The organism is Bifidobacterium callimiconis, from assembly GCF_003952005.1.
Lineage (GTDB): Bacteria > Actinomycetota > Actinomycetes > Actinomycetales > Bifidobacteriaceae > Galliscardovia > Galliscardovia callimiconis.
In genome coordinates this window covers 288,357-346,027 of record NZ_QXGJ01000002.1, presented here as the reverse complement: position 1 = coordinate 346,027, position 57,671 = coordinate 288,357, and the positions used below count along the sequence as shown (strand labels likewise).

At 60.7% G+C, this 57,671-nt stretch carries 49 protein-coding genes (2 of these 49 cut by a window edge); 39 read left to right on the top strand and 10 right to left on the bottom strand.

The window, feature by feature from the left end:
- A protein-coding gene (locus tag D2E23_RS03455) for an Lrp/AsnC family transcriptional regulator (RefSeq protein WP_126029596.1) crosses the window boundary here: on the bottom strand, positions 1–475 show its 5' portion. It extends 35 nt beyond the left edge of the window; 475 of the gene's 510 nt are visible here — the first part of the coding sequence; the start codon lies at positions 473–475; the stop codon falls past the left edge of the window.
- A 210-nt stretch (positions 476–685) separates the two neighbouring features.
- Between D2E23_RS03455 and D2E23_RS03450 the strand changes: the two genes are divergently transcribed.
- The 16 genes from D2E23_RS03450 (at position 686) to prmC (ending at position 19,098) form a co-directional block, all read left to right on the top strand.
- Positions 686–2,182 carry an ABC transporter substrate-binding protein gene (locus D2E23_RS03450; protein ID WP_126029595.1) on the top strand — a complete coding sequence of 499 codons (1,497 nt, stop codon included), beginning with the start codon at positions 686–688 and terminating at the stop codon, positions 2,180–2,182.
- Positions 2,183–2,215: 33 nt separating this feature from the next.
- Positions 2,216–3,169 carry an ABC transporter permease gene (locus tag D2E23_RS03445; protein ID WP_126029594.1) on the top strand — a complete coding sequence of 318 codons (954 nt, stop codon included), beginning with the start codon at positions 2,216–2,218 and terminating at the stop codon, positions 3,167–3,169.
- Positions 3,166–4,059, top strand: coding sequence for an ABC transporter permease (locus D2E23_RS03440; RefSeq protein ID WP_126029593.1), 894 nt, complete (start codon positions 3,166–3,168; stop codon positions 4,057–4,059). The genes D2E23_RS03445 and D2E23_RS03440 overlap by 4 nt, the downstream gene beginning before the upstream one ends.
- Positions 4,059–4,883, top strand: coding sequence for an ABC transporter ATP-binding protein (locus tag D2E23_RS03435; RefSeq protein ID WP_126029592.1), 825 nt, complete (start codon positions 4,059–4,061; stop codon positions 4,881–4,883). Before D2E23_RS03440 ends, D2E23_RS03435 begins: the two co-directional genes overlap by 1 nt.
- Positions 4,877–5,677, top strand: coding sequence for an ABC transporter ATP-binding protein (locus D2E23_RS03430; RefSeq protein ID WP_206431984.1), 801 nt, complete (start codon positions 4,877–4,879; stop codon positions 5,675–5,677). The genes D2E23_RS03435 and D2E23_RS03430 overlap by 7 nt, the downstream gene beginning before the upstream one ends.
- 58 nt (positions 5,678–5,735) lie before the next feature.
- Positions 5,736–6,776, top strand: a complete 1,041-nt coding sequence (locus D2E23_RS03425) for an agmatine deiminase family protein (RefSeq protein ID WP_126029591.1) — start codon at positions 5,736–5,738, stop codon at positions 6,774–6,776.
- A gap of 42 nt (positions 6,777–6,818) precedes the next feature.
- The gene (locus D2E23_RS03420; RefSeq protein WP_126029590.1) at positions 6,819–7,799 is read left to right on the top strand and encodes a nitrilase-related carbon-nitrogen hydrolase; all 981 of its coding nucleotides are present in this window, start codon (positions 6,819–6,821) and stop codon (positions 7,797–7,799) included.
- Between the two features lie 56 nt (positions 7,800–7,855).
- On the top strand, positions 7,856–9,487 hold the full coding sequence (locus D2E23_RS03415) for an amidohydrolase (RefSeq protein WP_126029589.1): 1,632 nt from the start codon (positions 7,856–7,858) through the stop codon (positions 9,485–9,487).
- A 493-nt stretch (positions 9,488–9,980) separates the two neighbouring features.
- The gene (locus D2E23_RS03410) at positions 9,981–11,102 is read left to right on the top strand and encodes an ABC transporter ATP-binding protein (RefSeq protein ID WP_126029588.1); all 1,122 of its coding nucleotides are present in this window, start codon (positions 9,981–9,983) and stop codon (positions 11,100–11,102) included.
- The gene (locus D2E23_RS03405; RefSeq protein WP_126029587.1) at positions 11,102–12,163 is read left to right on the top strand and encodes an ABC transporter permease; all 1,062 of its coding nucleotides are present in this window, start codon (positions 11,102–11,104) and stop codon (positions 12,161–12,163) included. Before D2E23_RS03410 ends, D2E23_RS03405 begins: the two co-directional genes overlap by 1 nt.
- Positions 12,160–13,131 carry an ABC transporter permease gene (locus tag D2E23_RS03400; RefSeq protein ID WP_126029586.1) on the top strand — a complete coding sequence of 324 codons (972 nt, stop codon included), beginning with the start codon at positions 12,160–12,162 and terminating at the stop codon, positions 13,129–13,131. Before D2E23_RS03405 ends, D2E23_RS03400 begins: the two co-directional genes overlap by 4 nt.
- A 114-nt stretch (positions 13,132–13,245) precedes the next feature.
- Complete coding sequence (locus D2E23_RS03395) at positions 13,246–14,349, top strand: ABC transporter substrate-binding protein (RefSeq protein ID WP_164520650.1); 1,104 nt, start codon at positions 13,246–13,248, stop codon at positions 14,347–14,349.
- A 602-nt stretch (positions 14,350–14,951) separates the two neighbouring features.
- Positions 14,952–16,325, top strand: a complete 1,374-nt coding sequence (locus tag D2E23_RS03390; protein WP_126029584.1) for an aspartate aminotransferase family protein — start codon at positions 14,952–14,954, stop codon at positions 16,323–16,325.
- A 324-nt stretch (positions 16,326–16,649) separates the two neighbouring features.
- Complete coding sequence (gene rpmE, locus D2E23_RS03385) at positions 16,650–16,862, top strand: 50S ribosomal protein L31 (protein WP_093959848.1); 213 nt, start codon at positions 16,650–16,652, stop codon at positions 16,860–16,862.
- Between the two features lie 134 nt (positions 16,863–16,996).
- Complete coding sequence (prfA, locus tag D2E23_RS03380; protein ID WP_126029583.1) at positions 16,997–18,088, top strand: peptide chain release factor 1; 1,092 nt, start codon at positions 16,997–16,999, stop codon at positions 18,086–18,088.
- A 119-nt stretch (positions 18,089–18,207) separates the two neighbouring features.
- Entirely contained in the window at positions 18,208–19,098 is an 891-nt protein-coding gene (gene prmC, locus D2E23_RS03375) for a peptide chain release factor N(5)-glutamine methyltransferase (protein ID WP_126029582.1), read from the top strand.
- 33 nt (positions 19,099–19,131) lie between these two features.
- On the opposite strand, the gene D2E23_RS03370 is transcribed toward prmC, so the two are convergent.
- A complete protein-coding gene (locus D2E23_RS03370; protein WP_241227191.1) occupies positions 19,132–19,836 on the bottom strand; it encodes a sugar O-acetyltransferase in 705 nt (234 codons plus the stop codon).
- Between the two features lie 300 nt (positions 19,837–20,136).
- Between D2E23_RS03370 and D2E23_RS03365 the strand changes: the two genes are divergently transcribed.
- The 4 genes from D2E23_RS03365 (at position 20,137) to guaB (ending at position 24,307) form a co-directional block, all read left to right on the top strand.
- Complete coding sequence (locus tag D2E23_RS03365; protein WP_126029581.1) at positions 20,137–20,814, top strand: L-threonylcarbamoyladenylate synthase; 678 nt, start codon at positions 20,137–20,139, stop codon at positions 20,812–20,814.
- 22 nt (positions 20,815–20,836) lie between these two features.
- Positions 20,837–22,039, top strand: a complete 1,203-nt coding sequence (locus D2E23_RS03360; protein ID WP_126029580.1) for an MraY family glycosyltransferase — start codon at positions 20,837–20,839, stop codon at positions 22,037–22,039.
- Positions 22,040–22,041: 2 nt separating this feature from the next.
- A complete protein-coding gene (locus D2E23_RS03355; protein ID WP_126029579.1) occupies positions 22,042–22,584 on the top strand; it encodes a Cg1360 family ATP-synthase-associated protein in 543 nt (180 codons plus the stop codon).
- Positions 22,585–22,759: 175 nt separating this feature from the next.
- Positions 22,760–24,307, top strand: a complete 1,548-nt coding sequence (guaB, locus tag D2E23_RS03350; protein ID WP_126029578.1) for an IMP dehydrogenase — start codon at positions 22,760–22,762, stop codon at positions 24,305–24,307.
- Positions 24,308–24,587: 280 nt separating this feature from the next.
- On the opposite strand, the gene D2E23_RS03345 is transcribed toward guaB, so the two are convergent.
- The 3 genes from D2E23_RS03345 to D2E23_RS03335 form a co-directional block, all read right to left on the bottom strand.
- Positions 24,588–26,237, bottom strand: a complete 1,650-nt coding sequence (locus tag D2E23_RS03345) for an aryl-sulfate sulfotransferase (protein ID WP_126029577.1) — start codon at positions 26,235–26,237, stop codon at positions 24,588–24,590.
- A 337-nt stretch (positions 26,238–26,574) separates the two neighbouring features.
- The gene (locus tag D2E23_RS03340; RefSeq protein ID WP_126029576.1) at positions 26,575–27,840 is read right to left on the bottom strand and encodes an MFS transporter; all 1,266 of its coding nucleotides are present in this window, start codon (positions 27,838–27,840) and stop codon (positions 26,575–26,577) included.
- A gap of 121 nt (positions 27,841–27,961) precedes the next feature.
- Positions 27,962–29,719, bottom strand: coding sequence for a glycoside hydrolase family 13 protein (locus D2E23_RS03335; protein ID WP_126029575.1), 1,758 nt, complete (start codon positions 29,717–29,719; stop codon positions 27,962–27,964).
- A 526-nt stretch (positions 29,720–30,245) separates the two neighbouring features.
- Between D2E23_RS03335 and D2E23_RS03330 the strand changes: the two genes are divergently transcribed.
- The 13 genes from D2E23_RS03330 (at position 30,246) to D2E23_RS03270 (ending at position 43,590) form a co-directional block, all read left to right on the top strand.
- The gene (locus D2E23_RS03330; RefSeq protein ID WP_126029574.1) at positions 30,246–31,286 is read left to right on the top strand and encodes a LacI family DNA-binding transcriptional regulator; all 1,041 of its coding nucleotides are present in this window, start codon (positions 30,246–30,248) and stop codon (positions 31,284–31,286) included.
- Positions 31,287–31,342: 56 nt separating this feature from the next.
- A complete protein-coding gene (orn, locus tag D2E23_RS03325; protein WP_126029573.1) occupies positions 31,343–32,050 on the top strand; it encodes an oligoribonuclease in 708 nt (235 codons plus the stop codon).
- Between the two features lie 567 nt (positions 32,051–32,617).
- The gene (locus tag D2E23_RS03320; protein WP_126029572.1) at positions 32,618–33,262 is read left to right on the top strand and encodes an amino acid ABC transporter permease; all 645 of its coding nucleotides are present in this window, start codon (positions 32,618–32,620) and stop codon (positions 33,260–33,262) included.
- 1 nt (position 33,263) lies between these two features.
- A complete protein-coding gene (locus D2E23_RS03315) occupies positions 33,264–33,929 on the top strand; it encodes an amino acid ABC transporter permease (protein WP_126029571.1) in 666 nt (221 codons plus the stop codon).
- A gap of 128 nt (positions 33,930–34,057) precedes the next feature.
- A complete protein-coding gene (locus tag D2E23_RS03310; RefSeq protein WP_126029570.1) occupies positions 34,058–34,954 on the top strand; it encodes a substrate-binding periplasmic protein in 897 nt (298 codons plus the stop codon).
- Between the two features lie 162 nt (positions 34,955–35,116).
- A complete protein-coding gene (locus D2E23_RS03305; protein WP_338142176.1) occupies positions 35,117–35,920 on the top strand; it encodes an amino acid ABC transporter ATP-binding protein in 804 nt (267 codons plus the stop codon).
- A gap of 293 nt (positions 35,921–36,213) precedes the next feature.
- Positions 36,214–37,419, top strand: coding sequence for a proline reductase-associated electron transfer protein PrdC (locus D2E23_RS03300; RefSeq protein ID WP_126029569.1), 1,206 nt, complete (start codon positions 36,214–36,216; stop codon positions 37,417–37,419).
- Positions 37,420–37,533: 114 nt separating this feature from the next.
- Positions 37,534–39,354, top strand: a complete 1,821-nt coding sequence (gene prdA / locus D2E23_RS03295) for a D-proline reductase (dithiol) proprotein PrdA (protein ID WP_126029568.1) — start codon at positions 37,534–37,536, stop codon at positions 39,352–39,354.
- Positions 39,355–39,411: 57 nt separating this feature from the next.
- The gene (locus D2E23_RS03290) at positions 39,412–39,600 is read left to right on the top strand and encodes a CBO2463/CBO2479 domain-containing protein (RefSeq protein WP_094662943.1); all 189 of its coding nucleotides are present in this window, start codon (positions 39,412–39,414) and stop codon (positions 39,598–39,600) included.
- A 72-nt stretch (positions 39,601–39,672) separates the two neighbouring features.
- Entirely contained in the window at positions 39,673–40,410 is a 738-nt protein-coding gene (gene prdB, locus D2E23_RS03285; protein WP_126029567.1) for a D-proline reductase (dithiol) protein PrdB, read from the top strand.
- Between the two features lie 295 nt (positions 40,411–40,705).
- Positions 40,706–41,284 (top strand): TetR/AcrR family transcriptional regulator, encoded by a 579-nt coding sequence (locus D2E23_RS03280; RefSeq protein WP_093959828.1) that lies wholly within the window; start codon positions 40,706–40,708, stop codon positions 41,282–41,284.
- Positions 41,285–41,404: 120 nt separating this feature from the next.
- On the top strand, positions 41,405–42,535 hold the full coding sequence (locus D2E23_RS03275; protein WP_126029566.1) for a proline racemase family protein: 1,131 nt from the start codon (positions 41,405–41,407) through the stop codon (positions 42,533–42,535).
- Positions 42,536–42,699: 164 nt separating this feature from the next.
- Positions 42,700–43,590 carry a DUF559 domain-containing protein gene (locus D2E23_RS03270; protein ID WP_126029565.1) on the top strand — a complete coding sequence of 297 codons (891 nt, stop codon included), beginning with the start codon at positions 42,700–42,702 and terminating at the stop codon, positions 43,588–43,590.
- Positions 43,591–44,001: 411 nt separating this feature from the next.
- Here the strand turns inward: D2E23_RS03270 and hypD are convergent, their stop codons facing one another.
- The 3 genes from hypD to D2E23_RS03255 all read right to left on the bottom strand — a co-directional run bounded on the left by hypD (position 44,002) and on the right by D2E23_RS03255 (position 47,971).
- Complete coding sequence (hypD, locus tag D2E23_RS03265) at positions 44,002–46,428, bottom strand: trans-4-hydroxy-L-proline dehydratase (protein ID WP_126029564.1); 2,427 nt, start codon at positions 46,426–46,428, stop codon at positions 44,002–44,004.
- A 298-nt stretch (positions 46,429–46,726) separates the two neighbouring features.
- Positions 46,727–46,915 carry a hypothetical protein gene (locus tag D2E23_RS03260; protein WP_126029563.1) on the bottom strand — a complete coding sequence of 63 codons (189 nt, stop codon included), beginning with the start codon at positions 46,913–46,915 and terminating at the stop codon, positions 46,727–46,729.
- A 273-nt stretch (positions 46,916–47,188) separates the two neighbouring features.
- Positions 47,189–47,971 (bottom strand): glycyl-radical enzyme activating protein, encoded by a 783-nt coding sequence (locus tag D2E23_RS03255; protein ID WP_126029562.1) that lies wholly within the window; start codon positions 47,969–47,971, stop codon positions 47,189–47,191.
- A gap of 520 nt (positions 47,972–48,491) precedes the next feature.
- On the opposite strand from D2E23_RS03255, the gene D2E23_RS03250 reads away from it, so the two are divergent.
- The 3 genes from D2E23_RS03250 to D2E23_RS03240 all read left to right on the top strand — a co-directional run bounded on the left by D2E23_RS03250 (position 48,492) and on the right by D2E23_RS03240 (position 51,711).
- Complete coding sequence (locus tag D2E23_RS03250) at positions 48,492–49,001, top strand: zinc ribbon domain-containing protein (RefSeq protein WP_126029561.1); 510 nt, start codon at positions 48,492–48,494, stop codon at positions 48,999–49,001.
- A gap of 218 nt (positions 49,002–49,219) precedes the next feature.
- The gene (locus tag D2E23_RS03245) at positions 49,220–50,236 is read left to right on the top strand and encodes a protein kinase family protein (RefSeq protein WP_126029560.1); all 1,017 of its coding nucleotides are present in this window, start codon (positions 49,220–49,222) and stop codon (positions 50,234–50,236) included.
- A gap of 503 nt (positions 50,237–50,739) precedes the next feature.
- Positions 50,740–51,711, top strand: coding sequence for a nitrilase-related carbon-nitrogen hydrolase (locus D2E23_RS03240; RefSeq protein WP_241227190.1), 972 nt, complete (start codon positions 50,740–50,742; stop codon positions 51,709–51,711).
- A 450-nt stretch (positions 51,712–52,161) separates the two neighbouring features.
- Here the strand turns inward: D2E23_RS03240 and D2E23_RS03235 are convergent, their stop codons facing one another.
- Entirely contained in the window at positions 52,162–52,563 is a 402-nt protein-coding gene (locus D2E23_RS03235) for a nucleotide pyrophosphohydrolase (protein WP_126029559.1), read from the bottom strand.
- Positions 52,564–52,730: 167 nt separating this feature from the next.
- Here D2E23_RS03235 and D2E23_RS03230 point away from each other — a divergent pair, with 167 nt between their 5' ends.
- The 3 genes from D2E23_RS03230 to D2E23_RS03220 all read left to right on the top strand — a co-directional run bounded on the left by D2E23_RS03230 (position 52,731) and on the right by D2E23_RS03220 (position 57,131).
- Positions 52,731–54,212 (top strand): SWIM zinc finger family protein, encoded by a 1,482-nt coding sequence (locus D2E23_RS03230; RefSeq protein ID WP_241227189.1) that lies wholly within the window; start codon positions 52,731–52,733, stop codon positions 54,210–54,212.
- Between the two features lie 122 nt (positions 54,213–54,334).
- Positions 54,335–55,312 (top strand): hypothetical protein, encoded by a 978-nt coding sequence (locus D2E23_RS03225; RefSeq protein WP_126029558.1) that lies wholly within the window; start codon positions 54,335–54,337, stop codon positions 55,310–55,312.
- 181 nt (positions 55,313–55,493) lie between these two features.
- Positions 55,494–57,131: an LlaJI family restriction endonuclease gene (locus D2E23_RS03220; RefSeq protein WP_126029557.1), complete on the top strand. Its 1,638-nt coding sequence runs from the start codon at positions 55,494–55,496 to the stop codon at positions 57,129–57,131.
- Positions 57,132–57,228: 97 nt separating this feature from the next.
- Here the strand turns inward: D2E23_RS03220 and D2E23_RS03215 are convergent, their stop codons facing one another.
- Positions 57,229–57,671 carry the 3' end of an AAA family ATPase gene (locus D2E23_RS03215; protein WP_126029556.1) on the bottom strand. Its footprint extends 1,588 nt past the window's final position, so the window shows 443 of its 2,031 coding nt (coding positions 1,589–2,031); its start codon lies off the right edge, out of view; its stop codon occupies positions 57,229–57,231.

Here is a 57,671-nt window from a genome sequence, read left to right as displayed (position 1 = left end):
GGCGCATGTAGGTGAACAGTTCCGTGCGGTCGATGCCGTCGATCTTGCGGATCTGCCGATTGACGAGCTCGAGCATGCTTTCGTCGTCCTCGGCGAACACCTCGGCGAGAATGTCGAAACGGCCGGCGGTGATGATGATGTAGTCGATCTGCCGGATATCCTTGAGCTTCTGCGCCACGTATTCGATGTCGCCATCCACGGTGATGCCCACCATGGCCTGCCTGCGGAAGCCCATCTCCATCGGGTTGGTCACGGCCACGATCTGCATCACGCCGTCATCGAGCATTTTCTGCACACGCAGTCGCACCGCCGCCTCCGACAGTCCGATCTCCTTGCCGATCGACACATAGGAGCGGCGTCCGTCCTCCTGCAGCAGTGCCACGATCCTCTTGTTGATGGCATCGAGAGTGCCTTCGTGTGTGGTTTGTGATTCGTTTCCCTGATCCGAGGAAACGATGGATTGTTTTTTCTTCATATCTCAAGACTATAGGAAAAACCATTACATCGTGTTTTCATTATGGTTTCCCGAAATTGATGATGTTCTTCTTGTGAATTTAATATATCGAGACTGTAAATCGAAGCATAATATGTAACTTTGATTCGTAATTCGAAAATTTTATGCCCGTATTCTTTGTGAATAGCTTTCGAAAATATTGAAGGCGGATTCATCAGGAAGGACGGGAACATGGGGGTAGTGCAGAAAATCGGGGCGTTGGCCCTGTCCGTGGCGTTTCTACTCGGCACCGCTGCATGCGGTTCCGGTTCGGCCGAATCGGCCAATCAGATCCATATTGGGCGAACCGAGGTCTTTGACGGTTTCACGCTTGATCAGGAACTGCTCAACGAGGACTATGCCATCTCCACCGCAGTGATGGAGCCGCTGATCCGTGTGGGTAACGAAGGCAAGGAGCTCCAGCCGGGCATTGCCAGCTCATGGCAGTACAACGACGATGACACCCAACTGACCATCAATATCAATCCGGACGCGAAATTCAGCAACGGCAAAGCCGTGACGGCCAACGATGTGGCGTTCAGCCTGGCTGTATGGAAGTCCGGACCGAACTATGGCGCCAATTATTCATCCATCGCATCATCGACTGTGAAGGACGACCACACCATCGTCTTCAATCTTTCCCAGCCTGACAGTTCCATCCCGGCCTTTCTCTCCTATGCGGTGGCGGGCGTGATTCCCAAGGACTACGGCGGCAAGAGCGCCAAGGCGTTCTACCAGAACCCGGTGGGCGCAGGTCCGTTCAAAGTCGAATCATGGAGTACCGACGGCGACATCGTGCTCAACAAGAACCCGTACTACTACAAAAAGGGATATCCCAAGGCCGATCGCGTGATCAACTCCTACACCCCCGATTCCAATTCCGTAGCGCTGCAGCTCAAGGCGGGTCAGATCGATCTGGTTAACCAGCTGGACTCCATCACGGCCAAGCTGCTTGACCGAAGCTACATCGCCAAGGTGCCGGCCCACCAGACTCCCACCCTGGTGTTGAACACGCAGAACGCGTTCCTGGCAAACAAGAGCGTGCGTCAGGCCATCGCCTACGCAATCGACTATGAGTCCCTGCAAAAATACGGCTTCTATGGATTCGGCGAACTGCCGAACAGTTCCCTTCCGCCGAATTTGGAAGGCTCGCCCAAGACAACCGGCGGCTACTACCGTCAGAACATCGCCAAGGCAAAGCAGCTGCTCAAGGGCGTGGATATCCCGGCGTCGATCACGCTGACCTACCCGACGTCAGGCATATCGGCCGCGGTGGTGCAGATCATCCAGTCCGACCTCAAAAAGGTAGGCATCAACGTCGAATTGAAATCCGTCGATGGCGGCACCTGGTCGTCGTCGCTTTCCGCGGGAACGTTCGACATGAGTACGTTCGCCACCAACGCGAATTCCCCCGACCTGATCGACGCACCCTCCTATGTGGTGAGCACCAAGATGCTTTACGCGCAGATGGACACCAGTCATCTCGCCGATCTGATCTCCTCCTACAAGGAAAGCACCGATACGAACGCCAAACAACAGATCGTTCAGCAGATCGACGACTACCTGTCGGACGAGGTGCCCTACGTGGTGCTCAACGCGAACAAAGTGATCGTCGCGAAACAGCCGGACATCAAGGGATTGGAGGTGCAGCCATGGAGCTGCTACTACTACGACACCCTCTCGCACTGACGGAATTCGCACTGACGGAAAGCGAGGCGTGACATGACTTCCAAAAGCCGATATCGTTTCATCGTCACCAGACTGCTGACCCTGATCCCGCTGATTCTGGGCATCCTGCTGGTCACCACGCTGCTGCTCGACCTGACACCGGGCGATCCGGCCCGACTCGTCACCGGTCCGCGTGCCAGCGACAACGATGTGGCCCACGTACGTTCCCAGATGGGGTTGGACAAGCCGTTCCTCATCAGATACATCGACTATGTGTTCAACGTGGTGCGCGGTGACTTCGGCACATCGTTCAAGACCGGCAAGGCCGTGGGGGCGCAGATCGCTCAGCAGTTGCCGATAACGCTGAGCATCGCCGTGGGCGGCATCGTTGTGGCGCTGCTGCTGTCGGTCGTGCTGGCCATGCTGTCCGTGCAGAAGCCCGACGGGATCGCCGACCAGATCGTACGAATCCTGTGTGTGGTCGGCATCGGACTGCCGAGCTTCTGGATCGCCATCATGCTCATCAGCTACGTGGCCCTGCCCACCCGGGCGTTCCCCGTCGCCGGCATCGGCACCGACATGGTCACGCATGTCAGGGCCATGATCCTTCCCATCCTCACCGTGGCGATCTCCCTCACCGCGCCGATGACGCGCAGCCTCAGGGCCACGCTGCTCGACGTGCGCAACTCCGACTACGTGCTCGCCGCCCGCACCTTGGGATTCAAGGGCTGGGGGCTGACCGGAGGGTTCATCCTACGCAACGCGGCCGGTCCGCTCGTCGTGGTTGCCGCTTCGCAGGCCGGGTATGCGCTGTTCGGCACCACGGTCGTCGAAGTGGCGTTCAGCCTGCCCGGCATCGGTCAGGGACTGGTCACCGCCGCCAGCCAGCGTGACTTCCCGCTCGTCCAGGGCTACACCTTCGTGTTCGCCATCGCCATCGTCGTCATCTACCTGATCGCCGATGTCATCACATCCCTTATTGACCCGAGAGTGAGGATCGAATCATGACAGCCTCAGTCAATGCCTCGGCGGCGTCGACATGCGCGGCCTCTGTAACAAAAGCGTCCTCCGCCCCGAAACTGCATAGTCGCAAACGTCGCAAGCCGTCGGCCGGCAAGCTCTATGTGGGACTCACGATCGTCGGCGTGTTTGTTCTGGCCGCTCTCGTCAGTCTGGTCTGGACCCCATACGATCCCATCGGGCAGGACTTCACCGCCGTGCTCCAGCAGCCAAGCGCCACGCATCTGTTCGGCACCGATGAGCTTGGACGTGACCTGTTCAGCCGCGTGATGAGCGCATCCGCGATCGACTTGCCCGTCACCCTCATCTGCACCGTACTGCCATGCATCCTCGGCACGATCCTGGGACTTGTCGCCGGCTACTTCGGCAGGACATGGGACGCGATCATCCTACGCGTGGGCGACCTGCTGCAGGCGTTCCCCCAGTACGTGCTCATGATCGTCCTCGTGTTCGTGCTTGGCGCCGGCGTACCTTCGCTGATCGTCAGCTTCACCATCGTCGGATGGGTGGTCTACGCACGCCTTGCCCGAACCGAGGTCATGCGTATCAAGGAATCGCAGTTCATCATGGCCGCGAAAACATCCGGATTCAGCACCGAACGTATTCTCTTCCGCCACATCATGCCGAACGTGAGCCGACAGATCGCGATCTACCTCACGTCCGATCTGGTGTTCTCGGTCGTGGCGCTCGCCGCGTTCAGCTTCCTCGGCTTCGGTATTCAGCCGCCCACCCCGGAATGGGGATCGCTGATCTCATCCGGACAGAAATTCCTCGGTCTGGCCCCGTGGCTCGTCGTGATTCCCGGCCTGACGCTGACCGTATTCGCCTTCGGCCTCGCCCTGATCGGCGACGCCCTACAGGACAGGATGGTGCACTGATGACGAATGAAACACAAACCGTGCATGATGCACGGCCCGTGCTCAGGGTGACGGATCTGTCGATCGTCGACGACTACGACGATGTGCTCGTGCACGATTCCACGTTCACGCTCCATCGCGGAGAACGATTGGGCATCGTCGGTGAATCCGGCAGCGGCAAAAGCCTGACGCTCAAGGCTCTCATTGGCATTCTGCCGAAGAGTCTGCATGCGCGTGGCGGCATCGAATACGTTGATCCGCTGACAAGAACCGACGCTGCGATGATCTTCCAGGAGCCGGCCACCAGTCTCAACCCGACGATGCGCGTCGGACGATTCGTTGCCAGGACATGGCAAGTCCATCATCCCGACGACTCGTGGGAATCCTGCCAGGCGCACGCCATCGATCTCATGAGCAAGGTCGGCATCGCCGACGCCAAGGACAAGATGACCGTATGGCCGTTCGAGCTGTCCGGCGGACTACGTCAGCGCATCATGATCGCCGCGGCGCTCGCCGCCGAGCCGTCCATCCTGCTCTGCGACGAACCCACCACCGCACTGGACGTACGTGTGCAGGCGCAGATCCTCAAACTGCTCAAGGACATAGCCGAGCGTGACAACCTGTCGCTGATCTTCGTCAGCCACGATCTTGCCGTCATCTCCGAAATCTGCGACCGCGTGATCGTCATGCAGTACGGGCGAATCATGGAACAGGGCTCCACACGGGGCATCATCCATGATCCGCAGCAGGACTACACGAAAAAACTGCTGGACGCCGATCTCGACTACCGCATGCGGCATATGGACGACGTTGTGAACACCGCGAACGGAGGTGCATCATGCTGAACCCGATGATCCTGCGCATCGAAAACCTCGTGATCAAGTACGGCGACAAACCGATGCTGATGGATCGCCTGCGGCACAAGCCTGACACCCGGTTCACCGCCGTGGATCATGTGTCGTTCGATGTGCCAGCCGGCGGATCCGTAGGCATTGTCGGTGAATCCGGTTCCGGCAAATCCTCGCTGCTGCGAGCCGTCATGGGCCTGAACCCCATCGACTCCGGCAACGTACGCTATCAGGGCACGATTCTCAACATGGGCAAGTACTCCGATCTGCGCAAATCCATGCAGATGGTGTTTCAGGACCCCGGAACCGCGCTTGATCCCATGATGACCGCGGGGCAGACCATCGGCGAGGTGCTGCGCGTGCACCGTCTCGTCGATCGGGACGACATTCCACGGCGCATTGACGAACTGTTTGACATGGTCGCCATGCCGAGAGACACCGCCAACGCCTATCCGCGAGACCTGTCTGGCGGGCAGAAGCAGCGCATCGCCATCGCCCGCGCGCTCGCGTTCGATCCCAAACTGCTTGTGGCCGATGAACCCACCAGTGCGCTCGATGTGGTGGTTCAGGCGCAGATCTTGGATGTGCTCAAGGATCTGCGGGAACGGACCGGGCTGACGATTCTCACCGTGACCCACAACCTCGATCTCGTGCGCTATCTATGTGATTCCGCCGTGGTCATGCACAACGGCAAGCTTGTCGAATCCGGACCAGTAACCGACATGTTCGCTCATCCCCGTAACGAGTACACGCGCGAACTGCTGGCCGCGGCGCCGAAACTGCCGCGCTGAACCGCCATAGGTCACGCGATCCGAAAACAACGGCGAACATACGATCAGGAGATACGAAATGCCAACCATAATGCCGGCCGAAACCCATCGGCATGAACGCACATGGATGTCGTTCCCCACCGAGGGATATGTACTGGGAAACACCAAGGAATCGCGGAGTGAGGCCATACGTATGTGGTCCTCGGTGGCCAATGCCATCGTGAAATACGAGCCGGTGTCGATGGTTGTCGATCCCGCTCTGGAATCGGTGGCCAAAGACGTACTCGACGACGGTGTGACCACGCATCCGTTCCCTCTGAACGACTGCTGGATGCGTGACAGCGGCCCCACCTTCGTGATCGATCACGGAACGAATGGCGCCACGACGCTCAAGGCCGTTGACTGGGTATTCAACGGCTGGGGGCAGCAGGAATGGTCCGCATGGGACAAAGACGCACTGCTCGCCCGACATGTGGCCGAAGAAGCCGGCGTCGGTGTGATCGACAGCTCATACGTGTTCGAGGGCGGCGGATTCCACGTGGACGGCGAAGGCACGGCAATCCTCACCGAAACCGTGGCGCTGGATCCTCACCGCAACCCCGGGCGTACCCGCGAGGACATCGAACGGGAACTGCATCGCACACTGGGCGTGAATAAGGTCATCTGGCTGCCACGCGGACTCACCCGCGATTACGGGGAATTCGGCACCCGCGGACACGTCGACATCGTCACCTGCATGCCGCAGCCCGGCGTCGTACTGTTCCACGATCAACGGAATCCGGACCATCCCGATTACCAGGTCTCCCGTGACATCGAACGCGTACTATCGCAGGCCCGTGACGCGCGCGGACGACAGCTCACCGTGGTTCCCATACCAGCACCGGCGCAGGGATTCGAAGACGACGGCACGCCCACCGACTTCAGCTACATCAACCACTACGCCGCCAACGGCGCCGTGATCGCATGCACATTCAACGATCCCAACGACGATCAGGCAATGACCGTGCTGAGCCAGGCCTATCCGGGCAGGACCGTGGTGCCGATCTCCTCGAAGCCGCTGTTCGACCGCGGCGGCGGCATCCACTGCATCACGCAGCAGCAGCCGGCCTTGTCGGAGTAAACGATGCCGGCATAACGGAGATAGCGACGAAAGGACACAAACATGGACCTCTATACCGCGGAAAACCTTCCCAGCCTCTGCCCTCGCGATAATGCGGAGCCTCGGGTCGTGGGCGTCGGACTCGTGCAGACTCGATGGCATGAAGACCCTCAGGAGCATAGGGAGACCCTCGCCGTGGGTATCAATCAGGCTGCGCTCGCCGGAGCTCAGATCGTGTTCCTGCAGGAACTGACCATGCTGCGCTACATGGCGGACGTGCGGCCGGATCCATCCAAACGCTCCGCATTGGCGGAAAGCCTCGAGGATGGTCCGAGCATCACGTTCTTCCGCGAACAGGCGCGGGCCAACGGCGTCTATGTCGCGGGCTCGGTCTTCGAGAAGACCGGCGACGACTCTGAACGCGGGTACAACACCGCGGTGCTTGTGGCTCCCGATGGCATTCTCGTCAAGCGCACGCGCAAGATGCACATTCCCATCACTGCCGGATACTACGAGGATGAATACTTTGCGCCGGGGCCGGCCGAGGACTACGAGAATCCGTATCAGCCCGTGACGCTGCCGATCGATGGCGAGCCCCGGCTCGGACTGCCGACCTGCTGGGATGAATGGTTCCCTGAGACCGCGCGCCTCTATGGCATGCAGGGGGCGCAGATCCTCTCGTATCCCACCGCCATCGGCTCGGAACCCGACTATCCGAACTTCAATACCGAACCGCTATGGGAGCAGGTGATCCGTGCGAACGGCATCGCCAATGGCACGTTCATGGTGGTGCCGAACCGCTACGGCAACGAGGGCAAGGTCACGTTCTACGGTTCATCGTTCATCTCCGATCCGTTCGGCCGGATTCTGGTGCAGGCGCCGCGTGATCGTGACGCCGTGCTGGTGGCTCATCTCGATCTTGCACAGCGTGACGACTGGATCACGCTGTTCCCGTTCTACAAGACCCGCCGCCCCGAATCCTATGGACGACTGCTGAACTACGAGGGACTTGGCGCCGAACGCCCGGCCGAGAACGGTGACTGAGATCGGTGAAATCAACAGACAGTGAAGACGATATTCATAATCAAGGAGAACCAATCATGACCAAGACACTGTTCGTGGCAAGTGCCGTGCATTCCATGACCGGAGCCGATGACGCGGGTGCCAACGCCGTGCTCGTCGACGGTGCGAAGATCGCGGCCGTGGGATCGGTGGACGATCTGCGCGCGCGCGACGATGCGAAAGATGCGAAGGTCGTCGATTTCGGCGGCGGTGTGATCGCCCCCGGCCTGACCGACTCGCACAGTCACCCGATTTCCGGTGCGACCGCGGACGCGCTCGGCGTGGACCTGACCGGATCTGTGTCGATGCAGGAGGCGCAGCGCCGACTGAAGGACTATGCGGCGACTGTTCCTGCGGGGGAGTGGGTGTACGCATGGGGCCTGGATCCCACGCTGTACCATGGCGGCCCATTGGTGTTCGAACCATTTGCCGGCATCATCGGCGACCGTCACTGCGTGATCGCGTTCGCCGACATGCACTCTCTGCTGGTCTCCCCGGCCGTGCTCAAGGCCGCCGGCATCAACGGTCCCGTCGAGTTCCCGAACTCGTCGGCGTCCATCGCATGCTATCCGGATGGCACGCCCACGGGCCATGTGCTGGAATTCGAAGCCAAGGATCTGATCTACAAGGTCATGCCGCCGCTCACCGAGGCTCAGAAGGTGCAGCGCATCGTCGACGTTCTCAATGGCATGGCGTCCACCGGTCTGACAGGTGCCCACGTGATGGATCTGAGCGACGGCGATCTTGCGCTGCTCGCCAAAGCAGAAGAGAGCACCGATCTGGGAATCAAGCTGCGTATCCATCCCGTCGCCCGGCAGGCCATGGGCTCCGACATCTCATACCTGCAGGCGCTGCTCGGCCGGCACGGTCGCCGTTGGGCGGTGACCGGCGTCAAACTGTTCATGGACGGCAGCATCGACGGCGGTACGGCATGGCTGCAGGAGCCGGACGTTCACGGCGACAGCGACTTCAGCGCATGGACCGATCTGGATGCCTACCGCGGACTGATGCGCAACCTGATCGCCGCGCGCATCGATACGGTTGCCCATGCCATCGGTGACAAGGGCGTGCTCACCCATGTTCAGGTGGTCTCCGATCTGCTGAAGGAACTGGGCGATGTCAATGGTGGCGGTCATGGCTCCCATTCGATCGAGCATCTGGAGATGATGGATGACGACACCGTGCGTACCGTTGCTTCCAGTCCGCTGTTCGTCAGCATGATGCCGCTGCATTGCACGCGCTTCCTGCTGGCCGATCACACCGACAACTGGTCCCGCAAACTTGGCGAGCCGCGCGAGGGGTATGCGTTCCGTACGCGCACGCTGGTTGATGAAGGTGCCACGCTGGCCATTGGCTCCGACTGGCCGGTTGCGCCATACGATCCGCGTGCCACCATCGCCGATGGCATGTTGCGCCGGCCGTTCAACCGTCCGGAACTGGGGCCGGTCGTGCCCGATGAGGCATTGACCGTGCAGCAGTTGCTCGACGGCTACACTCGTTCGTGCGCGGTGGCTCGCGGCGAGGCTGCGACGTCGGGCAAACTCGCTCCCGGGTACACCGCGGATCTCACCGTGTTCGGGGCGGACCCGTATGCACTGTCCGCCGAGGAAATCGGCACCATGCCGATCCTTGGCACCGTGATCGACGGGGATGTGGTGTACTCAGCATGATGCGGATAGCGGCGTAGTGCTCGGGACCCCTCCCCTCAGTCCGCCTTCGGCGTCCAGCTCCCTCCCATGGAGGGAGCACGGTGGGAATAAGGCGAGTTCTCCCTCCGAGGGAGGGAGATGTCATGACAGGCGTCATGACAGAGGGAGGGATTCCCTCCCTCCCATGCCGCGAATCTCCGTCCACGCCGAAGCGCCGTTCCTGCCCCGATTTCACAATATGGACTTGCCGCTATCTCGGCATAATATCGTCGGCCTATGGTCGAATCGCGATTCGGTTCTAAGCTGCGAAAGGGTCCCTGAATCCCGAACGGAAACGCGGAATACAAGCATTTGCAGATGCGAATCACATTGCTATTCTGATATGTGAATGCGCTTTTACGAATTTTATGTATGTGTACCCACGAAATCAGTTGCAATATGCTGTTTACTTTACTGAAACCACCTCCTCCTTGTATTGGGTTTTGTGATGTGACAATCAACAAGGGGAGGCGCGATGAGTGCTGCGCAGAAGGTGGTGGTAGCTCGCGACCCGGAGGTCGAGCTGCGAGAATCCGGTCTGACGATCAATCATGCAAAGAAGACGTTCACGTCCGCCGAGGGCAAGGAAGTGCATGCCATCGACGACGTGAGTCTGGCGATTCACAAAGGGGAGTTCTTCATCCTGCTTGGCCCGTCCGGCTGCGGCAAGACCACGCTGCTGCGGTCGATCGCCGGACTGGAGAGCCTGGACGCCGGCGAGATCTACCTCGGCGATCAGCGTATTGATCCGCTGCCGCCGTACGAGCGTCCGGTGAACACCGTGTTCCAAAGCTACGCGCTGTTCCCGCACATGACGGTCGCGCAGAACGTGGCGTTCGGCCTCGAAATGGAAAAGAAGCCCAAGGACGAGATCGCCAAGACCGTGCAGGAGATGCTCGACCTCGTCCACCTCGGCGAGTTCGGCGGCCACAAGCCTCATCAGATGTCCGGCGGCCAGCAGCAGCGCGTGGCCTTGGCCCGTTCCCTCGCCAAGCGCCCCAAGGTGCTGCTGCTCGACGAATCCCTTTCCGCGCTCGACTTCAAGCTGCGCCGTCAGATGCAGGTCGAACTCAAGCGCATCCAGCGCGAGACCGGCATCACGTTCATCTTCGTCACCCACGATCAGGAGGAGGCCCTGTCGATGGGCGACCGCATCGCCGTCTTCTCCAAGGGCCGCCCCGAACAGGTGGGCACTCCCGAACAGATCTACAACGAGCCGGCCAACCGATTCGTGGCCGACTTCATCGGCGACATCAACTTCTTCGACGCGGTCAAGAGCGGCGACGGCGTGATCACCGTCGAAGGCGTGCCGTTCCACGTCAAGCAGGACATTTCCAACCTGCCCGACGGCGCCGAGATCTGCGCCGCCGTACGCCCCGAACGCATCGAACTGGCCGCGCCCGACGACACGGCCCTGCAGGGAACCGTAGAGACCGTCGTGTTCATGGGCGCCGACGTGCGCTGCCATGTGCGCCTGTCCGACGGCACCCTGCTGCTCGTCCGAATCTCGCCGCCGTTCGACACCAGCGTGCTCTATCAGGGCGCCACGGTGAGCGTGCACGTCGAGGCCGCACACATGAGGGTGGTGGAACGATAATGAGCAACACGACGAACCCCAACATCAAGAGCGACAAGCCGCCGATCGGCAACGATAAGACCGGTACGATCGCCGCCGAAACGACCACAGTCGTATCCAAGAACGCAACCGCATCCAAGACCTCTGCCCCCAAGGAAACCGCCTGGCAGCACTGGTTCGGCTCCCCGCACGAGGTCAAACCCGGCCTGCTGCACCGCGCCTACGCCGTCCCCTCCATCATCATCGGCCTGCTGTTCACGCTCGGCCCCATGTGCGTGATCGTGGCGTTCTCCTTCATGAGCCGACCCGACATGGGCGGCGGCGTGAAGTTCCAGTTCTCCACCGACGCCTACGAAAAGCTCCTCTTCCGCCACGACTTCTTCGGCAACCGCTTCTTCGACACCCGCTACCTCGAAGTCTTCGGCACCTCCCTCTGGCAGGCGCTGCTCACCACCGTCGTGTGTGTGGCGCTCGCGTTCCCCATCGCCCTGTGGATGTCGATGAAAAGCGCCAAGACGCAGCAGATCCTCGTACTGCTGGTCACCATCCCGTTCTGGACCAACCTGCTGGTCCGCACCTATGCCTGGATGCTGATCCTCAACGAGAACGGTCCGATCAACTGGGCCGCCAATCTGCTGGGACTTGGCAAGCAGCAGCTGCTCTACACGTCGTTCGCCTCGGTGATCGGCCTGATCTACACGTTCCTGCCGTTTGCCATCCTGCCTATGTACTCCGCATTGTCCGGCTTCGATTTCCGTCTCGTCGAAGCGGCCTACGATCTGGGTGCTCGCAAGCTCACGGTGATGCGCCGCGTGATCCTGCGCGCCGCCATGCCGGGCGTGATGAGCGGCGTGGCCCTGTGCTTCATCCCCGCGTTCGGATCCTACGTGCAGCCCGTGCTGCTCGGCGGCGGACGCGTGCTCATGGTGGGCAACCTCATCGCCTCGCAGTTCGCCGAGGCGCGCAACTGGCCGTTCGGCGCGGCCCTGTCCACTGTGATTCTGGCCATCACCCTGCTCGGCGCGTTCCTGGCGACCGCGCTCGGCGGCAGGGCCTCTCGAAAGGCGGGTATGACGCTATGAGCATGCTGCATGATGATGTCGATCCCAAGGCCGTGAAGTACTCCGACAGCGAGGAGTTCGGCGCGCTGGTCGCCAAGACCCAGGCCGAGCGTGCCGCCAGCGGCGATGATGGCGCACAGATGCCGGAATGGCTGGAGGACAAGAAACCCGACCGGCCGCTGAGCACCCGTCGATCCGGCAATCGCGACAATACGCTGAAGCGCTTCCCCGCGGTCGGATTCCTCAGTGTGTTCGTGCTCGCGTTCCTGTATGTGCCGATGCTGATCGTCGTGTTCTTCTCGTTCAACGGCGGCCGTCAGGCACTGCTGTGGGAGGGCTTCTCGTTCCGCTGGTACGGCGAGGTGTTCACCAACGGCGCGATCATCAAGGCCACCGAAACGTCGCTGATCGTCGCGGCGATCGCCACCGCGCTGTCCACACTGCTCGGCGTGCTCTACGTGCTGGCCATCGACCACATGTCCCGCGCCGGTTCGGCGATCGCCACTGCGCTGATCAACGCGTCCATGCTGATTCCCGAAATCGTGCTCGGCGTCGCCACCATGGCGTTCATCCGACTGATCGGCATGGCGCCCGGCTACGTGCCGCTGGTATTGGCGCACACTACGTTCTGCATTCCGTTCGTGGTCATGCCGATCCGAGCCAGACTGCAGACGCTCGACCGCGCATGCTTCGAGGCCGCCGAGGATCTGGGCGCGTCCGGCTTCACCACCGTGATCCGCGTGACGCTGCCGCTGCTCACCCCCGGCGTGATCTCCGGCGCGCTGATGGCGTTCGTGGTCTCCATGGACGACTTCATGATCTCCAACTTCCTCACCACCGCCGGCACCACCACGCTGCCGATCTACATCTTCTCGCTGATCCGCAAGGGCGTGAACCCGAGCATCAACGTGGTCGCCACGCTGTTGCTGCTGCTGGCGATCATCATCACGGTCACGTCCACGGTGCTGACGAACCGCAAGAGCAAGTAGGGGAGGGGAATCATGATGAACGTATATATGAATGACGTGAATGACGATCGTCCGCAGGCGCTGCGAAAGGCGTCGCGAACGACGTTGCGAATTTCGAAGATCGTACGATCCTGCATGAAGATTCTCGCAGCGGCGCTATGCTCCGGACTGGTGTTCGGCCTGGCCGGCTGCTCCGGCGGCGTGAGCGACGTGTCCGTCAGCGGCGGCACCGCCGAGGCCACCGGCCCGTATCATGAGGCCACGGGCGGCGAGCTGCACATCTATACGTGGGCCGGCTATATGCCCGACAGTGTGATCAAGGCGTTCGAAAAGGACACCGGCATCACGCTGAGCGTCGACACGTTCGACAGCAACGAGGCGCTCGAGGCCAAGCTGCAGTCCACCGGTGGCGAGGGCTACGACATCGTGATGCCCAGCGACTACATGGTCGAACAGCTCAAATACGAGGGGCTGCTCATGAAGTTCGACGTGAACTCGCTGCCCAACGCGAAGAACATCAAGCAGGAGTTCCGCAATCCTTACTACGACAGCAAGATGCAGTACTCCATCCCGTACATCGTGAGCTACACGGGCATCGTGTACGATGCCAAGTCGATTCCCGAGTCCGATGCGCCGACGTCGTGGAAGGATTTCTTCCATCCCAAGGCGTCGTGGGGCAAGACGCAGCTGCTCAACGATCAGATTGAGATCGTCAACGCCGCGCTGCGTGCCGTGGGCAGTGACCAGTGCGCCACCAAACCGCAGGATTATCAGGATGCGAGTGATCTGCTGCAGTCCTATAAGTCCAAGGTGGGCGTGCTCAGTTCGGAGGGCGTGGCCGACCGACTGGCGTCCGGTGAGCAGAAGGTCGGCATGGCGTGGAGTTATGACGCCTATCAGGCCATGACGAGCAATCCCGATCTGCGGTTCGTGTTCCCGTCCGACGGCGCGAACAAGTTCGTCGACAACGTGGCGATCTCGCGCGGCGCGAAGAACATCGACCAGGCCAAGACGTTCATCAACTGGATGCTCGACCCGCAGAACAAGACAGCGGTGGAGCGGAACGCCGGCGCCGGCAGCGTGCTCAACGGCGGCGACGATCTGCTGCCTGAGGACATGCGCGACAAGAACGTGATCGTGCCGTCCGCCGACGAGCTCAAGCATGCGATCCTGGAGAAGCGCTGCTCCAACAAGCTCAACGACAATTACACCATGATGTTCGAGGACTTCCGCAGCTGAACGATGCGTGAATGACGACGGGCGACGTGTGCCGAGAGACCGCGCCGCCCGTCGTCGTTGTGTGCGGGGCATGGCGGGTGAACGTTATTGAAATGGTGCGGAATTGGATGGTATCGGTCGTTGCGTGACGTGGAATCGCCTGCGGTGATGCGGTGTTGTGTCGTTCGCGTGCGCGAACGACGATTCCGCCTGCGGCGGGTCACCTCATCCGTCCGGCATGGCCGGACACCTTCCCCTCAAGGGGAAGGCGGCATATCGCTATTTGCCCGTATAGGTAAGAGCCGGCTTCCCCTTGAGGGGAAGCTGTCGGCGCAGCCGACTGATGAGGTGACCCGCCGCAGGCGGCCGTTTTCGCTCCAGCGAAAACGAACCATTGCATTGCCGCAGGCGATTCCATATTTGCTGATTTCATCTCCGCCTATATGCCCTCTCCAGCCCTCATTCCCCATGCCGTCAGGCCTCCCGGTCGCATCGATCGGGAGGTTTTCTGTTATCTACCCAACTATTGACCTATGTAAATCATAGATAAATCTGTTAATAACTGCGAAATAAATAGGTGGTTTGCTGTAAGCATTAGGGAAAACGCAGTAAAGGAGTTGGCTATGACAACGACGATCGATGAAGCCCGAATCAAGGAACTCACCGAGAAGGAAGGTGAAAAGCTCAACGCCAAGCTCGGCAAGTCCCATGAGATGTACGACCGCGCTCGCAAGCACCTGTGCAACGGCGTCGCCTCCTCTTACCAGCTGCGCGATCCGTGGCCGATTTACGTGGATCGCGGCCAGGGCGCTAAGATGTGGGACGTCGACGGCAACGAATACTACGACTTCAACAACGGTTTCGGCGCCATGCTGCAGGGCCACGCCAATCCGATCATCGCCGAGGCAGTCAACGACCGCTTCTCCAAGGGCTCCCACTTCGCCATGCCCGACTGGGACGACGTGGTGGTGGCCGAGGAGCTGACCGAGCGTTTCGGTCTGCCGAAGTGGCGCTTCAACAATTCCGGCTCCGAATCCACCATGGACGCCATCCGCATCGCCCGCGCCTACACGCACCGCGACCACATCATGAAGATCTTCGGCTCCTACCACGGCCACCACGACGCCGTGATGATCTCCATCTCCGAGGACTACAACAACATCGGCGACCGCTACCACCTGAAGTCCCTGCCGTACGGCGCGGGCATCCCGAAGGCCACCGTCGAACTGACCGTTCCGGTGCCGTTCAACGATCTCGACGCGCTCGAGCACCGCATCGAGGAGATGGAGGCCGCCGGCGAGGCCCCCGCTTGCCTCATCATGGAGGCCTGCCTGATGAACATGTCGATCGTGCCGCCGGAACCCGGCTACCTTGAGGGCGTGCGCGAGGTGACCAAGAAGCATGGCATCGTGCTGATCTTCGACGAGGTCAAGACCGGCCTGACCGTTGGCCCTGGCGGTGCCACCAAGCTCTTCGGCGTGACCCCCGACATGGTCACCATCGCCAAGTCGCTGGCCGGCGGTCTGCCCTCCGGTGCCATCGGTGGCAGCGACGAGGTCATGAGCGTGGTCGAGGATGGCTCCGTCTACCAGGTCGGCACCTTCTCCGGCAACCCGCTGTCCATGGCCGCCGCGCGCGCCAGCCTCGAAAAGGTCCTCACCCCCGCGGCCTACGAGCATCTCGACCGCATGAACCAGCGTCTGATGGACGGTTGCAGTGCGATCATCAGGAAGTACGACTTCCCCGGCTACGCCCAGGGTTTCGGCGCCAAGGGCTGCGTCACGTTCTCCCCGCACAAGATCACCGACTACGTGAGCTTCCGCAAGGGCCAGAACGCCGCCCTCAACCAGCTTGCATGGCTGTATCAGGCCAACCGCGGCGTCTACATGGCCCCCGGTCGCGAGGAGGAATGGACTCTGTCCGTCGCCCATGACGAGAAGGCCTGCGACACCTATCTCGCCGCCTTCGAGGAAATGGCCCACGACCTCGCGGACTGAACAACTGGGCAATAACATGACAGGACTTGCTTGAAGCGTCGTAAACAATCCTCTCTCCGACGTTTCGGGCTGGGTTAATGAGAATTGCAGCGTCTCGACGGGGTTCGAATCCCTGTCGAGGCGTTTTTCGTGTCTGCCTTATGTCGTATTTGCGTAATTCGCGCGGTCCGGCGGGTATGTCGCGGCTTGACGGAGGGTTGTCATGATTCCGCGCAACCTGGCTTGCTGTAATCCAGACCGGCGCGTATAATCCCATAGGTTCCGGTTCACGTTATGCCATTGGGGCATGACGACCCGGTCCTGAAATAGATCCTAGGAGTAATCATGCAGCAGGGTATTCATCCCGAATACGTGCCCACCGAGGTCGTGTGCTCGTGCGGCAACACCTTCGTGACCCGTTCGACCATCACCTCCGGCCACATCACGGCCGACGTGTGCGCTAAGTGCCACCCGTTCTACACCGGCAAGCAGAAGATTCTGGACACCGGCGGTCGCGTGGCTCGCTTCGAGCGTCGTTACGGCAAGAAGGCCAAGTAGCAGACGTTACAACGCCAGTCCCGTTTCGGACCCTCGCGGTCCGGCCGCGGGGCTGGCGTTTTTGTATGCTTGAACGAGGTTGTGCACAGCGGATCCGTGCACGGTAAGGTCTGCAAAGAGAACGGAAAGCGAACATGGCGGAAGAATTCCCGGCGGCGAAGACCGCGGTTGACGAATACCACAAGATCGAACAGGAAATGAGCCAGCCCGAGGTGGCGTCGAACCCCGAGAAGATGCGTAAGCTCGGTCGTCGTCATGCCGAGCTGAGCGTGATCGTTTCCGCTTACCAGCGTTACAGGACGCTCAACGACGACTATGAGGCCGCCAAGGAGATGGCGTCCGAAGACCCCGACTTCGCCGACGAGGCGAAGCGTCTGGAAGCCGAACTGCCGGAAGCGCGTGAGAAGCTGCGCACCGCGTTGATCCCGCGCGATCCCGACGACGCCCGTGACACGATCATGGAGATCAAGGCCGGCGCCGGCGGCGAGGAGGCCGCGCTGTTCGCCGGAGACCTGCTGCGTATGTACACGCGATACGCGGAACGTCGTGGCTGGTCGTGCGAGATCCAGAGCCAGAACGGTACCGAGCTCGGCGGCGTCAAGGATGTGCAGATCGCCATCCGTGCTAAGGGCACCGTGGCTCCTGCAGACGGCGTGTGGGCGTCGCTCAAGTATGAGGGCGGCGTGCACCGCGTGCAGCGCATTCCCGTCACCGAATCGCAGGGTCGTATCCAGACGTCCGCCGCCGGCGTGATCGTCTTCCCCGAGGCCGACGACGATGACGACGAGATCGAGATCGATCCGAAGGATCTGAAGATCGATATCTTCATGAGTTCCGGCCCTGGCGGTCAGTCCGTGAACACCACGTACTCCGCCGTGCGCATGACGCATATCCCCACCGGCATCGTGGTGAGCATGCAGGACGAGAAGTCGCAGATTCAGAATCGTGCGGCCGCGCTGCGTGTGCTCAAGTCCCGACTGCTCGCCATGAAGCACGAGCAGGAGGCTGCCGAGGCCGCAGACATGCGTCACTCCCAGGTCCGTTCGCTCGACCGTTCGGAGCGTATCCGTACGTACAACTTCCCGGAGAACCGCATCGTCGACCATCGCACCAACTACAAGGCGTACAACCTCGACCAGGTGCTTGACGGTGATCTGCAGGCCGTGATCGACTCCGACATCCAGGCAGACGAGGCAGCCCGCCTCGCCCAGGCCGACAAGCAGTAAACCCCAATCGCATTGGCTCCCCTCACTGAGGGGAGCTGTCACCATAGGTGACTGAGGGGAGCCACGCCCACGTATCAGCCACGTTAGTGCGATCACACTAGGGAAAGAGAGGGGATTCCATGCCGGACACCATTGCGCAGCTGCTGCATTCCGCAGCCGTGACCCTGCGAGCCGCCGGCGTGGACACCCCCGAGCACGACGCGAAACTGCTGCTGGCGCACGCGGCCGGAATCGAACCGCGTGACATCGACATGCTCACGCTCATGGGACGCGACCTGCCGGAATCGTTTGCCCCCGCCGCATACGATGCGATGATCGCCCGCCGTGCCGCACGCGAGCCGCTGCAATACATCGTCGGCACCGCGCCGTTCCGCTACCTCGAGGTGGAGGTCGGCCCAGGCGTGTTCATTCCGCGTCCGGAAACCGAGATCGTGGTGCAGACCGGACTGGACTGGCTGACCGACAACGACATTCGCGCCCCGCGGGTGGTGGATCTGTGCGCGGGCAGCGGCATCATCGGCCTGTCCGTGGTGAGCGAGATGCCTGCGAGCGAGGTGTGGGCGGTCGAACTCAGCGAAACCACATACGCGTGGACCGATCGGAACCGCAGGAAGATCGCATCCGAATTCCCCGGCGTGGGGGAACGGTACCACCTGATTCTCGGCGATGCGACGGCCCCCGAGACGCTGCGCGATCTCGATGGCACCGCTGATCTGGTGATCACGAACCCCCCGTACGTGCCCGAATCCGAAATTCCCGAACAACCCGAAGTGCGCGATCATGACCCTGACCTCGCCCTATACGGCGGCTCAGCGGACGGACTACGCATTCCCGAGCGCATCATCGACCGCGCGGCGACATTGCTGCGCGACGGGGGAGCGCTGGTGATGGAACACGACATCAGCCAGGGTGAGGCCCTACGCGACTATGCGTTGGCCCACGGATTCAGCGAGGCCCGTACCGGCGATGATCTCACCGGTCGGCCCCGCTACCTGTTTTCGTTGAAATAATACGGCTACCGCGCTGTGCCTACCGTGTTGTGCCTACTGCGCGTAATCCTGCAGTTCCGCGGCATCCGCGTCCGAGATCGTCTTGATCACGCGCGCCGGATTGCCCACGGCCACGGAATTCGCCGGAATGTCCTTCGTCACCACAGCGCCCGCGCCGATCACGCAGCCATCGCCGATGGTCACACCACCCAGCACGGTCACATTACCGCCGAACCAGCAGTTCGAACCGATAACGATCGGCTTGCCGTACTCATAGTCGTATGCGGTGCCATCCTCGCGCGTGCGTACGTTGCGATCCTGCCAGCGCAGCGGGTGCATCGGCGGCAGCAGTGACACGTTCGGTCCGAACAGCACATCGTCGCCGATCGTCACCGGAACGCAGTCCAGCACGGTGAAGTTGAAGTTCGCGAACACGCGCTTGCCGATCGTGGTATGGCATCCATAGTCGAAGAACACCGGACCCATCACGTCCAGATTCTCGCCATGGTTCGGCAGCAGCTCGTTAAGAACGGCCGCGCGGGTCTCGGTATCGTCGCGGGACAGGCCGTTGAATTTGGTGCACAGGTCACCGGCCTTGCGGCGCATGGCATCCAGTTCCGGATCGGACACGTCATACAACTTGCCGCTGAGCATCTCCTCGCGCTCGCTGGCGCGCGGGGTGCGCAGCTCGACTGGCGGATACTTCGACTGTGCATTTGGGGTGTTCTGCGTATTCGTCTGCGTGGCTTCGTCGCTCATGGGGTACTTCCTTGTCATATCGTGCGGTCTATCGAACGCAACGCATTGCGGTGTATGGTCGTGCGCCGCATGTGTACGTTCGTACGCATCTTCTTGAACGGTCTAAATCATAGCACTTCCGGATCGTCATCTGTATTGCTTTATCTGAATTGTGAGCGTGCACATCGTTAGTTTGTGACTACGTACGTGCATAATGGATGCGTTTTCGTGAGCGTTGATTAAAGCCGGTCAATATGAATGACTCGGTGAGGTCCAGATGACGTTTCCGATGGACTCCTAGGACCATGCGAGGTGAAGTATATGGCACGAATCATGCCGATCGACGAGCGGTCGCTGACGTTGGCGGCCGAGCTGGTACGAGCGGGAGAGCTGGTGGTGCTTCCCACGGATACGGTGTATGGCGTGGCCTGCGATCCGCGGAATGCCGATGCCGTGGACCGCGTATTCAAGGCCAAGCGCAGACCTCGTGCCAAATCGTTGCAGGTGCTGCTGTCGTCCGTTGACGACATCGACGCGCTGGGGCTCGACCTTCCCGTTCCTCTGGATCGTCTTTCCCGGGCGTTCCTGCCGGGAGCGTTCTCGCCGATCTGCGTGGCGCGTGACGAATGCACGCTCGCCACCGTGCGGGTGGATCCCCATGCGCATCCGGCGCGTACGCAGGGCATTCGCGTGCCGAATTCGGACGACACCCTGCGCATACTGAGGGCCACGGGCCCGCTGGCCGCGTCCAGCGCCAACCTTTCCGGCCATGATTCCGCACAGACCGCACAGCAGGCGGCCGCTGATCTCGGCGATGCGATTGCCTTGTATCTTGACGGCGGGCCCACTCCGGGACCACTGTCGAGTACAGTGGTGGCGTCGGATCCGCACGGCCGTGACGGTATCGCCATCCTGCGCGAGGGAGTGATACCTCAGGCCAGCATTCGAGAGACGCTGCATGATCCGCAGTACGGTCTCGGCTCGCGGATGCCGATGTGAACGACGACGGAGGTATTACGGCGTGAGGATCTACTTTTTCATCGCGGCCATCGCCGGCGGCGCAACGTTTCTGCTGACGCCGCTCATCAGACATCTCGCCATAGAATTCGGCGCGGTGGGCGAAGTCCGCGCACGAGACGTGCACAAGGTACCCACCCCTCGCATGGGCGGCGTGGCCATGATGCTCGGCTTTCTGGTATCGATGTGCTTCGCCAGCCAGTTGTCGCTGACCGAAGGACTGTTTCACGATAATCTGCAGCCGGTGATCATCTCCATCGGCGCCGTGCTGATCTGTCTGCTCGGCGTATGCGACGACCGTTGGGATCTTGATTGGATGCTCAAACTGTCCGGGCAGCTCATCATCTCCGTATTCGTGGCGTGGGGCGGCCTGAAGGTCGTCTCGCTGCCGTTCGGTTCGCTCGTGGCCACGTCGCCGAGCATTTCCATGGCGGTCACGGCCATACTGATTGTCGCGTCGATCAACGCGGTGAACTTCGTGGACGGTCTCGACGGTCTGGCGTCCGGCATCGTGGCAATCGGCGGCATCGCATTCGCCATCTACTCGTACATCATCGCGCGTAACTCGCCCAGCTACGCGTCCATGGCCACCATGATCGACGTGGCATTGCTCGGCATATGCGTGGGCTTCATTCTGCATAACTGGCATCCGGCCAAGCTGTTCATGGGCGATTCGGGCTCCATGCTGCTCGGCTATCTCGTCACCTGCGCGTCGATCGTGATGACCGGCCGTCTTGACCCGACCACTATTCATGCGAGTATCTACCTGCCGGTGTTCATGCCGATCCTGCTGCCGATCCTGGTGTTGTTCCTGCCGGTGCTCGACATGATTCTGGCCATCGTGCGCCGCGTGAGCAAGGGGCAGTCGCCCATGCACCCCGACCGTATGCATCTGCATCACCGTATGCTGCGCATCGGTCACAGTGTGCAGGGGGCCGTGCTGATCCTGTGGGGATGGGCTGCATTGATTTCGTTCGGGTCGATTATGATTCTGTTTTTCGAGGCGCGATACGTCGCCATCGGATTTGTGATCGCGGCGATACTGCTCACCGTGGCCACGCTGTATCCGTATGCCCGACACCGCATTCCCGAGATCAGGGAGGAGAACGCGGCGCTGGCTGCGGCCCGCGCGATGAACGGCCGTCCGAAACACAGCACGGATACCGTGGCTGAGGAGGACAAGGCGCCGACGGGAGGAAAGGCATAGACATGTCGGAAGATACGAACGTGAATACCGATGAGAAGACCGCTGCGGCTGCGGACGCCAAGACCGGCGATGGCGGTCGTCGTCTGTTCGCCAAGCCGCGTCGTGCCGGCGAGGAGACCGTATGGGATCTCATGTATCGTGCGATCTATCAGAGCGTGATGTTCCTGCTGGTGTTCGCCGTGCTCAGCGCCATCGCCGGATACATGTTCTCCGGCATTCTGGGCGTATGGTCGGCACTAGTGGCCATCGTGGCGGTGGTGCTGCTGTGCCTGACGAATCCGGTTCTGGTGGCGGTGCTCAGCCGTATGCATCTGCGCCCCGCCGCCTACCTGACATGGTTCCTGCTTGGATGGATGGTCAAGATCGGCATCGTGGTGGTGATCCTCATGGGCGTGCAGCACGCCTCGTGGCTCAATCCGAAGCTGTGCGCGGTCTTCATGCTGATCGGCGCGGCCGTGATTCTGGCCGCCGAAATCCATACGGCCGCCACGTCGCGCGTGCCGTACGTCGATCCGCCTACGAAGCGTGACCGTGACGACGACTGACCGGTATCCGATTCTGTTGCCGTAGCGAATCGATCGAATCGGAATCAACTGGATCGTCTGCGCCGTCCCGCCCGATACTTGGGTGCGGGCGGCGCTTTTTCATACCGTCGACAATGGCGTCGGGGCTACAACACACGAGTTTGCAGAGGTCTATATGGCACTATAAAGTGACTTTATGGCTTCTAACACTTCTGTAGAACAAGAGTCCCTTTACAATCCCGTAGCAGCACCGTTCCAGCAGATTGGTCTGGCCTATGACGATGTACTGCTTCTGCCGAATGAGACTGATGTCATCCCCTCTCAGGTCGATACCACCACTCGACTGACCCGTGGCATCACCATGAAGTCCCCGGTCCTGTCTTCCGCCATGGATACGGTCACCGAGGCACAGATGGCCATCGCGATGGCGCGTAACGGCGGCATCGGCGTGATTCACCGCAACCTCAGCATTGAGGATCAGGCGAATCAGGTGGACATCGTCAAGCGCAGCGAGTCCGGCATGATCTCCGACCCGCTGACCGTGCACCCCGACGCCACGCTCGCCGATCTCGACAAGCTGTGCGCCGCCTACCACGTGTCCGGTCTGCCGGTCGTGGACAACGACGATCATCTGGTCGGCATCATCACCAACCGTGACATGCGTTTCATCGCATCCGAGGACTACGACCGCCTCAAGGTGGCCGACGTGATGACCAAGGATAACCTGGTCACCGGTCCGGCCGACATCTCCAAGGAAGACGCTCACCGTCTCCTCGCTCAGCACAAGGTCGAGAAGCTCCCCCTGATCGACAACAACGGCAAGCTCGCCGGTCTGATCACCGTGAAGGACTTCGTGAAGACCGAACAGTACCCGGACGCCACCAAGGACGAGCAGGGTCGTCTGCGCGTGGCTGCCGGCATCGGCTTCCTCGGCGACGCCTGGCAGCGCGCCACCGCCCTCATGGAGGCCGGCGTGGACGTGCTCGTGGTCGACACCGCCAACGGCGAGGCCCGTCTGGCCCTCGACATGATCCGTCGCATCAAGGCCGATCACGCCTTCGATGGCGTGCAGATCATCGGCGGTAACGTGGCTACCTACAACGGTGCCAAGGCCATGATCGAGGCCGGCGTCGACGCCGTCAAGGTGGGTGTGGGCCCCGGCTCCATCTGCACCACCCGCGTGGTGGCCGGCGTTGGTGTTCCGCAGCTCACCGCCGTGTACGAAGCCGCCCGCGCCTGCAAGGAAGCCAACGTGCCGTGCATCGCCGACGGTGGCATCCACTACTCCGGTGACATTGGCAAGGCTCTGGTGGCCGGCGCCGATTCCGTGATGCTCGGTGGCCTGCTCGCCGGCTGCGAGGAGGCTCCGGGCGAGAAGGTGCTGCTGCACGGCAAGCAGTACAAGCTCTACCGTGGCATGGGCTCGCTGGGCGCCATGGCTCCGCGTGGCAAGAAGTCCTACTCCAAGGACCGCTACTTCCAGGCCGACGTCACCAGCAGCGACAAGGTCGTTCCGGAAGGCGTCGAAGGACAGGTGCCCTACCGCGGACCGCTCAACTACGTGCTGTACGAGCTGGTCGGCGGCCTGCACCAGACGATGTTCTACGTGGGTGCCCACAACATCGCCGAGCTCAAGGAGAAGGGCAAGTTCATCCGCATCACCGACGCCGCGCTGCGTGAATCCCACCCGCACGACATCGTGATGACTAAGGAAGCTCCGAACTACACTGGCTTCCACAGCTGATCCCCGGTCGTTCTCCCGGCATCAACGCCGTTATGAGAACGACCTGAACACGGCATAACAAATCGCCGCCGACGATCTCACCCGAGACCGCCGGCGGCGATTTGTCATATATCAGGTATCGGTGGAAGCAAGCTCCCTCTGATGAGGGAGCTGTGACAGCGGCAAAGAGGGAATAACGAGCTCCCTCTGATGAGGGAGCTGTCATGGCAAAGCCATGACTGAGGGAGAGACCTCCGACGGGAGAGATCTTCGACCGGAATCCCCGCAGAGCGACCTGATCTTACGCGAACCAGAAACCCTTGAAGTCGTACTTGAACACACGATAGATGAACGCGGTGTTGATCTTCATGGTGTAGTCGCGCAGCAACGTGCCATCGGCGGTGTACACGCACCACGTGCCCTTGATGCCCGATTCGGTGACGATCGTACCGTCCTCATATTCCTCGGCGCTGCTGATGTAGCCGGAGAACGGCACCTCGAACCTGCTGACCAGCGAATAGGTTCCGGCGTTCTCGTCCACCAGATACTTCTGGAAGTACGAATGAACGTCGGTGGCCGTGCTGTTGAGCTTGGTGACCATGCCGGGGATCTGCGACCAGTCGTAGTCGTTCGTGGCGCTCACGCCACCGTTGTTGTTGAACATGTAGATGTAGTACTGGCCGTCGGGCAGCGAATCATCCTTCACATAGGTGACGGTGTGCTGGCCGCCGGAACTGGGGAAGTCGCCGATCTTGGTGAGATTGTAGTTCGCGTAGTCGGTCTCATCCCAGAACGTCTTCTCGCCGATGATGTACTTGAGCGTGGGGGAGGTGCTGACGTTGTCGATCTTGATGATCGACGACGTTTCACGCGAACTGACGATGATGCTGTCGTCGCCCACGTACTGGATGGTGTTGAGGTGGATCCAATCCCATGAATCGGAACCGCTGTCGGTGGATGTGGCCTTGGAATTCGCGTCGTGCTTGGTGGTGGACTTGTAGTCGCCGAGCAGATCGCCCATGTCGACCAGCAGCGTGGTCTTGCCGGTGGCGAGGTTCACGCGCACGATGCGATCCTGCACGGTATTGCTCTTCATGTCGGTGGCGAGTACGAGCAGATCACCGCTGTCGTCGAACACGTAGTCGTGGTGCAGAATGTACTGGTCGCCGAGATTATAGAACTTTTCGATGCGGCCGAGATTGTTCATGGCCACGATGTCGTGCGTGGACGCACTGAAGTACATGAGTCCGTCGTTGAAGACGAGACGCTGCGCACGATAATAGAGGATCGGGATTTCGCCGCGGAGCACGCCATAGTCGTCGTACAGGTAGATCAGATCCTGTTCATTGCTGTCGTTGCCGAGCACGGCATACAGGCCATTGCCCACCGTACCGGCGTATTCGGTTTTGGAGCCGGTCTGGGTGACGGACCGTTCGAGCTGCACCTGTTCGTCACCGATCGTGGCCGCGGCCTTCTTGTGAATGGTGCGGGTGACGGTACCGCCGTTCTGCGAGGTGAGCGTGATGGTGATGTCGTTGTCCTTGCCGGGGATGAGTCCGATGACCTGGAATTCGTGCGTGGTGGAATAGTCATCGCCGCCGGCCGGGGTTGCTGAGAAGTCGGGATAGTCGGTGCTCGGAGTGCTCACCGTGTAGGAGACCTGGGTGACGTCATCGGTGGTGAAGTACACGTACAGTGACGTGGTGTTGGTGCCGTATGGGTTCTCCTCGACCAGCATGTTGTCGACGGTCCATCCGCCACGGGCCTTCTTCGTGTCCAGAGTGCTTTGCGCCTGCTCCTGATAGTCCTCAGTGTAGATCTTCTCGATTTTTGCGGATACGTCGGAGTCGGCCGACGCGGTGCCGGAGGAAGCAAACGTGACGATGCCCATGATCGTAGCCAGAACTACGACGGCGATGGCACTGCATACGGTCTGAACCGTGGTTTTCATGGCGTGGCCTTTCGGAACATGGATGTTGGATTCACGGGGGAGCCGGATGCGGAATCGGATCGGGAATCGCTATAACCAGAGGTAATGTACGGCGACTGGCTCCGTCGGTTCTGGATTGTTCCTGAAGGAAGCATGAAAAAATAAGCCAAAAATTCTAATAGTCAAAACCGAATGGCCGCAATCATCTCTACGGATGATTTTACGGCGTAACGGTGGAAATATGAAAAAGCCCCTCGTGGTCTTGTGGACCTTGAGGGGCTAGGGGGAAGGAGGAAGAAACGATACGTTCTATAGGGGTGGAGGTGAGGCTCCGACATTGCCGGAGCCTCACTGGGTGTTATTTGACGCGCTTGATGCCGAGGACCGAGATGGCGGCGATGGCGGTCATCACGATGGCGGTCGGGAACACGAAGTTGTAGGAACCGGTGGCGGCGACGATGCTGGAGGTGATCGCCACGCCGATGGCCTGACCGGCGCAGGTGGCGATGTTCATGAAGCCGAGGTCCTTACCGGCGGTCTCCTTGTTCGGGAGCACGTCGACGTTCAGAGCCTGATCCACGGAGAGGTACATGCCGTAACCGAAGGAGGCGATGCCGCCGAAGAGGAACATACCCATCTGAGTCGGGAAGATCCACGGCATGGCCAGACCGATGGCGAACACGATGCAGGCGACGGCGATCGGGGCCTTGCGGCGGTGGAGGGCGTCGGCGATCGGGCCGGAGATCAGGGATGCGATCATGGAGGCGACCATGGTGAGCACGGAGATCACGGACATGGACACTGCGGCCTGCTTGGTGGACTCGCCGATGTGGTCGGTCAGGATGTACAGCTGGTAGCTGAAGATCATCTGGTAGGCGACGATGAGGCAGGTACGGCAGATGAACGCGCGGTAGAAGTCACCGCAGTCCTTCAGCGGCGGGGTCAGGGATTCGACGATGACCTTCCAGGTGGACTTGCTGGTGTCCTTGACCATGTCCTTGGAGGAGGGCTCGCGAGGAGCGATGACGACGGCGAGCACACCGGCGGCAAGAGCGCACAGACCCGTGCAGATGAAGCCGACTTCGACGTTCTCGATGAAGCGGGAGCCGATCAGGGTACCAATGCCCTGGCCGATCACGCCGCCGCCGCCGATGGCCGCGGACACGGTTGCGCGGGACTCTTCCTCAACGCGGTCGGAGATCAGGGCGTAGATAGGTGCCTGCACCATGTTCAGGCCGACGAGGGCGATGACGTAGAAGACGCCGATCAGCACGGCGGTGGACGGGCGGCTCAGCGACCAGAAGCAGATGCCGTAGATGAACGCGCCGGTGAAGATCCACGGGGTGCGCTTGCCCCAGCGGGAGGCGGTGCGATCGGAGAGGGCGCCGATGAACAGTGCGATGAAGATGGAGGCGATGGAGCCTGCCGAGTTGATGGCGCCGAGGGCGGCGGTCGATTCGGTGGCGCCCATGCCGAGGTCGGCACGCAGACGCTGCGGCACGAGCACGGACATGGTGCCGAAGAACGCCACACCGGAAAGGATGGCGAAGGCCATGAAGCCGGCGGTGTAACGCCACTTATTGACCTTGTTGGGGCTCTTGGGAGCCACTGTTGCTGCTGTCATTGTTTTTCTCCTCTTTGAGATCGGTTATTGAGAGGGAAGAATGGATGGATGGGGGTCGTGCCGGGTGGGGATGGGAAGAACACCCGGCACGACTTTTAGGGAAGGGGAAGGGTAAGTCTTGTCAGAGCTGGATCCAGGCGGAGGTGTCCTGCGGCAGCTTGCCATCCTCGGTCAGCGGACCGGAGGTGAGCAGCAGCTCGCCGGCGGGCAGATCGACCGGATCGGCGCCGAAGTTGGTGATGGACGCCCAGCCGTTGGCTCGCTTGTAGGCGATCGTACCGCCGGTGAATCCGTTGGCGCCGTCGGGCTTGCCGCTGGAGCGGTCCTCGGGCAGCCATTCGATGGACAGGTCGGTGGTCTGCAGCTTGTGGCGCAGCTCAAGGACCTTGCGGTACAGATTCAGCATGGAGTCCGGATCGGCGTCCTCCACGTCGGCGGCGAAGTCCTTGTACCATGCCGGCTGCGGCAGGTGCGGCTCTTCGGTGGCGTCGGCGGGGGAGAATCCGAAGGATCCACCGGTGCCGAACTCATCGTCCGGGTTGGCGAGCTTTGGAGCGTCGGCAGCGACCCACGGCAGCGGCACGCGGCAGCCGTCGCGGCCCTTGGTGCTGGCGGCCTGGGACGTGCGGTGGCCGGACGGGTCCTCGACGCGATCCCACGGGATGTCGGCGACCTCGAACAGGCCGAGCTCCTCGCCCTGATACACGTAGGCGGATCCGGGCAGTGCCATTTCCATGAGGATGGCGGCGCGGGCGCGCTTGGTGCCGAGTTCCTTGTCCAGCGGGTAGGTGGTGCCGTCGCGCAGCACCCAGTCCTTGGCCAGCTGGTGGTATTCGCTGGTGGGGACCTGCGGCAGGCCGTAGCGGGTGGCGTGGCGGACCACGTCGTGGTTGCTCATCACCCAGGTGGCGGAGGAACCGGAGCGATCGGCGCTGGCGATGCCCTCCTCGATGGCCTGATGCATGGCGTCGCGGATCCAGTCCTTCTTGGCGAACTCGAAGTTGAAGATCTGACCCAGGTCGTCGGGGCTGGCGTACAGGTACTGGCGGTTGGGCTGTACCCAGGCCTCGGCCACGGCGAATGCCGGCGGGTTGTACTCGTTGAAGACCTTGCGCCACTCGTGGTAGATCTCGTGGACCTCATCGCGGTCGATCACCGGGTGGGAGCCGTCGTCGGGCTGGTCGGAGGTGCACCACACCACGTAGTTGTCGAGATCGTCGCGGTCGAGATCCTTGGCGAGGCCGTGTGCCACATCCACGCGGAAGCCGTCCGCGCCGTGGTCGAGCCAGAAGCGCAGGGTCTTGATGAAGTCGGCGCGCACCTCGGGGTTGTTCCAGTTCCAGTCGGGCTGTTCCTTGGTGAACATGTGCAGGTACCACTGGCCGTCGGGGACGCGGGTCCAGGCCGGGCCGCCGAAGTGGTTGTCCCAGTTGGTGGGCGGCTGGTCGCCGTTGGGGCCCTTGCCGTCGCGGAAGATGTAGCGGTCGCGCTCCGGGGAGCCGGGGGCGGCCTTCAGGGCGTCCTGGAACCAGGGGTGCAGGTTGGAGCTGTGGTTGGGGACGATATCGACGACCACCTTGATGTTGTGGGCGTGGGCCGCCTTGGCAAGCTCGTCGAAGTCGTCCATGGTGCCGAGCTTCGGGTCGACGTTGCGGTAGTCGTCAACGTCGTAGCCGCCGTCGGCAAGCTGGGAGGGGTAGAAGGGGCTGAGCCAGATGGCGTCAACGCCGAGCTTGGCGAGGTAGTCGATCTTCTCGGTCACACCGGCGATCTGACCGAGGCCGGAACCCTTGGAATCCTTGAACGAACGGGGGTAGACCTGATAGACGACGGCCTGCTTCCACCACAGAGCCGGATCGCTGAGCGCATTCTGTTCCATGAAATACTCCTTTGTTCTCATTGGTGTCAATCGAAATTGACCGCCGATGCCGTTAGCGATGTTCCAGCCGTTTGTAAAAGCGCTTGCACTTTTGATGCGCGCAGACCAACCGGTTGGTTAAAAGTCGCATGTTTGCCTGAGTTTTTCTTGTCTCCCTATTGACTAGTTAACTTTGGCGTTTTCCCATCCCCACCATTGTCGATGAGGTGTTGTGTTGGTATCAATAATAGCGTTTGCATTAACTATGTCAAAACGTTATCGGCGTGTCGAACCGGTTCGAGTTGCAAACCGTTGGAATTTCAGGAATTATGAATTATGCAAACGTTTTTATCAAAACGAGGAAAAGCGCTTGTATGTGAGCTATACTGATCATGTGAGCGTACTCATAGGACGCGTATGACCGCAATGCGGCGGACGTGTGCCTGTGGTATACATGCGGGTGGTCGGTCGTCATATGACTGCCATGTCGTCGCCCGCGAATGATCCCAAAGGCGGTAATACATATATATAAAGGAGGCGAACGATTATGGCACGAACCACGATCTCCGAGGTGGCCAAAGCCGCCGGCGTATCCGTCTCCACCGTTTCACGTGCATTGCGAGGACTTGACAAGGTCAATCCGGCCACGCGCAAGCGTGTGGAGGACGCGGCGGAAAAACTGCACTTCTCCTTCTCGAAGAGCGCGTCATCCCTCGCCAGCGGCAAGACCATGCGCGTGGGCGTGCTTCTGGCGGACCGCATCAGCGGCTGGTTCAACTCCCATGCCTTTGAAGGCGTGTACGAGGCGCTGTCCGTGCACGGATATGACGTGATCCCCTATGTGATCTGGGGGCAGGACACGCTCGACAATTTCTTCCAGACGCTACCCGGCAATCAGAATGTCGACGCGGTCATCGTATTCTCGTTCGACCTCGACGACGCCAAGAAGCAGGTGCTCAAAGAGCTCACCGTACCCGTAGTGGGACTCAACACCCCCAGCGACGACGGCTACGATGCCACCGCGCGCATCGACGACCGTGTTTCCATGTATGCGCCCGTGCGGCTGCTGCACTCGCTTGGCCACGAGAGCCTCGCCTACGTGGAGCAGCCCGAAACGTCGCCGTTCCTCAGCACATCGCGCATCCGCTCCCAGGCGTTTGTCTCGGCGTCGCGCGAACTCGGCTACGCCGACGACAAGATCATGACGATCCCCGCCATCGTCTACACCGGAATGCGCAGTCAGATGGACGTCTACTCCGGCATCGCCGCGCAGCTGGTCGGCTCACCGTCGCGTCCCACCGGCGTCTGTGTGGAGAACGATAAGGTCGCCGTTGCTTTGGTACGTGAACTAGTGCGCGTGGGCGTGCGCATCCCCGAAGACATGTCCGTCATCGGATTCGACGACGACACCCGTGCGCCGATCCTTGACATGACCACCGTGCATCAGGATCCCACCGAACTCGGCCGCGCGGCAGGCAATAAGACGCTCGCGCTCATGCGTGGCGAACGGCTGGACAACCCGTACAGCGTGGTGCCCACTTCGCTCGTACTGCGTGACACCACTGGCCCCGCCCCCACGGATGACTGAAAAATCCCGTGGTCGCGGTACGCTTACCTGTTCCGTTGATAGGGAAAGGCTGAATAATGGCATCGCATAAGGACTTCGAAACATTCGATCCCGCGGAATCGCGCATGATCTGGATCGACTGCGAAATGACCGGACTCGACATCTTCCACGACGAACTGTGCGAAGTATCCGTCGTGCCCACCGACTTCAATCTCAACGTGCTTGACGAGGGCATCGACCTCGTCATCAAGCCGTCGGACGCCGCCGTGGCGCAGATGAACGACTTCGTGCGCCACATGCACACCAGCTCCGGACTGATCGACGAATGGAACGCCAACGGTCTGCCGCTCGATGAGGCGCAGCGTCAGGTGATCGAATACGTCAGGCAGTGGCTGCCCGCCAAGGGCAAGGCCCACCTCGCCGGCAACTCCGTGGGCAGCGACAAGAAGTTCCTCGACCGCTACATGCCCGACCTGATGAGCATGCTGCACTACCGCGTGATCGACGTAAGCACCCTCAAGGAGCTGTCCCGCCGCTGGTACCCGGACGTGTACCTCAACAAGCCGGCAAAGCATGGCGGTCATCGCGCGCTCGCCGACATCATCGAATCGCTCGACGAACTGCGCTACTACCGTGAGGCGTTCTTCAAGCCGGCTCCCGGTCCGGACGCCGAGCAGGCCCGCGCCATCGCCGATGACATCGAGTCCACCAGTCTGCTGCGCAAGTATGAGGAGAATGGCAACCCGGTGGAGGATGCCAGCACTCCGGAGAAGGCGGATTACTAAAGATCCGGACTGATTGCGCTGGGTTTGGCGTGATGCTGGTGACTACCCCTCAGTCTGCTTCGCAGACAGCTCCCCTGACAAGGGGAGCTTGGAAGGGGTGGGGCTTCGCTACGGTTTCTCTGACGGGACTTAGGGGTTTGACTCCGCTGGTAGCTTCTGAACAAGGGGAGCTTGGAAGGGGTGGAGTTTTCCTGACGAGGGGAGCTTGGGATGGTTCTGAATGCCTCAAGGGGGAGGCGATAAGGGCCATAGGATGAGCTGTGGGGCGTTTGTGACGCTCAATGTTCCATGGTGTTACAAGTAGACTACAAACTAGAACGCAATCTATCCCCGTTTACATCTCGGCAAATTCCGAGAATTGTTCCGCCTCTTAAATACTGAATCAACGCAAGGGGTTGGAAACACGCGCAAATACCTTAAATTGCAATCCGTTTCTGGTATTGCATCACATCGCCGTACGCCATGATCGTCATGGTCATCGTCATCGGTGATCATCTATTCCACGTGTACTACGTTCTTGAAAGCCTCCTGCCAAAGTTCACTCGCTACTAGAGGAAGGGGGCTCACATGGAACCGCTTCTCGTGGTGCTCTCCGGACTTCCGATGACATTGCTGATCACCGTTGTCTCATTCTCGATCGGCGCGATACTCGGAATCCCCATGGCGCTTGGTCTGCGAACAGGCATAGCGCCGATCCGCTGGATCGTCCGCCTTGTCGTCGACCTGCTGCGCGGCATCCCCATGATCGTATGGCTGTTCCTGTTGAAATTCGGTCTATCCACGCCAGCATTCCGCATCACCGCATTGGAAGCCGCAATCGTTGGACTGGGACTCATCTCGGCCGGCTACCTTGCCGACATCTACCGAGGTGGATTGCAGGCCGTGCCCAAAGGACAATACGAGGCGGCCGCGGCGCTCGGCATCCCAGGCACGATATCGTTCTTCGGCGTGATCGTGCCGCAGGCGGCGCGCATCGTCAGCCCGTCCATAGCCACCTACCTGATCGGACTGCTCAAGAACTCGTCCATCGCATCCACCATAGCCGTGGCGGAAATGGTGTTCATGGCACAGGGATACGCCAAACAGAACATCAACTCCGTCGCCGGCGTACTGCCCTACGCCATCGCCGGCGTGCTCTACATCGTACTGAGCATCCCCGTGGCCATGCTGTCACGCAAACTCGACGCCAACCTGCGCAAGGCGGTGATCTGACATGACCACACAGGAACCGCTTCTGCAATTCTGGGCCGAAGGACTGCCCGGCATGATGCACGGACTGCAGATCAGCGTCGCGCTTGCCGGAGTCTCCATGATCATCGGCCTGCCGCTCGGATTGATCTTCTGCATGATGGTGATGAGCCGCAGCCGGTTCATCAGCGCACTCGGACTGGTCGTCGTGGAGATCGGACGAGGCATGCCCGCGCTGATCATCCTCTACCTCGTGTACTTCGGACTGCCCAGCTTCGGCGTACTGCTCGACAGCTTTCCCTCGGCCATCATCGCCCTGGCATGGAACTACTCGTGCTATTGCTCCGAAATCTTCCGCGCCGGCATCCAAGCCGTACCCCACGGGCAGAACGAAGCCGGAGACGCGCTCGGACTCAACGGCAACATCACCTTCTTCTACGTGATCCTGCCACAAGCGTTCCGATCCATCATCCCCGCACTGCTCGGACAGACCATCCTCCTGTTCCAGGACACATCCCTGGCCTACACCGTGGCCGTACCCGAGCTCATGAAGGAGGCGTACACCTACGGATCCACCACATTCCAATACCTGCGCGTCTTCGTGCTCGCCGGACTGTGCTACGCCGTGATCACGCTGCCCGCATCCTGGATCACCCGCTGGCTCGAACGCCGACTGGCATTGAGCTACTGAATCCGCAAATCCCGCAATCTCCCACACCGACATGCCCCAGGCCGACCTTCCCGTCGCACGCCGTCCCCAAACGCAAGGTCATCGTCGACCGGAACGACTTCCGGCCACACACAGAGAGGAACACGATCATGAAGATCACACGAGGAATGAAGCTGATGGCCGCGGCCTGCGCCGCACTGATGAGCGTCAGCGCGCTCGCCGCATGCGGCGGCGGATCGTCAAGCTCGTCCGCCGCCAAAAGCGACTGCACGCCGCTGGTGTCCAACATCACCACCATCAAGTCCGGCACGCTCACGGTGGGCGTGATCGACCAGCCGCCGTACTCCAGCTACAACGGCGGCAACCCCAAAGGCATGGACATCGACTTCATCAAGTCGATCGCCGACGCCAACTGTCTGAACGTCGAATGGCAGCAGGCCTCGTTCGCCAACGCCATGCAGGCCATCGCCTCCGGACAGATCGACACCGCCACCGGCGACATCAACGTGACCGAAAAGCGTGAACAGGTGGTCGACTTCCCGAAGTCCATCTACCTTGAGGGTGTGGGATACGCCTCCAAGAAGAGCGTGGACATCAAGACCATCGACGACATCGAATCCAAGGGCATCAAGTCCATTGGCATCGGCGACGGTTACGGCTGGCTTGAGGACATGAAGACCGTGTTCGGAGACAAGGTGAAGACCTATCCGAGCTCCGTGGAGATGAAGCAGGATCTCGAGGCCGGTCGAGTCGACATGATCATGGAAGCGTACGGCACCGCGGTCGATGAGTTCAAGGGCAACGACGACATCGTGGTGGAATACGCCAACAAGAACCCGGACAAGCGCATCAACTCGCTGGTCGAGCCCCCGGAGGTGAGCTACCCGTACACCAAGGGCAACAGCTCGCTCGGTCAGGCGTTCGACAAGGGCATCGAGAAGCTCATCAAGGACGACAAGGTCAAGCCCACACTCAAGAAGTACGGGCTGGACGAGGGACTGGCCGCTATTCGCGACAAGCAGTACGTGGTCCCGATCACGAAGTGACGGCACCGGATGGCATCCCTGATTTCCCGATGATTTCCGCGATATGAGCGGACGGTCGTCTTCGACCGCGGCCCATTTCAACGGGGTCGCTGTCGAAGATCTCCGTAGGCGTGTATCGCCGGCAAGACGGCAATCGGCAAACGTAAGAGCAAGGAGACGACAATGACACTGGCAACACTGGTCTCGCAGACGGTGTCCTCCACGGAGGGCGACGATCACAGCAAGTACATGATCGAACTGGGCGGCGTGGTCAAGTCATACAACGGCAACACGATCCTGCACGAGGTGTCGCTCAGGGTCGAACGCGGCGAGGTGTGCTCGATCATCGGTCCATCCGGCGCCGGCAAGTCCACGCTGCTGCGATGCATCAACCTATTGGAGCAGCCTGACGACGGCAACATGATGATCGACGGACAGTTCGTGGACTTCACCGAGAACCTGCCCAAGAGCGATCTCATGGCACTTCGGCGCAAATGCGGCATGGTGTTTCAGCAGTTCAACCTGTTTCCCCACATGAGCGCGCTGAAGAACGTGGTGTTTCCACAGCAGTACGTGCTGGGACGCAGCAAGGAGGAAGCCGAGGAACGTGCCATGGAACTGCTCAAGCGAGTGGGGCTCGAGGATCGTGCCGACCATAAGCCGTCTCAGTTGTCCGGCGGTCAGCAGCAGCGTGTGGCCATCGCCCGCGCGTTGGCGCTCGATCCGGCCGTGATGCTGTTCGACGAGCCGACGTCCGCGCTCGATCCCGAAGTGAGCGGCGAGGTGCTCAACGTGATGAGGGAACTGGCCGAAGGTGGCATGACCATGTGCGTGGTCACGCACGAGATGAGTTTCGCCAGGGATGTCGGCGATCATCTGGTGGTGATGGCCGATGGCGCGATCATCGACGAGGGTGATCCCAAGGAGATCATGGCGCATCCGGTGAACGAGCGGACGAAGCAGTTCCTCAGCGCCGTAGGGAGATAGCTTTTATCGTCGGCTCCCCTCGGGATCGAGGGGAGCTGTCCGCCGAAGGCGGACTGAGGGGAGCCGAAGTCTCCTCTAATCCGTCTGTCTCATATGGGTCTTCTTCGTGGCAAAAGAAGCCCCATTTTTGTACTATGTTCTAGATGTTTCTGCAGTAACTTGACGGTAACACAAGAAAATATGACGCGTAACGCGGCAAGTTCTACTCTATAAATAGAACACGTTCTAGAACAACGAATACAAAAAGTTTGTGATTGCATGAACGCGTTCCACGATAGAAAGGGGTGGATCTCATGACCGCACGTCACCATCACGTCATTCGATCCACGGAACTGTTCGCCGACGTCCCGATCCGACGAGTGGACGACATCGACGCGGCTCCGCTGACGAAGATCGAGGAATCCGGACTGGTCGGCATGGGCGGTGCCGGCTTCCCGACATTCAAGAAACTGAAGTTCGGCAAGGGTTGCACCACGGTGATCGCCAACGCGGCCGAATGCGAGCCGCTGCTCGAACACAACACCGCCAGGGCGGAGACCGACCCCGAAAAGATCCTCTCCGGACTCACCATCGCCATGCATGAGGTGGGCGCAACGCGCGGCATCGTAGCCATCAAACCCAAGAACGCCAACGCCGTGCGCAGTCTGCAGGCCGCACTCGACACCGCGGCGCACGGCGGATACGACTTCGACATCAATCCCGACATCGAGATCGTGTTCCTCAAGGACCGCTACCCGGCAGGCGACGAACGCGCCATCGTTCGCGACGTGCTCGGTACGCTGTTGCCGCCCGACGCCATCCCCAGCGCAGCCGGCGCCGTAGTCATGAACGTCGAATCGCTTATGCGCGTGCACAATGCGGTCATCGAGAATCTGGCCGTGACCACCAAGGACATCACCGTCGCCGGACACATCGAAGGCAGCGGATACGACAACGACGTCAGTCTGGTCATCTACGACGTGCCGATCGGCATCGGCGTGCGAGACGTTCTCAATGCGCTGCACATCCATCAGCCGACCGACGACGAGCAGATCATGATCGGCGGCCCGTACATGGGCAGCCTCGGCACACTCGACAGCACCGTCTCGGAAACCTGCGGCGGCATCATCATCGCCGGGCCGGAACTCGCCGACCCCGGCCCGATGGGCATCATCGTCTGCGCGTGCGGGGCAAGCGAGGAACGACTCAGAGCGATCGTGACCGCCAAAGGCGCACCATTGGTCGACGTCCGCCTCTGCAAGAACGCATGTCGTCTGGCCAACGGACGACTCAAATGCCGCAACCCCGGCATCTGTCCGGGCCAGGCGCAGAACATCATCGCACTGAAGAAGGAAGGCGCGCAAAGCGTGCTGATCTCCCACTGCACCGACTGCTCGAACACCGTGATGCAGGTGGCGCCGAAACTCGGCATGCGCGTGCACCACGCCACCGACGCGTTCATGCGCGCCGGAGACGAGCCGATCATCCGCGCCTTCCGCAAGACCGTCAAGGCCGCGTGACGGCAGTCCGTCGCGTGACGTTGATTCATCGCGTGCGTTGATTCATGCGAAGAACCCAGACGAAACCAAACACTCAACCATCGAGAAACCCCACACAGAGAAAGGAACCCCACAATGTCTCTCTCCCAGGAAACGCTTGAAGCGCACCTCAACGATCCGGCCGTGCTGTGCTGCCGCCGCCCCGCCGGGACCGTGCTCAGCGCAGCCGACTTCGAGGACCCCGCGATCTTCCCCGACCTCGTCGACTCGAACCTCATGACACTCAAGGAAGGCGGTCTGACCATCCAGCAGGCGCTCGGCGCCACGCTGATCAACGACGGTGAGGCACTGACCCAGCTCACGCCCGACCTGCTCGACGGCGTCAAGGACATCCCTTCGGCATCCGACGATGATGAATCGGACGACTCCGCCGACACTTCCGCTTCATCCGACGACGGAGGGCCAGACAGCTGCTCCTGCTGCGGAACCGCAGGGGAGATTCCCACGCCCGTGGCTCAGGCCTCAGCCGGCGGCTACGTTCACCTGCACCTCGACAAGGCCGAAGGTCTCGATCTGGTCTTCCCGGCAGGTGGAGCCGTTTCCGGCTCATGCCCGGCCGCTCCCATGACCGCCTCCCCGGCCGCATCCGTGCCGCCGGCCGAAGATGACACCCCAGCCGATCGTGTACTGCGTACCCTCGTCAAAAAAGACTATCCGGTCACCAAAGTGGTCATCGGCAGCGAGACATCCTACGCCGACGGCGTGCTCACCGTGGACGGTTCGCTGGTGGAGGCCGCCAAGAAGGCCGATCCACTGGTCAAGGACGTGGAAATGACCGTGATCAACCCCGCCGACCGCCACGTATACTCCAACACCATCATGGACGTGATCCCCGTGGCGGCCAAGGCCGAAGGCAAGCTCGGCGAAGGCGTGACCAACGTGCTCTCCGGCGCGGTATTCGTACTCACCGGCATGGACGAGGCCGGCGTACAGGTGCACGAATTCGGCTCCTGCGAAGGCTACATGGACGAGAAGATCCGCTATGGTCGCCCCGGATGCCCCGACGACAACGACATCATGATCCGTGTGGACGTGAAGATCGAAAAGGGCACCGGCATGGAACGCCGCGGACCGTTCGCCGCACACAGCGCATGCGACGTGATCGTGCACGCCTGCCGCGAGGCGATCAAGAACCTCGACGGCGTCAAGCCCATCGGCGAGGAAACCTTCAAGGACGTCAGGCGAGCCGGCCGGCCGCGCGTGGTGCTCGTCAAGGAGATCATGGGCCAGGGTGCCATGCACGACAACCTGCTCGTGCCCACCGAACCATGCGGAGTCAAGGGAGGACAGAAGAACGTGGACCTCGGCAACGTGCCCGTGGTGCTCAGCCCCAACGAAGTGCTCGACGGCGGCATCCACGCGCTCGCCTGCATCGGACCCGCCACCAAGGAGATCACCCGGCACTTCTTCCGCGAGCCGCTCGTCGAAGCATTGCAGACCGACGAGGAGCTTGACCTGACCGGCGTGGTGTTCATCGGATCCCCGCAGGTCAACGACGAGAAGACCTTCGTCTCCGAACGACTCGGTGCACTCGTCGAGGCCATGGAAGTGGATGGCGCGATCGTCACCACCGAAGGCTTCGGCAACAACCACATCGACTTCTCCGAGAACATCGCCGCCATCGGTTCCCGTGGAGTGCCGGTCGTGGGCGTCACCTTCGCCGCCTATCAGGGGCAGCTGGTCGTCGGCAACAAGTACATGGACGCGATGATCGAGCTCAACAAGGATCCGGAAGGATTCGAGAACGAGATCCTCGCCGACAACACCACCACCCCCGACGATGCGGCCCGCGCGATCCTCATGCTCAAGACCAAGATGGCCGGCATCCCGATCGAACCGCCGGAGCACAAGTGGGATGAGGCCGTGATCGAGGCCAACAAGAGGCTCGTCAAGTAGTCGAACGGTCCGGAACACATTCCGGAACAACTCCGGAACATACGGAAAGGATGCATCATGCAGGTGGAACTCAAGCCGCTCCTGCTCAAGGGAGTCATCAAGGAAGTCACCGAAGTCGGCGTGCGCATCGGCGTCAACGGACGCATGGGCGTGCTCTCGCTGCCGTTGCGACTCATCTATACGGACAAGCCGCTCGCGGTCGGGCAGGAGTGCGAGTTCTACCTCAGCTATGTCAACGTCATCTGATCCGTCGCGCATTCATCGCCAATCAACACGTCATTCACGAAACACGTCATTCACGAATCTAAGGAGCACATCATGCCTACCGCATTCAAACTGACCACGGCAAAGGGACTCAAGTCGGAGATCTACGTGCCGTGGACCCCCAAGCCCGTCTGGACGCCGCTCACCAAGCCGCTGAACCAGTGCAAGGTCGCCTTCATCACCTCCGGCGGCATCCACAAGAAGGACCAGACGCCGTTCAACACGGCCGGAGACTGGAGCTACCGTGAGATCCCGTCCGACACCCCGTCCGACCAGCTCATGGTGACCCACGGCGGATTCGACAACTCCGACATCAACAAGGACGTCAACGCCATGCTGCCGATCGACCGACTGCGCGAACTCGTCAAGGAAGGATTCATCGGCTCCCTGGTACCCACGTTCTACGGATTCATGGGCGGTGGTGGCAACGTCGACAAGTTCGAACACGTCACCGGACCGGAGATCGCCAAGAAGCTCAAGGCCGAAGGCGCCGACATCGTGCTCGCCACCGGCGGCTGCGGCACCTGCCACCGATCCTGCACGCTGGTGCTGCGCTGCTGCGAGGCGGCCGGCATGAGCACCTGCATCATCGCCGCGCTGCCGCCGATCGCACGCCAGCAGGGGGCGCCGCGCATCACCGCGCCGCTCGTGCCGATCGGATCCAACGCCGGCGAGCCGAACAACCCCCAGATGCAGATGGGCATCCTCAAGGACACGCTCAACGCCATGGAGGAGTTCGACCACTTCGGCCAGATGAAGGCGCTGCCGTACGAGTACCGTCACAACGTCTGACGGCATCCGTGCAGAATCCAGACTCGTCCGGCCAGCGAGCGCCACAGTCGACGGCCGGACGATGGTCGGTGCGACGCCGGAACCAGCCGGTGCCGCACCGACCGTATCCTCGATCCGCAATCATCGCGAACGGACAACGCAATCGAACACCCGCAACGGCAATGCGGCGGCAACGCATTTCCGGATCATCGACCCCGCCGATCGTGCAGACGGCACGGAACACGTCCAAACTATACGGTTCTATGATGGAGTCACTTCTCCATACGGGACCTGATACGAAAGGCGGAACCTGTCCATGGTACGAGACGCACGAAGCAGCATCATCGATGCCTCTTGGGAACTGTTCAAGGAGAAGGGCTACGAGAAGACCACGATCGATGACATCATCGACAAGGCCGGCATAGCCAAGGGCACGTTCTACCACCACTTCCAGGGGAAGTCGGCGCTGCTGGGGACGCTGAGCGACGTGTTCGACGAGAAGTACCGCGAACTCGACGCCACGCTCGACCCCGAGGGGCCGGTGGCCGATCAGGTGCGGTACCTCAACGTGCAGATGTTCGGATGGATCGAGCAGCATGTGCCGGTCGAGCTGCTCAGCGCCCAGCTGGCGTCGCAGCTCAACGAGCGTGGAGACCGGTCACTGGTGAATCAGGACCGCTTCTATTTCGCCATCCACCGCAGGCTCTTCGCCCGCGGACAGGAGCGCGGCGAGATCACGCGGGACTATTCCACGCACGACATCGTCCGCTTCTATGCGATGGCGGAACGATCGATGCTTTACGACTGGTGTCTGCATCAGGGATCGCAGCCGCTCGTGGGGGAGCCCACGCGGATCGTGGCGGAAGTGCTGTCGCGGTTCGTGCGGCGCATCTGAGATAACGGCGCCTGGCTGTGGGGCCTGATGGTCCTATGGCCTGATGGTCTGGTCCGGCGGCGGCCGGTCGTGGAGTGCGATCCTTCCCTCGCAACGGGGCGGGGTTCTAAGGAGAGCGCCATGAACCTGGCCGGCACCATACAATCCCCATCCAACTTCCATACCCGTACTCTGGCCGCGGCGCAGTCGGTGCTCAACGACGCCATGTTTCGCGACAGTCCGCGGCTCGTCACCGTCGAATCGCATACGCAGGGCGAGCCCACACGCATCTTGGTCAGCGGGCTCTCGGCCGTGGACGCCGAGCCCAGCGCGATCGCGGTGCGCGACAAACTCATCAACAGGTACGACGACGTACGCAGGATCCTCATGCTGGAGCCGCGCGGGCATCGCGACATGTTCGGCGCCATCCTGTTCAAGCCCACCCGGCCGGACGCCGACCTCGGGGCGGTGTTCACCGACTCGGGCGGCTACCTCAACATGTGCGGGCACGGGTCGATCGGCGTCTCCACCTTTGCCGTGGAATCCGGGCTCGTGACCGGGCGGTACGGGTCATTCGCCGAGATCGCCGACGACGACATCGACGTGCACCTCGACACCCCCGCCGGACTGATCACCGTGACCGTGCACGTGCGCGACCATCAGGTGCAGAACGCCACGCTCACCAACGTGCCCGCATTCGTGGCCAGGGACTCCGTGACGATCCACGTGGACGAGCCGGGCATCCTCGTGCGGGATGTGAAAGCCACGATCTCGTTCGGCGGCAGCTTCTTCGCGCTCGTCGATTTCGACTCGCTCGGACTCGAATACGACATCGAGGCCGCGCACTCACAGGAGATCGCCGACATCGGCATGGCGATCCTGAGGGCCGCGCGCGAGCAGATCGACGTGCGGCATCCGCTGGTGGACATCAGTGGCGTGGACCTGGTGGAGTTCGGGCAGTTCGACGTGGAGACCGGGCATTACCGCAACGGCGTGGTGTTCGGCGGCCGGCAGGTGGACCGCTCCCCATGCGGCACCGGCACCAGCGCCAAGCTCGCCGCGCTGGTGGCTCTGGGGGAGATGGGCATCGGGGAGACCCGCGTGTTCGAGTCGATCACCGGTTCGAGGTTCCTCGGATGCGCGGCCTCTCGCACCACGGTTGCCGGGCATGAGGCCGTGGTGCCGCAGATCACCGGCAAGGCGTTCATCACCGGTGTGAGCACCTTCGAACTCGACTCCACCGACATCTACCCGCGTGGTTTCCTGATGTGAGGCGGTGCGTGGACGGCACGGTAGCAGGGAGGACCGTCCGCGTCAGTCGTGTTGCAGCTAATGGTGTGCGAGACGACTGAACGCATGCAGGGAAGGGGTGACCGTTCGTTCACATTCGTCGCAACGGGTTGCCGGGTATTTGGCGGATCCGTAGCGTGCGGAACATGAACGATGAATCTCTGACGCTGAAAAATCTGACCACCATCAAGCAGCAGCGAATGCAGGTCTGCGAGGAGGCGACGAAGCGCACGAAAGGTGGGCTGGTCTTCGACCTGTGCACGTCTCTTGAGCTGCAGTCCGTGGAACTTCCAAGAGAGGATGCGCTCAACAAAGCCATCTGTCATGCTGCGGTGCTGGACGCCGATGAACGTCATGCGCTGACGGGGGTGCGGTTCCATTGCTATGCCCGTCCGTTCTCCACGGTTCTTGTGGGATATCGGTTCCGATGCGTGGCCTTGGCCGATGTGTGGATGCATTACGCGTCCATATTGTCCTTGGAGGAGCTGGTGGTGCTGGCCGATGCGCTGATGCGCCGTGATGGGAGACTGAACCGGCTCTCTCTGGATCACCTGATCCGTGAGCTGGAGGCCGCCGGCCGGTTCCGCGGCAAGAGGCGATGCCGGCAGGCGCTTCGGCTCGCTAGGGAGGGAACGGATTCCTCATGGGAGACCAGAACCCGGTTGGTCCCGATGCAGTATGGCCTGCCGTGCCCTGAAGTGAACTATCCGGTGAAAGTTGGCGGCGACAAGGGATACCGGTATCTGGACATGGCATATCCGCAATGGCGGATCGCAATCGAATATGACGGGGAGCACCACCGGTACTTCTGGAAGGAGGACAACCGGCGTCGGGAAATCCTGGAACAACAGGGATGGACGATCATCACGGTGTTCCATGAGGATCTGCGTGATGAGGAAAGCCGGGCTCGACTGGCACAACGGGTGGCGGCGCGCGTCGAACAGGTGACGGGCAGGCCCATGCCGTTGCGGTATCGGAGTCTTGAACAGCTTGCGGACGGGCGGTTATGGCGATATGAGGCGAAAAACCAGAGCTGAGTCCTTATATCCGGGAATTTTGACTTGATGGGATCCGGGTCTGACGGCTGTGATGGCTCGGGAAATGAGCAATCCTCGAGTTCTGTGTGGATTTCGCATGGTCTTCACCATCAATCCTTGAGTTCTGTGCGTTCAATTAGCTTTATACGAAGTGTGAGCCTTGAAATTCCAATGCTTCTACTTCATGTATGCGTGATTCAACGCACAGAACTCAAGGATTGATGGTATCGGACCCCTCAAATCCACACAGAACTCGAGGATTACCTGATGAGACGGGCAGGGGCGCCTCCCCTCGGGCGGGAAGACGACGCCCCCTAGAGTTTTTTGCCGTCTTCCCGCTAGGAAACAAGACGTCGGAAAACGAGGACCGGTGAGGTGCAAAGCCCTTCTCGACTCCCATCTCCCCATTGATCACAGCGACTGCTCGGTGCGGGCGATGATCTCGTCCTGCAGGGCCTTGTCCAGGTTGTTGAAGTAGTCGGAGTAGCCGGCGACGCGCACGATCAGGTCCTTGTACTGCTCCGGGTGCTTCTGCGCGTCGATCAGCGTGGCCCGGTCGATCACGTTGAACTGGATGTGATGGCCGTCCATGGCGAAGTAGCTGCGGATCAGGGCGCTCATGCCGAGGATGCCCTTCTTGCCGGCCACCACCTGCGGCGTGAACTTCTGGTTGAGCAGCGCGCCTCCGGTCTTGAGCTGATCCATCTTCGCGGCGGAGCGGATCACCGCAGTCGGGCCGTTGACGTCCGCGCCCTTTTCCGGGGCGATGCCGTCGGGCAGCGCGATGTGCTCGTGGCGGCCGTTCGGGGAGGCGATCATGGTCTGACCGAAGTACACGTGGCACGTGGTCGGCAGGAACTCCACGATGGTCTTGGAACCCTTCGGGGTCGGGCGTCCGGCCACGATCTTCTGCAGGGATCCGGACACCTCGCGCAGCACGTCGTCGGCGTAGTCGTCGTCGTTGCCGTACTTCGGGGTGTGGTTGAACACCTGGTCGAACATGTCGTCGTAGCCCTTGAAGTCGGCCTCGCACGCGGCGAGCACCTCGTCCATGGTGAAGCGCTTGTCCTCGAACACCTGCTTCTTGAACACGGTGAGCGAGTCGGTGACCGTGCCCATGCCCACGCACTGGATGTAGCTGGTGTTGTATCGGGCGCCACCGCAGTTGTAGTCCTTGGCCTTGGCGATGCAGTCGTCGGTGATCACGGACAGCAGCGGCACGGGCATGGTGTCCATGAACAGGCGCTCGATGAAGTTGTTGCCCGCCACCTTGATGTCGGCGACGTACTTGAGCTCCTTCTCGAACGCGGCGTACAGTTCGTCGAAGCTCGTGAAGTCGCGCGGATCGCCGCAGTCGATGCCGATCTGCTTGCCGGTGTAGTGGTCGTAGCCTCGGTACATCACCAGTTCGAGCACCTTCGGCACGTTCAGGTAGCCGGTGAGCACGTACGCTTCCTTGCCTGCAGTGCCGGTCTCCACGCAGCCGGACGCGATGCCGGATTCACGGGCGTCGTCGAGCGACTTGCCCATGTTCAGCAGCTCCTGGATGATGGCGTCAGAGTTGTAGAACGCCGGCTGGCCCCATCCCTTGCGGCTGATCTTCACGGCCTCGTGCAGGAAGTGCTCCGGGGTCTTGCGGCTGATCTGCACGTTGGAGCTCGGCTGCAGCAGCTTCATCTCGTCCATGACCTCGAGGATCAGGTAGCTCACGTCGCTCACGCCGCAGGTGCCGTCCGGGCGCAGCGCGCCGGTGTTGAAGTTGCAGAAGTCGGTGTAGGTGGCCGACTCCTTGAGCGTGATGCCCACCTTCGGCGGCGCCGGCTGGTTGTTGAACTTCACCCACAGGCACTCCAGGTATTCGCGCGCTTGCTCGCGGGTGAGCGTGCCGGCCGCGATCTCCCTGTTGTAGAAGGGCTCGAGGTGCTGGTCGAACTTGCCGGGGGAGTAGGAGTCCCAGTTGTTCATCTCGCTGGTGACGCCGATGTGCGTGAACCAGTACATCTGGATCGCCTCGCGGAAGGTGCGCGGCGCGTGGGCGGGCACGCGGTCGCACACCTCGGCGATCTGCTCGAGCTCCTCGCGGCGCACCGGGTCGTCGCATTCGGCGGCCTTCTCGCGCGCGAGCGCCGCATAACGCCGGCCGAGGATGATCATGCCCTCGCACACCAGACGCATGCCCTTGAGCTCGTTCTCCTTGTGCTCGGCCTCCATGTCGTTGTTGTAGTCGATCTTCGCCAGCTCGTCGTCGATGCGCTTCATGAAGTCCGCGTAGCCGGTGTGGTAGATCTTGCCGTCGGCGACCGTGTGGCCGGGGCCGCGCTGCGCCATGAACTCGGTGAACATGCCGCCTTCGAACAGCAGATGCCACTCCTCGGGCAGAGCGTTCATCATCTTGGTCATCGTGGCGCGATCCTTCCAGAACGGGATGATCACGTCGCGCTGGATCTCCTTCTGCTCCTCGGTGACGGAGAACGACACGTGCTCGCGGTTGTTCATGTTGTCGAAGTCCTGCAGGCTGTGGCAGCACAGTTCGGGGAACGTGGGGGAGGACTGCGGGCCCACGCCCTTCTCGCCCACGATCAGCTCGTCGTCGCCCAGGTACAGGGTGCGGCGCTCCATGAGCGTCTTGAAGAAGAGTCCGCGCAGCACGGGCGTGGGCACCTTGCCCTCGTACTGCTTGTAGACGTCGGTTTCGATGAGGGCTCGCTCGAGCGAGATGCTCGGATGCGTGGTCTCGCTTTGCTCGCGCAGACGCTTGGTGCGCATGGTTGAGCCGCGCTTTTCGCTCCAGTCGATGCCGGTGGTGGTGTCGGTCGGCGTGATGGTTGCAGTGGTCATGATGATCCTTACGTGTGATTACGACGTGCGTTGTGCAATGCTGTTCCCGCCGCGTTGTCGTGCTGTCGCACGGGCGGGAGCGGCATTGCGTTTGCCGTGAATGAATGAACGATGCAATGTCCGGGATTCCTGACCGCAGACGGCGACGGACGATATGACTGCGGACAGTGAAGGGAGTGGACGAGAATTCCGACTGGCATGTCGCCGCGATGATGTGATGATGCGGTTCGGCGCAGCCGGTGGAAAGATCGAAGAAAGATCGGGAATCGTCGCGCTTCCGCGCGCGAACGATGCGAGATTATTTGAGAATGGTTTCGGCGCCGCTGCGCGCACCGGGATGGGCCTTGCTGCGCTTGCGCGAATACAGCACGTTGCTGTTGACGACGTTGCTGTTGGCGTGAATGCGGGTGATCGCGTGGCATGGACCGGATTCGGGGCGCACGTAGGAGTGCGCGTTCATGGATTCATGGATCGTCGAATCGTTCATGATGTGCCTCCTTTCGTGGGATCGTCGCCGCCGTTGTTGGTCGTCGGTGATTGTTGATTGATTGAATTTGCCTGACTGGTTTTCCGCGCCGTCGCCGCCATCATAGCGCGGTGCGATGTCGCCGTATGTGTCCGGCGACGCTTTCATGTTACAGTCCTGCAACATGTTCGCCGTCGTGACGGCGGGTGCCTATGGCTTGTCTCGTCTGCCATGGGTGACGCCTATGAGGTGAGCCTTGCGGATGGATGGGCCGCGCGTGACCGGTCGGACGATTCAGCCGCCGATGGTCACGTTGTCGTAAAACTTCTCGATCTCGGACTTGACCTCCTGCATCTGCTCGTCCTTCGGCACTTCGAAGTAGATCGCCTTGCGGCCGAGCTTGGCGTACTTGTCCATGCCGAACTTGTGGTAGGGCAGGATGTCGACCTGCTCGACGGGGATGTTGTTCGTGCGCAGCCACAGCATGGTGCGTTCGATCATGTCCTTGCCGGTGTTGATGCCGGGCAGCATGATGAGCCGCAGGAAGATACGTGCGTTATTCTCCGCCAGAATCTTGAGGTTCTTGAGTACCAGATGGTTCGAGCCGCCCGTGTATCGCTTGTGCAGGTCGTCGTCGATGAACTTGAGATCGTAGAGGAAGAAGTCGGCGTAGTCGCACATCTCCTCCACGGTTCTGCTCGCCGCTACGCCGCACGTGTCGATGCCGATGCTGATCTCCTGTTCGTCAAGTCGACGAACGAACTCCATGATGTAGTCGTGGTCCATGGCCAGCACCTCGCCGCCGGAGAGCGTGACGCCGCCGCCGGACTGGTCGTAGATCATGTGATCCTTGAGCACGTCCTTCATCAGCTCGTCGATGGTGTACTGTTTGCCCACGTGCTCGATCTTTCCGTCCTTGTCGGTCATGATCTCCGGGGTGAACAGCTGGCTTTCCGGGTTGTGACACCATTCGCAGCGCAGCGGGCAGCCTTTGAAGAACACGGTGGTGCGTACGCCGGGGCCGTCGTGCGTGGAGAAGTGCTGGATGTTGAACACGTAGGGTGTTCTGCCGCTCATCGATGGAACCTCCTTTCGATGTCGTCGTGTGTGACGTCGTGTTGCGGCAGTGCCGTCGCGACGTCGTTCCGACTTCGGAATCGTGCGGGATCGTGTTGACGCGTGGGATCGCGTGAGCCGCCGACGATCTGGTCGGAATTGTCATCAAGGATAGGTGCGGATGCGCTCGCCGACATGTCGTCGACACGACGGGCGAAACCGCATGTAAGCAAGTTCACGAAAGCGCGAAGGAAGGGATTATGCGAGCCATAGCATCGGCCTTGATGGGGCATGTGGTTTGGGTGTTTGACCGTGGGCTTGATGTTCGGGAACAGTGGTGGCTTGCCGTGGCCTCGTCTCTGCTGGCGATCGATGGGTCAGGTGTTCGGGAGCGGAGATGTTTCGCTTCGTTCTGCGATTCGCGGGCTTACAATACGTGTGATCGGGGTATGCGCGATGGCTTGCGCATGCCGGTGGGTGCGTGGCGCAAGGCGTGATGAAATGCGTCGCGCGTCGGTCATGCAGCCGTTAGGAGGGCATCATGAGTGGTTTCTTCGGGTCGAGCAGTCGCAGAAGGTATCCGAATCGGTATCAGGGGCGCAAGTACTACAGGAAGAAGGGACTGTTCGGCATGTTCGGCAGCATGTCGAGTTCCGACGCGGGGTACGTGACCTATCCGCAGCAGTATCCGGCGCAAGGGTATCCCCAGTATCCTCAGGGGTATCAGCCGTATCCGCAGGGACAGCAGCCTCAGTATCCGGCGCAGGGGCATTCGCAGCAGGTGCCTCAGGTCTCGCAGCCGTCACGGCAGGCGAGTCTGCCGGCCGCCGGTTCGGGGACTGGCGCGGGTACGGGCGCTGGCGCGGCGGCTGGTTCCGCCGCAGGTCTTACCTGTTCGAAGTGCGGCACGGTGGTTCCCGCCGGTTCCAAGTTCTGCCTCGGATGCGGTGCGAAGATGACGGCGAACGCCACGTTCTGCGGCAATTGCGGCAAGCCGCTGAGTCCGGGCGCCAAGTTCTGCATGGAATGCGGGGCTCCGGCGCAGCGGTGAGATTGGCGCCGCGGCTTTTCTGCGGCTTTCACGGATCCGTGGACGTTTGCGGTGACGCCGCCGTGCTGCTGTGCGGCTGCTTTCGGAGCCTTCATGGCCTTGATGAATGGCGGTGTGCCTATCGGCATGGCTGAGACGGGCGAGTACGGCTACACGGGCGGCAGGTGTGATTATTGGACGTCTAACGCGATGCCGGTTGTGGAAAAGATGATGCGGCTGTGTACGAAGGAATCGGGGGGATTGCCATTGTGAAGAAGTTCTTTTCATTCTTCCGATTCCCTCGAGCCTCCAAGGTTGTGCGTCTCCTGTCCGGAATGTTCTGCACGATGGCCGACATCTTCGACGCCGTGCTGTTCCGCATGTTGGTACCTGTTTCGACTGGAAGACGCGGAAGCGCCATAATCGGCGGATACCGGGTGACCGGGCGTTTGGGTGGCGGACGGTACGGCATGTGCCTGCAGGCCGAGGATTCCGAGGGGCGCCGTGTGGTACTCAAGCGGTTTCGACGCGGAATGTGGAAGCGCAATGCGGTCGGCAACCACTATGAGGCGGTGATCCTCTCCGGGCTGTCGCATCCCGCAGTCCCGGAGCTGCTGGGCGTGATCAACGACCGCAGTGGCTACTATTTCGTGCTGTCCCAGCAACCGGGGATCACGCTCAAAAGCTGGCTGTTCGACCGACGCAAGTCGTTCTCCCGTGCCGAGATCTACCGCATTGGCACCCAACTGTTCAATGTGCTGGTCTACCTGCATTCGCGCAGCGTGATCCACGGCGACATCAGCCTGTCGAACGTGATGGACGACGGGAAGCATGCATCGCTGATCGACTTTGGCTTGGCGCGGTACATGTCGGCGCGACCGGAGTCTGGGCGGGCGGAGTCCGATGCCCATGCTTCGGGAACCGGACCGCAATCGAGGCCGGGTGGTTCTCACGAGCCGGAGACTGCCGTGATTCCGGATTGCGGCGGGATCGATCTTGACCATGCGCGGCTGGCCGACGTGCTGCTCTATCTCATGTATTCATGCGACGCGTTGACGCGGCAGCCCGGGAAGGTGCGCGGCGGAAGTTGGGAGCTTGGAGAGCGCACCGCAAAAAATGCGGCGTGGTATGACGAATTGGCGCTGACCGCCGACCAGCTTGGTTGCATGAAACGGCTCATTGGTTTAGCGCGTCCCTACGCGAGCACCACTGAAGCTTCGGAGGCGTTCCGCACGGTGTTCGCCGATTGGCAATGATGACTGAAAATCTCGACGGGGATGCGCGGCGAGAAGGACTAGGTGCCTAGGTGAGGCGCGATGGCCTATACGGCCTCGATCGGGTTCGTACGGACTTCGTGAAGCCATAATACTGCGCTATCCCTCGATTTGGAGGTCCTTCGTCGAGTCTGCAGAAAGCTAATCACCGATTTGGAGGTTCTTGCGATTCAAGAGGATGTGCCAAGAGCGTCAATATTCCAGAGCTTTCGTGAAAAGCATTGTTTTTCTTGACGGATATAGGCGTGTTACGGCGAAATCGGAGGGAGCGGCTACTTTGCGAAGAACCTCCAAAACGGGAGATAGAACATCGCACGGTGGCAAAAGGACCTCCACATGAGGGGATAGGACGGAATTGTCTGCGTATTCTTGGCATATGCGGCGGAAGACGCCTCAAGCCAGGAAAGAAGGCAAGGCGTTCGGCCGGACAATGGGGACATGTGGGTTGTCGACCGTAAAACCATGGCGTGCGACGGAACGGAGCAATGATGGCAACAAGCGCAACTGATCGGTTGAAGGTGACGGTGGCCCAGTTCACCGTGGCTTGCGAGCCAGAGAGGAATCTCGAGATCATTGATGACCTGGCAGCGAAAGCGGCTGCACAGGGTGCGAGGTTGCTGGTGCTGCCGGAGGGACTAATTGCCCGCGATGGCGATGACGACGCCTTCGCCGCCGCGCACGCCCAACCATTGGATGGGCCGTTTGTACAGGGGTTGCGCCGGATCAGCGCCAACCGAGGCATTACGCTGATGGGAACAGTGCATATCGCCGGGGATCCGGATGATGCCGACCCAGACGAGGTAGGCAATGTCTCCGGGAATACGGTCGTGGTGAGTGAAAACCACATGGCAAACGGGCCGGCGCCGGAGAAACCGGAGAAAGAGCGGGCTGAAACTGGCTCTGCCGGACAAGAACCGGCGGTCGGCCGAGGCTCCCGGGTCTCCAACATGTTCTTGGTGATCCGCGATGGCGGGATCGCCGCCTCCTACCGCAAGCTGCACCTTTATGACGCGTTCTCGGCGTGGGAATCCGATGTGGTGCGTCCCGGAAACGAACTGCCGCCGATCGTGGACATTGATGGATGGAAGATCGGCGTGATGACCTGCTACGACGTGCGCTTCCCCGAAACCGCGCGCTCGCTGGCCGTGCGGGGCGCGGATGCGATCGTGGTAAGCGCCGCATGGGTGCGGGGTCCCGCGAAGGAGTACCACTGGGCGCTGATGACCGCGGCCAGGGCCGTGGAGAACACCTGCTACGTGCTGGCCTGCAGCGAGGTGAGCAAACGCAACATCGGATGCAGCCGTATCATCGGCCCCTTGGGCGAGGTGATCGCGCGGGCTGGGAATTCGAGCGCGGAGATGATCACCGCCACGTTGGACCGAACCGTGCTTGTCGAAGCCCGCCGCTCCCTCCCCGTCCTGGAGAACCGTCGCTTCGCGGACCCGCAGCTGCGGTAATCGGGGCAGAGAGACAACGGCGGAGCGGGACATGTGTCGGTAGTCCGAGCGAATACGGCAAAAGGGCAGCGATCAGCAAGACCCCACGGTTCCATATTGCTCCCGCGATCGTCTATCGGCACTTCCCTAGGCATTTGATAGGCCAAGCCGACGCCTAACCCCGTTTCCCTAGGCACTTGCTGAAATAGGTTGGACTCAACGACCGAGCGACAAGCGCATGGTTTCGGATATTCCTCATTGTTTTAAGAGCAAAGGCAGCTCTTCTTGCGGCAGTCTATTTTGGGAAGAACCTAGCGAACAGGGGATAGATACTTGCCAAACTCTCCAACCGCCTAGCGAAGCGTGGATAGGCACAGTAGTAGGTGAAAACGTCTATATCCAAGACGACACGTGTCGAACCATGTCCAGCTTCCCGCGGACGTAGGATGAGACCGAAGAGTTATTTCCTGACTAATTCGCGGATCTGTCTTCGTTTTCGCTCGCGCTTACACCACCGCCGGCCGATTCGCCGCGCGCTGCCCAATGCCGTCTGATGGCCTCGTCGGGATGATCCCGCACCGCGCTCGCCGGATACTTGGCGCGAGTCTTCGCCAGCTTGGCCGTGACGATGTCGTCCATATCCACGCCGAGTCGATCGGCGAGCATGATGCAGTAGATGAGCACGTCGGCAAGCTCCTCGCGAACATGCTCCTCATCAAGCGGCGGCATCTGCGGACTCCACTGATAGCATTCCAACAGTTCCGCCGCCTCGATGCTGATGGACTTCGTCAGATTCTCCGGCGTATGGAACCGACTCCAGTCACGCTCCCTCACGAAGTCCCGAATCGCCTGAATAGTATCTTCACTGATCATGGTTGCATCATACTGCGGGTGTTGCGGGACTACGGGCCAAATACATGTTGAGGATCAATTGAAACGTCGAAGAGCCATGCTGTCATCGAGATTGCGCCTACGCGTGTGGTTGAATGAGGGGAGTGGCATTGCAACGAGGCAAGTGAATCGGATGAATGAGGTGTGTGATGACGATGATGTCTGAGGAAACGTCCGGTGCCGATAGTGTCAGTGTCGATGGCGACGGTATCGATATCGGGATGTCGAGCGCCGATATCGACGAGTTCCTGAAGGGCCATTACTACGACCTGTTCAAGTCCTATATCTATGACCGCGGGCGAGCGTATTACGACGCCGGGAAGGTGGACGTGCCCGAGCCGATCGCGAAGGACCTGTGGCACGCCGTGGTCCGCGGCAATGACGACTATCAGGTGGATGTGCGCCTGCAGCGGGGACGGGTGGTGTCGGCTGCGTGCAGCTGCCCGTATGCGCGGCATTCCGCGTATTGCAAGCATGTGGCGGCCACGTTGATCGCCATGGCGGAACGACTGCGTCGGCAGCGTGATCAGGAGCAGGGGATTGAGCCCGAGTTTCCACGGGATGCGTCGAATATGGTGAGGTGGTACATAGGCCGTCAGTTTTCATTCTCGGCCCGGCTATCGGATGATGATTGGCGAGTGATCAAACACATTCTCGAAACGTTGTATGGTTTCCCGGATCTGGAGACGATATTCCGAAAGATGAAGCTCGATCTGCTCGGCAGCTGTGAGCCGGGTGAAGCGAAACGGCGGCGGCGTTCCGGACAGGCTGCGACCGTAACATTGACGCAACAGCGTAATGAGGCGCTGTATCGAAGACGTCCGACGGATAAACCCGAACGGAATCTTGCGAACATGCGGATTCTCGTCCCGGGCTTTGACGTTGCCCATCTGGATGAGCTGCCGCATACGTGGATGACCATTCTGGAAGCCGCGTACGAGCGCCTTCATGATGCAGAGGGGCTGCGCCGACTGTACATGTACTACATCGTCATCGCGCAGACCGATCCGGAGGCCGTGTACGTGGAACGACTGCGTGCGATCAGCGGCGAGCACTGGGCAGAGGACCGGGACGAGATAGTCCGATTGCAGAGAACGTGCCGTAGGTTTGGCATGATGTCGGCCGTTAATCCGGCATATGAACGATTGGTGCGGGAAGAACGACTGACCGATGAGGCGTTCGATTACTGTCTGACGGGCGGAATGGACGACATTGCGATTCGTCTGCTTGACGTACTTGCCCAGAACCCCGAATCGTTGGACCGAACGCTGCACTATTTCCGCAACGTATTGAAGGATCCGGATTCGGACGTCTATAAGCAGGACGATGCGGCTTCCGCGGAGCGCGTGGGACGGTGGATCCGAAAGATCGACACTGTGATCGGCTATGACGAGGCATGCTCGCTGGCCGAGCATATCGTCGGCATGTTCCCGCAGCGTAAGAAGCTGCGTGAGTGCCTTGCGGATTATGTTTCGGAAGTAGAGGATCCGCCTGAGTTCGATGACGACGATTGGAATGATGACGATGCTGCAGATGATGACGGTGACACGGATGATGTCGATAAGTCTGACTCCGAAGATGAAGAGAGCGCAGCCGGCGAGGATTTCGGAGGAGGAATCCGACGATGGTGACGTGTGAGGACAAGAACCGAGAGAGCGCGGCTTCGGAAATGAATACATTGGCGAAGGGCGAGCCAACTGCGGCGGGTGCGGAGACGAAAGACGATACGGGCGAGACTGTAGGAACGGAGGACATGAGTCGGCGGATCTGTCATATCGGCGATGGAGAGGCCGGCCATGCCGTATTGGAGTATGTGTGGAGTAGTTTCGCACGCTACCATTCGAGCGATATGCGGGAATCGGACTACCGGCTAATCATGGATGACCGGCAGTGGGCGACGGTGTGCGATCTGCTGCAGGGGTATCTGGCCATGGACGATCTCGACAACGCCGTGCGGGTGTTCCGTGATCGAAGGATGCAGGAGCTGGCCGACAGCTGTCTGCCGGACGCGGAGCCAACACCCGCGCCACCCGGATTGCCGCAGGGCTGGTGGACGCTGCTCGAGGCTGCGTACGAGCGGTTGGGTAATGAGAATGGTCTGCGGCGTATCTACGCCTGCTATATCGTCACCGACCGGCTGCCGTGGAGTCGGAAGGCATCCGACGTTCCGGATTCCGAAGTACCAAGGCATGGGCGTGAGATCGACCACGATTATTACGTTCGCAAGCTGAAGACGTTGTCTGGAGAGCATTGGCCGGAGGATGTGCGCCGGATAGTGCGTGTGCATCAGCGGTACTATCGGGATCCGATGTTCGCCGGCCGACAGCTTTCCTATGAGGAGCTGCTGCGGTCGGAACGGCTGAGCGACGCGGCCTGGCGGTACTGCAAGGTTCGCAGTCATCCCCGATATTCGTTGCTCGACGATGCCGCCGAACTCATGGAAGACATGTTCGATGTGGTGGCGGAGCAGCATGCCGAGGAGGCGTGCAACATTCTGCTCGTCCCGCTGCGGGACGCCGACTCCTCAATCCTGAAGAACGATTCACCGGAACTCGTCGCACAGGTGATCGAGGTACTGCGGAAATGCCAGCCGTATGTGGCGGACCGCGTCTGCGCGGAATGCGAGCGCCTATACGGTATGTACCGGCATCGTCAGCGGCTGAGGGGCGAGCTCAAGAAGCTGATGGGAGAGTTGACTTCGGGCGCGACTGGTGTACGTGTGAAGGAATGACTTCGCTCTTCTTCATTAAGCATGATGCAGTAGGCGAGCTTTGGAAACGCGTAGGTCTATCCGACGGCATAGCGACAGAGAACGATCGATTTCGTATCGTCTTGCAGAGAAACAGTTACCATTCATTATGATCGAGCGATGATCGAAAGGATCCAATGGTGGAGAAGGAAGGTTCCGAAGCATGATGGGGCGGTTCTTTATTGAGGGTCTGCCGTATTCCAAGAGTGATTTGGCGGAGGCCTGCATTGACGGATCGGCGTGGGGGCACGGGGCCTCGGAAAATGAAGCCTTGGAGCAGGAAGCCGATGCCGGAAAAGATCCCGATATCAGTAAGGTGATGAACTGCCTGCAGTCGATGCGACTTGGGCGAAAGCGTCTGCTGTCGTCAACACATGCGGGTCTGACATTCAACTACGTGGGCGTTGTCGCTTTGTATCGTCATGTGTTCGTCGTGCTGCCGAAATACTACGATCCGCACGGTCGGCAAATCGCGGAAATGCCGTGGCTGACTTCGACATTGAATAGCGTGCTTGCAGCCATACGTCGATATCATGAGCTTCGTGCCGCGGCGAAGCAACAGGACAAGATCTCTTTCGATCCGTCTGCGCTGCATATTTCGGTGGAGCAGAACCGAATGGATCTGTACGCTTTCCTGCTTCAGGATTATGCGGAGCAGGGCCCGTACCGGGAGGCTCGTCGTATCCGGGAACTCGATGGTGACGGTCTTATCGACTGGTCGCGAACCATCAACCAGATCAATCCTTTGGTCACCGGTGGGCGTCCTGCATATATGGAATTCGTTACGACACGTCGTAGGCGTGATGAGGCCAATTTCATCGCTCGCGTGCAGGAGGCCGTCATATCCGAGATCTGCGCGTTTATGGATTCCAGCGGTTTGGGGGATCTGCTTCATTTGCAGTCTTTCCCCCTCAACGTGGAAACGTTGGACAATCTCGGTGGCGCCGATTACCTCGCGTCGCGCTTGGAGCGTGAATTGGTCGTACGATTCGATACCCGGTCCAAGCGGCTGCTTGGTGCGCTCATCGATTATCTTCGCGGTCGTGCTCGGGCTGTGAATGACGTCATGATTGCGGAGGGAACTTCGTCGTTCAATCTGGTATGGGAGAGCATCTGCCAGAGTCTCTTCCACGACAGCAGTCGCGATATACCCATGCAGAAGCCGCATTGGAAGTATCGCCTCAATGAGGACATGCTGTGGAATATGGACGAGTCGGATGGCGATGATCGTAAGGCCGTGGAAGCGGAACAGGGGGACGACGAAGCCGAGGCCGATGACCGTGACGGTTACGGCAACGCCGATCCGCATACGCTGATTCCCGATGTGATCAACAAGGATGATCCCAACGGTTGGTACATTCTCGATGCCAAGTATTACGTGCCGAAATATACGGCCAAGTCCATCACCGGAATGCCCGGCATTGGCGACGTCATCAAACAGTACTTCTACATGATGGCGATCAGTGAGCGAGGTTCCGGGATCAGGGTGTTGGGCAACGCATTCCTTATTCCGGGAAGAATCCCTTCGGGGGAGGGGGCTTCTTCCGCTCAACTGGACAATCGGTGTCTGTTGCTGCAGCGCGGCAAGGTATCGTTGGGATTCGTCGGTGCGTTTTTGGGGAATGAGGAAGACCTCCAAGCCGGTGATGTCAAAATGTTCGAGATGGATCCGGAGCAGGCCATCGATATGTACACCGATCCGTCCGGTGACGACGGGACCCGATCCGGCCGCTACCTGAATGCCATGTTTGATTCCGCGCGTATTGACGAGGACGGATTCAAACACGGCATACCGGCATAGATTGAGTAGATTGAAGTGAATGTGAAGTCGGGGTCCTAACTGGTAGTTACGAACCAGATGGGACCCCGACTTCGTTCTGGAGATATGAAGACGATCGTCACTCCTCGACGGCCGTGGCCTCCGACTGCACGGGCACGGACTGCTCATCCACAGTCAGGCCGGGCGCATCGGGGGTCTCGGACTCTCCTGAGCCGATGCCTTCCACAGGTTCGCTCTTCACTTCTTCGATCTTCTCCAACCCACGGAAAATGCCGAAGTTGTTCTTATCCCATGCTTGGCACAGCGTCTGCAGCGACAGAGCATTGTTGTCAACACCCTTGATGCTGAAGATGTCACGATGGTATTTGGCGGCATCCTCGAACAGGTACATCAGCACCTTGTTCTTCATCGCATTGTCGAACGCGCCGGGTTGTTCCTGCGACTCCTCACCGAAGTCGGGGACCCGGTGGATGAAGAACGGGCCGATCTGCTTGTCCTCATTCACGCCGGCCTCGAGCAGCAGCTTGTTGATCTTCTTGCGCTGTTCATTCCAGACCGGCA

Excerpts from the sequence above, each read along its gene's own strand:
- prdA (WP_126029568.1), top strand. The coding sequence starts at position 37,534 with ATGTCTCTCTCCCAGGAAACGCTTGAAGCGCACCTCAACGATCCGGCC.
- D2E23_RS03355 (WP_126029579.1), top strand. The coding sequence starts at position 22,042 with ATGTCGGAAGATACGAACGTGAATACCGATGAGAAGACCGCTGCGGCT.
- D2E23_RS03305 (WP_338142176.1), top strand. The coding sequence starts at position 35,117 with ATGACACTGGCAACACTGGTCTCGCAGACGGTGTCCTCCACGGAGGGC.
- D2E23_RS03335 (WP_126029575.1), bottom strand. The coding sequence starts at position 29,719 with ATGGAACAGAATGCGCTCAGCGATCCGGCTCTGTGGTGGAAGCAGGCC.
- D2E23_RS03220 (WP_126029557.1), top strand. The coding sequence starts at position 55,494 with ATGATGGGGCGGTTCTTTATTGAGGGTCTGCCGTATTCCAAGAGTGAT.
- D2E23_RS03370 (WP_241227191.1), bottom strand. The coding sequence starts at position 19,836 with ATGAGCGACGAAGCCACGCAGACGAATACGCAGAACACCCCAAATGCA.
- prmC (WP_126029582.1), top strand. The coding sequence starts at position 18,208 with ATGCCGGACACCATTGCGCAGCTGCTGCATTCCGCAGCCGTGACCCTG.
- D2E23_RS03390 (WP_126029584.1), top strand. The coding sequence starts at position 14,952 with ATGACAACGACGATCGATGAAGCCCGAATCAAGGAACTCACCGAGAAG.
- D2E23_RS03365 (WP_126029581.1), top strand. The coding sequence starts at position 20,137 with ATGGCACGAATCATGCCGATCGACGAGCGGTCGCTGACGTTGGCGGCC.
- D2E23_RS03235 (WP_126029559.1), bottom strand. The coding sequence starts at position 52,563 with ATGATCAGTGAAGATACTATTCAGGCGATTCGGGACTTCGTGAGGGAG.
- D2E23_RS03430 (WP_206431984.1), top strand. The coding sequence starts at position 4,877 with ATGCTGAACCCGATGATCCTGCGCATCGAAAACCTCGTGATCAAGTAC.
- hypD (WP_126029564.1), bottom strand. The coding sequence starts at position 46,428 with ATGACCACTGCAACCATCACGCCGACCGACACCACCACCGGCATCGAC.
- D2E23_RS03345 (WP_126029577.1), bottom strand. The coding sequence starts at position 26,237 with ATGAAAACCACGGTTCAGACCGTATGCAGTGCCATCGCCGTCGTAGTT.
- D2E23_RS03250 (WP_126029561.1), top strand. The coding sequence starts at position 48,492 with ATGAGTGGTTTCTTCGGGTCGAGCAGTCGCAGAAGGTATCCGAATCGG.
- D2E23_RS03400 (WP_126029586.1), top strand. The coding sequence starts at position 12,160 with ATGAGCATGCTGCATGATGATGTCGATCCCAAGGCCGTGAAGTACTCC.
- D2E23_RS03290 (WP_094662943.1), top strand. The coding sequence starts at position 39,412 with ATGCAGGTGGAACTCAAGCCGCTCCTGCTCAAGGGAGTCATCAAGGAA.
- D2E23_RS03420 (WP_126029590.1), top strand. The coding sequence starts at position 6,819 with ATGGACCTCTATACCGCGGAAAACCTTCCCAGCCTCTGCCCTCGCGAT.
- prdB (WP_126029567.1), top strand. The coding sequence starts at position 39,673 with ATGCCTACCGCATTCAAACTGACCACGGCAAAGGGACTCAAGTCGGAG.
- D2E23_RS03395 (WP_164520650.1), top strand. The coding sequence starts at position 13,246 with ATGAAGATTCTCGCAGCGGCGCTATGCTCCGGACTGGTGTTCGGCCTG.
- orn (WP_126029573.1), top strand. The coding sequence starts at position 31,343 with ATGGCATCGCATAAGGACTTCGAAACATTCGATCCCGCGGAATCGCGC.
- prfA (WP_126029583.1), top strand. The coding sequence starts at position 16,997 with ATGGCGGAAGAATTCCCGGCGGCGAAGACCGCGGTTGACGAATACCAC.
- D2E23_RS03415 (WP_126029589.1), top strand. The coding sequence starts at position 7,856 with ATGACCAAGACACTGTTCGTGGCAAGTGCCGTGCATTCCATGACCGGA.
- D2E23_RS03435 (WP_126029592.1), top strand. The coding sequence starts at position 4,059 with ATGACGAATGAAACACAAACCGTGCATGATGCACGGCCCGTGCTCAGG.
- D2E23_RS03330 (WP_126029574.1), top strand. The coding sequence starts at position 30,246 with ATGGCACGAACCACGATCTCCGAGGTGGCCAAAGCCGCCGGCGTATCC.
- D2E23_RS03405 (WP_126029587.1), top strand. The coding sequence starts at position 11,102 with ATGAGCAACACGACGAACCCCAACATCAAGAGCGACAAGCCGCCGATC.
- D2E23_RS03425 (WP_126029591.1), top strand. The coding sequence starts at position 5,736 with ATGCCAACCATAATGCCGGCCGAAACCCATCGGCATGAACGCACATGG.
- guaB (WP_126029578.1), top strand. The coding sequence starts at position 22,760 with ATGGCTTCTAACACTTCTGTAGAACAAGAGTCCCTTTACAATCCCGTA.
- D2E23_RS03225 (WP_126029558.1), top strand. The coding sequence starts at position 54,335 with ATGAGTCGGCGGATCTGTCATATCGGCGATGGAGAGGCCGGCCATGCC.
- D2E23_RS03315 (WP_126029571.1), top strand. The coding sequence starts at position 33,264 with ATGACCACACAGGAACCGCTTCTGCAATTCTGGGCCGAAGGACTGCCC.
- D2E23_RS03440 (WP_126029593.1), top strand. The coding sequence starts at position 3,166 with ATGACAGCCTCAGTCAATGCCTCGGCGGCGTCGACATGCGCGGCCTCT.
- D2E23_RS03450 (WP_126029595.1), top strand. The coding sequence starts at position 686 with ATGGGGGTAGTGCAGAAAATCGGGGCGTTGGCCCTGTCCGTGGCGTTT.
- D2E23_RS03270 (WP_126029565.1), top strand. The coding sequence starts at position 42,700 with ATGAACGATGAATCTCTGACGCTGAAAAATCTGACCACCATCAAGCAG.
- D2E23_RS03445 (WP_126029594.1), top strand. The coding sequence starts at position 2,216 with ATGACTTCCAAAAGCCGATATCGTTTCATCGTCACCAGACTGCTGACC.
- D2E23_RS03240 (WP_241227190.1), top strand. The coding sequence starts at position 50,740 with ATGATGGCAACAAGCGCAACTGATCGGTTGAAGGTGACGGTGGCCCAG.
- D2E23_RS03320 (WP_126029572.1), top strand. The coding sequence starts at position 32,618 with ATGGAACCGCTTCTCGTGGTGCTCTCCGGACTTCCGATGACATTGCTG.
- D2E23_RS03230 (WP_241227189.1), top strand. The coding sequence starts at position 52,731 with ATGACGATGATGTCTGAGGAAACGTCCGGTGCCGATAGTGTCAGTGTC.
- D2E23_RS03340 (WP_126029576.1), bottom strand. The coding sequence starts at position 27,840 with ATGACAGCAGCAACAGTGGCTCCCAAGAGCCCCAACAAGGTCAATAAG.
- D2E23_RS03255 (WP_126029562.1), bottom strand. The coding sequence starts at position 47,971 with ATGAGCGGCAGAACACCCTACGTGTTCAACATCCAGCACTTCTCCACG.
- D2E23_RS03300 (WP_126029569.1), top strand. The coding sequence starts at position 36,214 with ATGACCGCACGTCACCATCACGTCATTCGATCCACGGAACTGTTCGCC.
- D2E23_RS03410 (WP_126029588.1), top strand. The coding sequence starts at position 9,981 with ATGAGTGCTGCGCAGAAGGTGGTGGTAGCTCGCGACCCGGAGGTCGAG.
- D2E23_RS03310 (WP_126029570.1), top strand. The coding sequence starts at position 34,058 with ATGAAGATCACACGAGGAATGAAGCTGATGGCCGCGGCCTGCGCCGCA.
- D2E23_RS03275 (WP_126029566.1), top strand. The coding sequence starts at position 41,405 with ATGAACCTGGCCGGCACCATACAATCCCCATCCAACTTCCATACCCGT.
- rpmE (WP_093959848.1), top strand. The coding sequence starts at position 16,650 with ATGCAGCAGGGTATTCATCCCGAATACGTGCCCACCGAGGTCGTGTGC.
- D2E23_RS03260 (WP_126029563.1), bottom strand. The coding sequence starts at position 46,915 with ATGAACGATTCGACGATCCATGAATCCATGAACGCGCACTCCTACGTG.
- D2E23_RS03280 (WP_093959828.1), top strand. The coding sequence starts at position 40,706 with ATGGTACGAGACGCACGAAGCAGCATCATCGATGCCTCTTGGGAACTG.